Source organism: Gemmatimonadota bacterium, from assembly GCA_040882465.1.
Taxonomy (GTDB): domain Bacteria; phylum Gemmatimonadota; class Gemmatimonadetes; order Longimicrobiales; family Gaopeijiaceae; genus JBBEBG01.
Map to the genome: position 1 here is coordinate 77,357 of JBBEBG010000007.1, position 57,671 is coordinate 135,027.

General features: G+C 67.5%; 45 protein-coding genes (1 of these 45 cut by a window edge). 28 read left to right on the forward strand and 17 right to left on the reverse strand.

The genetic code is table 11. The features are described from left to right. The coding region (locus WEG36_01910) for a HupE/UreJ family protein (protein ID MEX1256348.1) at positions 1-1,300 on the forward strand (1,300 nt) is incomplete at its 5' end. Between the two features lie 66 nt (positions 1,301-1,366). Here WEG36_01910 and WEG36_01915 read toward each other — a convergent pair. Together WEG36_01915 and WEG36_01920 are read right to left on the reverse strand one after the other, a co-directional pair. After that, a complete protein-coding gene (locus tag WEG36_01915) occupies positions 1,367-1,852 on the reverse strand; it encodes a hypothetical protein (GenBank protein ID MEX1256349.1) in 486 nt (161 codons plus the stop codon). Between the two features lie 82 nt (positions 1,853-1,934). Then, a complete protein-coding gene (locus WEG36_01920; GenBank protein MEX1256350.1) occupies positions 1,935-2,492 on the reverse strand; it encodes a c-type cytochrome in 558 nt (185 codons plus the stop codon). Between the two features lie 297 nt (positions 2,493-2,789). Between WEG36_01920 and WEG36_01925 the strand changes: the two genes are divergently transcribed. The 3 genes from WEG36_01925 (at position 2,790) to WEG36_01935 (ending at position 7,447) form a co-directional block, all read left to right on the forward strand. Next, entirely contained in the window at positions 2,790-4,004 is a 1,215-nt protein-coding gene (locus tag WEG36_01925; GenBank protein ID MEX1256351.1) for a hypothetical protein, read from the forward strand. Positions 4,005-4,037: 33 nt separating this feature from the next. Beyond that, a complete protein-coding gene (locus WEG36_01930; protein ID MEX1256352.1) occupies positions 4,038-5,246 on the forward strand; it encodes a hypothetical protein in 1,209 nt (402 codons plus the stop codon). A 158-nt stretch (positions 5,247-5,404) separates the two neighbouring features. Next, positions 5,405-7,447 carry a PQQ-dependent dehydrogenase, methanol/ethanol family gene (locus tag WEG36_01935; protein ID MEX1256353.1) on the forward strand — a complete coding sequence of 681 codons (2,043 nt, stop codon included), beginning with the start codon at positions 5,405-5,407 and terminating at the stop codon, positions 7,445-7,447. A gap of 16 nt (positions 7,448-7,463) precedes the next feature. Here the strand turns inward: WEG36_01935 and WEG36_01940 are convergent, their stop codons facing one another. Further along, a complete protein-coding gene (locus WEG36_01940; protein ID MEX1256354.1) occupies positions 7,464-8,165 on the reverse strand; it encodes an SGNH/GDSL hydrolase family protein in 702 nt (233 codons plus the stop codon). 240 nt (positions 8,166-8,405) lie between these two features. Between WEG36_01940 and WEG36_01945 the strand changes: the two genes are divergently transcribed. From WEG36_01945 to WEG36_01970, 6 genes are all read left to right on the forward strand, one after another. Next, a complete protein-coding gene (locus tag WEG36_01945; protein ID MEX1256355.1) occupies positions 8,406-9,224 on the forward strand; it encodes an alpha/beta hydrolase in 819 nt (272 codons plus the stop codon). A 97-nt stretch (positions 9,225-9,321) separates the two neighbouring features. Then, positions 9,322-9,621: a DUF4212 domain-containing protein gene (locus WEG36_01950; protein MEX1256356.1), complete on the forward strand. Its 300-nt coding sequence runs from the start codon at positions 9,322-9,324 to the stop codon at positions 9,619-9,621. Position 9,622: 1 nt separating this feature from the next. Beyond that, positions 9,623-11,305 carry a sodium:solute symporter family protein gene (locus WEG36_01955; GenBank protein ID MEX1256357.1) on the forward strand — a complete coding sequence of 561 codons (1,683 nt, stop codon included), beginning with the start codon at positions 9,623-9,625 and terminating at the stop codon, positions 11,303-11,305. 13 nt (positions 11,306-11,318) lie between these two features. Next, positions 11,319-11,819, forward strand: a complete 501-nt coding sequence (locus WEG36_01960; protein ID MEX1256358.1) for a YajQ family cyclic di-GMP-binding protein — start codon at positions 11,319-11,321, stop codon at positions 11,817-11,819. Positions 11,820-11,829: 10 nt separating this feature from the next. After that, entirely contained in the window at positions 11,830-12,759 is a 930-nt protein-coding gene (locus tag WEG36_01965; protein MEX1256359.1) for a rhodanese-like domain-containing protein, read from the forward strand. A gap of 8 nt (positions 12,760-12,767) precedes the next feature. Further along, entirely contained in the window at positions 12,768-13,880 is a 1,113-nt protein-coding gene (locus tag WEG36_01970) for a hypothetical protein (protein ID MEX1256360.1), read from the forward strand. A 58-nt stretch (positions 13,881-13,938) separates the two neighbouring features. On the opposite strand, the gene WEG36_01975 is transcribed toward WEG36_01970, so the two are convergent. From WEG36_01975 to WEG36_01990, 4 genes are all read right to left on the reverse strand, one after another. Beyond that, entirely contained in the window at positions 13,939-15,651 is a 1,713-nt protein-coding gene (locus tag WEG36_01975) for a GMC family oxidoreductase (GenBank protein MEX1256361.1), read from the reverse strand. Between the two features lie 48 nt (positions 15,652-15,699). After that, positions 15,700-16,389 carry a gluconate 2-dehydrogenase subunit 3 family protein gene (locus WEG36_01980; protein MEX1256362.1) on the reverse strand — a complete coding sequence of 230 codons (690 nt, stop codon included), beginning with the start codon at positions 16,387-16,389 and terminating at the stop codon, positions 15,700-15,702. A 67-nt stretch (positions 16,390-16,456) separates the two neighbouring features. Next, a complete protein-coding gene (locus WEG36_01985; GenBank protein ID MEX1256363.1) occupies positions 16,457-17,050 on the reverse strand; it encodes a YbhB/YbcL family Raf kinase inhibitor-like protein in 594 nt (197 codons plus the stop codon). 154 nt (positions 17,051-17,204) lie between these two features. Next, positions 17,205-17,786: an SET domain-containing protein gene (locus WEG36_01990; protein ID MEX1256364.1), complete on the reverse strand. Its 582-nt coding sequence runs from the start codon at positions 17,784-17,786 to the stop codon at positions 17,205-17,207. A 182-nt stretch (positions 17,787-17,968) separates the two neighbouring features. Between WEG36_01990 and WEG36_01995 the strand changes: the two genes are divergently transcribed. From WEG36_01995 to WEG36_02010, 4 genes are read left to right on the forward strand one after another with little or no spacing between them, the layout of a single operon-like run. Then, a complete protein-coding gene (locus WEG36_01995) occupies positions 17,969-18,994 on the forward strand; it encodes a peptidyl-alpha-hydroxyglycine alpha-amidating lyase family protein (protein MEX1256365.1) in 1,026 nt (341 codons plus the stop codon). Then, a complete protein-coding gene (locus WEG36_02000) occupies positions 18,991-19,680 on the forward strand; it encodes a DUF5612 domain-containing protein (protein MEX1256366.1) in 690 nt (229 codons plus the stop codon). The genes WEG36_01995 and WEG36_02000 overlap by 4 nt, the downstream gene beginning before the upstream one ends. Positions 19,681-19,696: 16 nt before the next feature. Next, the gene (locus WEG36_02005; GenBank protein ID MEX1256367.1) at positions 19,697-21,757 is read left to right on the forward strand and encodes a pyrroloquinoline quinone-dependent dehydrogenase; all 2,061 of its coding nucleotides are present in this window, start codon (positions 19,697-19,699) and stop codon (positions 21,755-21,757) included. Positions 21,758-21,814: 57 nt separating this feature from the next. Beyond that, the gene (locus WEG36_02010) at positions 21,815-22,318 is read left to right on the forward strand and encodes a hypothetical protein (GenBank protein ID MEX1256368.1); all 504 of its coding nucleotides are present in this window, start codon (positions 21,815-21,817) and stop codon (positions 22,316-22,318) included. A gap of 82 nt (positions 22,319-22,400) precedes the next feature. Here the strand turns inward: WEG36_02010 and WEG36_02015 are convergent, their stop codons facing one another. The 6 genes from WEG36_02015 to WEG36_02040 form a co-directional block, all read right to left on the reverse strand. Beyond that, positions 22,401-24,317: a PQQ-binding-like beta-propeller repeat protein gene (locus tag WEG36_02015; protein MEX1256369.1), complete on the reverse strand. Its 1,917-nt coding sequence runs from the start codon at positions 24,315-24,317 to the stop codon at positions 22,401-22,403. 86 nt (positions 24,318-24,403) lie between these two features. Continuing rightward, a complete protein-coding gene (locus tag WEG36_02020; GenBank protein MEX1256370.1) occupies positions 24,404-25,477 on the reverse strand; it encodes an MBL fold metallo-hydrolase in 1,074 nt (357 codons plus the stop codon). Positions 25,478-25,536: 59 nt separating this feature from the next. Next, the gene (locus WEG36_02025; GenBank protein MEX1256371.1) at positions 25,537-26,586 is read right to left on the reverse strand and encodes a cyclase family protein; all 1,050 of its coding nucleotides are present in this window, start codon (positions 26,584-26,586) and stop codon (positions 25,537-25,539) included. 73 nt (positions 26,587-26,659) lie between these two features. Next, the gene (locus tag WEG36_02030; GenBank protein MEX1256372.1) at positions 26,660-28,795 is read right to left on the reverse strand and encodes an FAD-dependent oxidoreductase; all 2,136 of its coding nucleotides are present in this window, start codon (positions 28,793-28,795) and stop codon (positions 26,660-26,662) included. A gap of 30 nt (positions 28,796-28,825) precedes the next feature. Beyond that, complete coding sequence (locus WEG36_02035) at positions 28,826-29,917, reverse strand: hypothetical protein (protein MEX1256373.1); 1,092 nt, start codon at positions 29,915-29,917, stop codon at positions 28,826-28,828. Continuing rightward, positions 29,914-31,518: a hypothetical protein gene (locus WEG36_02040; GenBank protein ID MEX1256374.1), complete on the reverse strand. Its 1,605-nt coding sequence runs from the start codon at positions 31,516-31,518 to the stop codon at positions 29,914-29,916. The genes WEG36_02035 and WEG36_02040 overlap by 4 nt, the downstream gene beginning before the upstream one ends. 184 nt (positions 31,519-31,702) lie before the next feature. On the opposite strand from WEG36_02040, the gene WEG36_02045 reads away from it, so the two are divergent. After that, positions 31,703-33,589 carry an ABC transporter ATP-binding protein gene (locus WEG36_02045; protein MEX1256375.1) on the forward strand — a complete coding sequence of 629 codons (1,887 nt, stop codon included), beginning with the start codon at positions 31,703-31,705 and terminating at the stop codon, positions 33,587-33,589. A 12-nt stretch (positions 33,590-33,601) separates the two neighbouring features. Here the strand turns inward: WEG36_02045 and WEG36_02050 are convergent, their stop codons facing one another. Next, positions 33,602-36,058, reverse strand: a complete 2,457-nt coding sequence (locus WEG36_02050) for a fused MFS/spermidine synthase (GenBank protein MEX1256376.1) — start codon at positions 36,056-36,058, stop codon at positions 33,602-33,604. A 291-nt stretch (positions 36,059-36,349) separates the two neighbouring features. Here WEG36_02050 and WEG36_02055 point away from each other — a divergent pair, with 291 nt between their 5' ends. From WEG36_02055 to WEG36_02080, 6 genes are all read left to right on the forward strand, one after another. Beyond that, the gene (locus WEG36_02055; protein ID MEX1256377.1) at positions 36,350-36,823 is read left to right on the forward strand and encodes a hypothetical protein; all 474 of its coding nucleotides are present in this window, start codon (positions 36,350-36,352) and stop codon (positions 36,821-36,823) included. 188 nt (positions 36,824-37,011) lie between these two features. Then, the gene (locus WEG36_02060; protein ID MEX1256378.1) at positions 37,012-37,398 is read left to right on the forward strand and encodes a carboxypeptidase-like regulatory domain-containing protein; all 387 of its coding nucleotides are present in this window, start codon (positions 37,012-37,014) and stop codon (positions 37,396-37,398) included. 26 nt (positions 37,399-37,424) lie between these two features. Then, positions 37,425-40,331, forward strand: coding sequence for a hypothetical protein (locus tag WEG36_02065; protein ID MEX1256379.1), 2,907 nt, complete (start codon positions 37,425-37,427; stop codon positions 40,329-40,331). Positions 40,332-40,355: 24 nt separating this feature from the next. Then, positions 40,356-41,558: a CoA transferase gene (locus WEG36_02070; protein MEX1256380.1), complete on the forward strand. Its 1,203-nt coding sequence runs from the start codon at positions 40,356-40,358 to the stop codon at positions 41,556-41,558. A 1-nt stretch (position 41,559) separates the two neighbouring features. Further along, positions 41,560-42,381: a peptidylprolyl isomerase gene (locus tag WEG36_02075; GenBank protein MEX1256381.1), complete on the forward strand. Its 822-nt coding sequence runs from the start codon at positions 41,560-41,562 to the stop codon at positions 42,379-42,381. Further along, positions 42,378-43,388, forward strand: a complete 1,011-nt coding sequence (locus WEG36_02080; GenBank protein MEX1256382.1) for a HupE/UreJ family protein — start codon at positions 42,378-42,380, stop codon at positions 43,386-43,388. The genes WEG36_02075 and WEG36_02080 overlap by 4 nt, the downstream gene beginning before the upstream one ends. A 33-nt stretch (positions 43,389-43,421) precedes the next feature. Here WEG36_02080 and WEG36_02085 read toward each other — a convergent pair whose 3' ends face one another. Together WEG36_02085 and WEG36_02090 are read right to left on the reverse strand one after the other, a co-directional pair. Beyond that, positions 43,422-44,855, reverse strand: a complete 1,434-nt coding sequence (locus tag WEG36_02085) for a CapA family protein (protein MEX1256383.1) — start codon at positions 44,853-44,855, stop codon at positions 43,422-43,424. A gap of 39 nt (positions 44,856-44,894) precedes the next feature. After that, on the reverse strand, positions 44,895-47,726 hold the full coding sequence (locus tag WEG36_02090; protein ID MEX1256384.1) for a TRAP transporter fused permease subunit: 2,832 nt from the start codon (positions 47,724-47,726) through the stop codon (positions 44,895-44,897). Positions 47,727-48,251: 525 nt separating this feature from the next. On the opposite strand from WEG36_02090, the gene WEG36_02095 reads away from it, so the two are divergent. Then, positions 48,252-49,067 (forward strand): hypothetical protein, encoded by an 816-nt coding sequence (locus WEG36_02095; GenBank protein MEX1256385.1) that lies wholly within the window; start codon positions 48,252-48,254, stop codon positions 49,065-49,067. Here WEG36_02095 and WEG36_02100 read toward each other — a convergent pair. Beyond that, on the reverse strand, positions 49,049-49,198 hold the full coding sequence (locus WEG36_02100) for a hypothetical protein (GenBank protein ID MEX1256386.1): 150 nt from the start codon (positions 49,196-49,198) through the stop codon (positions 49,049-49,051). The two genes, WEG36_02095 and WEG36_02100, sit on opposite strands and share 19 nt — an antisense overlap. Before the next feature lie 178 nt (positions 49,199-49,376). On the opposite strand from WEG36_02100, the gene WEG36_02105 reads away from it, so the two are divergent. From WEG36_02105 to WEG36_02130, 6 genes are all read left to right on the forward strand, one after another. Next, entirely contained in the window at positions 49,377-49,700 is a 324-nt protein-coding gene (locus WEG36_02105; GenBank protein ID MEX1256387.1) for a PadR family transcriptional regulator, read from the forward strand. A gap of 209 nt (positions 49,701-49,909) precedes the next feature. After that, positions 49,910-52,315 (forward strand): ADOP family duplicated permease, encoded by a 2,406-nt coding sequence (locus tag WEG36_02110; GenBank protein ID MEX1256388.1) that lies wholly within the window; start codon positions 49,910-49,912, stop codon positions 52,313-52,315. A 100-nt stretch (positions 52,316-52,415) separates the two neighbouring features. After that, the gene (locus WEG36_02115) at positions 52,416-53,147 is read left to right on the forward strand and encodes a hypothetical protein (protein MEX1256389.1); all 732 of its coding nucleotides are present in this window, start codon (positions 52,416-52,418) and stop codon (positions 53,145-53,147) included. Further along, a complete protein-coding gene (locus WEG36_02120) occupies positions 53,144-54,502 on the forward strand; it encodes a DUF1800 domain-containing protein (protein MEX1256390.1) in 1,359 nt (452 codons plus the stop codon). The genes WEG36_02115 and WEG36_02120 overlap by 4 nt, the downstream gene beginning before the upstream one ends. 2 nt (positions 54,503-54,504) lie before the next feature. Then, positions 54,505-55,677: a DUF1501 domain-containing protein gene (locus WEG36_02125; protein ID MEX1256391.1), complete on the forward strand. Its 1,173-nt coding sequence runs from the start codon at positions 54,505-54,507 to the stop codon at positions 55,675-55,677. Positions 55,678-55,996: 319 nt separating this feature from the next. Then, a protein-coding gene (locus WEG36_02130) for a HAMP domain-containing sensor histidine kinase (protein ID MEX1256392.1) crosses the window boundary here: on the forward strand, positions 55,997-57,671 show its 5' portion. It continues 29 nt past the right edge of the window; the window shows 1,675 of its 1,704 coding nt (coding positions 1-1,675); it begins with the start codon at positions 55,997-55,999; its stop codon lies beyond the right edge, outside the window.

Consider the following 57,671-nt stretch of genomic DNA (forward strand, 5'->3'; position numbering starts at 1 on the left):
CCTCGGCGGCTTCGCCGCCGAGGCTCGCGCGCACGAGATCCCGCCGAGCGTCATCGTCCGAACCTTCGTTCGGCCGGACGGAAACGTTCTCCGGGTCCTTGTGCGAGTTCCACTCAACTCCATGCGGGACTTCGCCTGGCCGGTGACCGGGCCGGGTTACGTGCTCATTTCGGACGCCGAGTCCATGCTTCCGGAGGCAGCCCGTCTCTGGATCGTGGACTACATCCGGCTCTACGAGGAGGGGGTCCTCCTCGGGGATGCGCAGGTCACCGCCAGCAGGATCTCCCTCCCCTCGGACGCGTCGTTCGGGTCCTACGAAAGCGCGCTCGCGCACTTCCAGGATCCCATTCTCGCAAACGAGATCGAGCTCTACTGGGAGCAGGCGCTCCTCGATGTGCTGATCGAATACCCGATCGCCTCGGACCGCTCGCGTTTTGCGCTGGACTCGGAGCTGGCGCACCTGGGGCTCGCCACGACGACGATTCTGCGCTTTCAGCTACCCGACCGCCCCGAGCGGCTTTTCCAGTTCACCGGCATGCCGGGCCTCATTCAGCTCGATCCGCAGTGGTATCAGGCGGCGCTCCGTTTCGTGCGCCTCGGCTTCCTCCACATCCTGGACGGAATCGACCATCTCCTTTTCGTCCTCTGTCTGGTCATTCCCTTCCGACGGATGGTCCCTCTCCTGGCGGTGATCACGGCTTTCACCGTCGCGCACTCGATCACCCTCATCGCCTCGGCGCTGGGCTTCGCCCCAAACTCGCTCTGGTTTCCTCCCATCATCGAGTTCCTGATCGCCCTCTCCATCGTTTTCATGGCATTCGAAAACATCGTGGGTGCGAACCTCCGCCGGCGGTGGCTCGTCGCCTTCCTGTTCGGGCTCGTACATGGCTTCGGCTTTTCGTTCGCCCTGCGCGAGTCACTCCAGTATGCGGGTGCACATCTCACGACCTCGCTACTTTCGTTCAACGTTGGAGTCGAGCTCGGACAGATCGCCGTCCTCGTCGTGCTCGTTCCGTCGCTCCGCTTCCTGTTCAGCCGGGTCGTGGCGGAGCGGATGGGTGTGATCCTCCTGTCGGCGCTCGTCGCGCACACGGCGTGGCATTGGATGGCCGACCGGTGGGGCGCCCTCCGAGACTTTCCTCTCGTCTGGCCCACCTTCAACGCACTCTTCCTGGCCGCGGCGATGCGTTGGATGATGGGAGTCCTGATCCTGGTGGGCTTGCTCTGGGGGATGTACGCCGTTTTCGGACGCTTCACCGGGCTCCGGGAGGAAAAATCCCCGGAGGCCGAAGAGGTCTAGAGCGGAGGGCCTTTCCCTGGCGGTTCGCCTCCGAATGCCAAGGGACTTCGGAGAAGAACCACTCGTTCAGAAGCTGGCAAAACAGAGGAGTGGGCCGTTTCGGGTGAAGTCCCCGCCATCCAGTTCCGACCCGGGCGGAATCACGAAGTTGTCCGGAGCGGGCTGCCCCGTCGCCGTGACCGCGGTGCCGGGGTTCAAATTGTTTTGATCGCTGTGAAGCTGGTCAATGCTCTCGGCGACGACGATCCCGAAATAGTTGATGAAGGGCCCCGGTCCGATCCGGTTCCGCGCGATCTCGCCCGCTTCCCCATCCGCGGCGGTTCCCGTGATGTAGGCCTTCCAGGTTCGGTCTCCGAACCCCGCGGCGTACCCCTGGTCCTGGCAATGCCCGTCGGAGACGAGCACTGCTCCGAAGTTCGTCCCACCCGGGCCATCGATCGAGAGAAAAAAAGTCATCTCCAGGCTTTGCGCATGACCCGGGGAAACCAGGAAAACCATGGCGATGGACGCGTAGGCGCATCCACCGAGAACTTTGACGAAGATTTCCTTCACCGAACCGTCCTCCTGGACTGTGGTTGATCGCCGGCCAGACCGCCCCGATTCAGCTCGCGGCACTCGGGCCATCTGGACCGTCTCACGGACCGGTCGGAATCACCAGGCGATGCCTGTGAAGTTCCGAGAAGTCGGTCCCCAACTCCCGGTCCCCCGCGGGGAGCTGGTTCTCCCGGAAGATGTACGCGAGGGCCGCGGCGTATTCCTCCGGCTCGAGCTGGCCCGGAGCGTCCTGCGGCATCGTGGCGCTCACGAAGCGGTACAACTCCCCCACGCTGCTCCCGGACCACCGAAAGCGGAAGTCGAAGTTCGTGTACGCTTCCGGCGCATGGCAGCGACTGCACACCTCGAGAACGATACCGGCCCCGCGCTCGGCCTGTTCCAAGGAGTAGATCGGTGTTTCGAGATCCCAGCCGGGGGAGGCGTCCATCGGAGCGCCCGAATCGGCCCCCACGGACTCCTCCGCGGAAGTCCCTGGCCCTTCCGGCCGTTCACGCCCCGTGGCCTCGGGTCCGCCCTCGGGAGGCGGGGAGCCCACGCCTTCGCCTCCACATCCCGCCACTCCCGTGACCCAGAAGAGTGCAGCCACTGCAGGAGCGAAGGCCCTGCGGGGCCCCAAAAAACGGTACTCGGCTCGCATGGCCGAATGTCTAGCGGAGGTCCGTGAGAGCGGTCAACCCGCCGCTGCCGGACACGGGGCCCGTTTCCAGGCAGACACCGGATCTTGCCTCCAAGCCCCCTCCCTCTCAATCTCAGTGCTGGACGCGAGCGACCCTGTAACGTACTATTCCCGGCCTACCCACATCGTGATGTCTCCCATTCTCGCCGATTTCGCGAATGGGGAGCCGTGACGATGTGGACCGAAAGAGAGCTGAGAAGTGCGCTCCCCGCCCGCCCGCGGCGATGGGAGAGACACTCGAGCACAAGGAGAGAGTCGATGGAGCAGAGGCGCAGTCTTGTCGTCGGAGGGACCACCACGGCGCTGCTCGCTGTGTTGACCACTGGGTGCGGCGACGCGCAGCTCCCGGTCCTCGAAGTGGACCCGTTCTGGCCGATGCCGCTCGAATACCCGTCCATCCTGGGGCCGGTCTCCGGGGTCACGGTTGCTCCTGACGGCAACATCCTCATCGTGACACGACAGGATGGGTTCAATCAGGGAAATGAGGTCAATTCGGTCACCGGCACCGGTGACTGCTGCACGCCGACCATGGCGGTTCTCGAGTTCGCGCCGGACGGCTCGCTCGTCCGCGAGTGGGGTGGGCCGGATCAGGGGTATCCCTGGCCCAACACGCCCCACGGGATCGCGGTGGACCCCGATGGGAACATCTGGATCGGCGGAGGCGCACGCGCCGCCGCCGGTGGCGGTGGACGTGGTGGCGCGGCCCCGGCAGGTCCACCTCCCGGGCCCATGATCGACAACCAGATCCTCAAGTTCTCGCGGACCGGCGAGCACCTCGCGACGTTCGAGGGCTTCGGGGCAGCTGGCCGCTTCTCTTTCGACGGAGACGAGGCCTTCGTGGCCGACGGTTACGCGGGCAATCGCGTCGCCGTCGTCGACGTCGCGACCGGTGAAGTCTTGCGCTCATGGGGTGCCTACGGGAATCCGCCGAGCGAAGAGACCCTCTCGGCGTACGATCCGTCCGCGCCGCCGGCCCAGCAGTTCAGGAGCGTGACCTGCGCGGCCGTTTCGAACGACGGGATGGTTTACGTTTGTGACCGCGGGAACAACCGGATTCAGGTCTTCGAGACGGACGGCACTTACGTCACCGAGGCGGTGATCGCGCCGGCGACGCTCGGTGCTGGTTCCGTTTGGGACATCGCCTTCTCGGCCGACAGCGGGCAGGATTTCCTCTACGTCGCCGACGGGCTGAATGAGCGGGTCTGGGTGGTGCTTCGTGACACGCTCCAGCCCGTGACGAGCTTCGGCACCGGCGGACGGGTTCCGGGGACCTTCCGGGAGTTGGGAAGCATCGCCGTGGACGCGGCGGGGAACGTCTATACGGCCGAAAACGGGCAGGGCCGGCGCGTACAGCGGTTCGTGATGACGGGCTCGACGGTGGTTCCGACCACCCTCGAGCATCAGGGCGCGATCTGGCCGGCCTCGGCGCTCGGGCAAGAAGCGGCAACACCCGCGGCCGAACCGGCGAATTGATGAGCTCCCGCATACATCTTGAGGAGATGACATATGACGCGGCGTCGTAAACTGATTTTGGGCGGGACCCTTCTTGCGGCCACCGTGGCCCTCGGGATCGGGCAGGCGGTTCTCGAAGCGCGCACCGCGGCCCAGATGGTGCAGGCCCCGAAGTTCGAGGTGGACCCCTTCTGGCCGAAGCCGCTTCCGAACGGCTGGCTCCTCGGGACCGTGATCGGAGTCGGCGTGGACGCCAACGATCACATCTTCATCATTCACCGGGGCGTTTCCGGGGGCGAGATGAACGCGGCGGCGGATCCGCCGGTCGCCATGTGCTGCTCGTCGGCCCCTCCGGTCCTCGAGTTCGACCCCGAGGGCAACCTCGTGAACTCCTGGGGCTACGCAGCCGGATACGAGGGGCCCGGGTTCACCTGGCCCGGCTCGAACCACGGAATCACCGTGGACCACATGAACAACATCTGGATCGGCGGGAATGGCGGCTCCGATTCCCAGGTCCTGAAGTTCACCCATGACGGCCAGTTCATCGCCCAGTACGGAAGGGTCGAGCCCGGTGTGGACTCGAATGCCACGGACCGGTTCGCAGGCGTGGCCGACATCGCGATCGACGGTGCGGCGAGCGAGGCATACATCGCCGACGGTTACCGCAATGTGCGTGTCGCCGTCCTCGACGTGGAGACGGGCGCCATGAAGCGGTTCTGGGGAGCCTACGGAAACGTTCCTGACGACGACTACGTCTTCACCGACGTCCGGCAGGCCGGCACGGGCTGGACCGCGGACGCCATGCCGCAGCCGCAGTACCGCGGGCCGGTCCACTGCGCTGAGCCGACGAACGACGGACGGGTGTATGTCTGCGACCGCCAGAACAACCGGGTCCAGGAGTTCACCAAAGAGGGCGAGTTCCTCCGCGAGCACTTCTACAATCCGGACACCCTCGGGGATGGCGCCACGTGGGACATCTCTTTCTCCCCCGATCCCGAACAAGCGTTCATGTACATCGTGGACGGGAAAAACGCCCGCATCCACATCGTGAACCGCGAGACGATGGAGGCGGTGTCTTCGATCGGTTCCGGCGGGCGGTATCCCGGACAGTTCCAGGCCGCGCACAGCATCATCTCGGACTCGCAGGGGAATATCTACGTGACCGAGACCTACGAGGGACGCCGCATCCACAAGTTCGTTTATCAGGGCGTCCAGCAGGTTCCGAGGCACCAGGGTCCGGGTTGGCCGACTTCGGCGCCGTAAGACCGAACGCCACGTTTCTGACGAAGTGCACAGCGCCCGGCGGCCGACGGCTGCCGGGCGCTGTCTTTTCCCCCGAGGGATTCTTGCCCTCCCCGGGCACCGGTCCTACCGTTTCAGGGCACTTTCCAGACCTCGAACGCGACTGACGGAGATTTCCGATGCGTGACCGAAGGCGGCTCTTCCCCACCCTCGTCGTATTGGCCGTGTCCGCATGCACCGCGAGGGACGACGGGAGCTCCACGCGAGCAGTCAATGGCCTCCCCTTCGAGGCCGATGCGGGTGAGTGGGTCACACACGGCCGCGACTACGCGGAGACCCGATACAGCCCGCTCGCGAGCATCAATGCGGCCAATGTCGGGGAGCTCGGAGTCGCCTGGTCCTTCGCGACGGACACGGACCGGGGGCTGGAGGCCACCCCGCTCGTGGTGGACGGTACGATGTACACGACGGGGAGCTGGAGCATCGTGTACGCCCTCGATGCTCGAACGGGGGAAGAGCTCTGGCGGTGGGATCCGATGGTGGCTCGTTCCTACGGTCAGCGCGCTTGTTGCGACGTCGTGAACCGCGGCGCGGCCTTTTATGAAGGAAAGGTCTTCGTGGGAATCCTCGATGGGCGGCTGGCGGCCCTCGACGCCACTACGGGTGCCCTCCTCTGGGAGGTCGTCACAGTGGACCAGAACCTTCCTTACACCGTCACGGGGGCGCCCCGCGTGGTCAAGGGAATGGTCATCATCGGAAATGGTGGGGCGGAATACGGCGTGCGGGGTTACGTCTCGGCGTACGACGTGGACAGCGGAGAGCTCGCCTGGCGCTCGTACACGGTGCCGGGGAATCCCGCGGAGCCCTTCGAGTCGGACGCGATGGAGGAAGCGGCGGAGACCTGGAACGGAAACTGGTGGGAGTACGGCGGGGGTGGGACCGCGTGGGATTCCTTCGCCTACGACCCCGAGCTCGACCTCCTCTACGTCGGGACCGGCAACGGGAGCCCCTGGAACCAGGAGATCCGGAGCCCGGGCGGAGGGGACAATCTCTACCTCTCCTCGATCCTCGCCCTCGATCCCGACGACGGCGAGATCGTCTGGCACTACCAGACGACCCCCGGAGAAAGCTGGGACTATACGGCGGTCCAGCACATGATCCTCGCCGACATTGAAATCGGCGGGGAGGTTCGCGAGGTCCTCATGCAGGCGCCGAAGAACGGCTTCTTCTACGTCCTCGACCGGGGTACGGGCGAGCTCATCTCCGCCGAGCCGTATGTCCCCGTGACGTGGGCGACCCATGTGGACCTGGAGACGGGGCGCCCGGTGGAGGTCCCGGCGGCACGCTACATCGACACCCCGATCAACCTGAGTCCGGGACCGCTCGGCGGCCATAACTGGCATCCGATGTCCTTCAATCCGGGAACCGGGCTCGTTTACATCCCCGCCCAGGAGAATTGGTTCGGGTACGGGCAGCAGCGCATGTTCGAGTTCCGCCCGGAGGTCTGGAACACGGGCGTGCAGTTCGGCGCCGCGGGCCCGATTCCCGCCGCCGCGCGCGGACACCTCCTCGCCTGGGACCCGGTCGCCCAGGAGGAGCGGTGGCGGGTGCAATACAATGACATGTGGAACGGGGGGACTCTTACGACGGCCGGAAACCTCGTCTTCCAGGGGACCTCCGACGGGCGATTCGTGGCGTACCACGCCGCAACCGGCGAGAAGCTCTGGGAAGTCTCGCTCGGAGGAGGGGTGATCGCGGCGCCGATGACCTACGAGCTCGACGGAATCCAGTACGTCGCGATCATGGCCGGATGGGGCGGGTCCTACGGAGTAACCGGCGGCGGCCGAGGGCTCCCGAGGACTCCGGGACGCCTCTACACCTTCACCCTGAGCGGTTCGGCGACCCTCCCGAACGCCCCGGCCCCGGTGGAGCGGCCTGCTCCCGAGCCGATCCCCTTCGAGGCGTCTCCCGACGTCATCGCGGCGGGAGCGGCGACGTACGCCCAGTATTGCTCGGTCTGCCACGGGGCGCTCGCGGTGAGCGGCGGGGTCCTTCCCGACCTGCGTTACGCCACGCCGGAGACGCTCGCGGACATCGAGGGAATCGTGCTCGGAGGCGCGAGGTTGGAGCTCGGGATGCCTTCCTTCACCCAGGTCCTTAGCGCCGCGGATGTCGCGGCGATTCGCGCCTACATCCTCTCGCGGCGGGCGGAGATTCAGTAGAGAGAGAGCGGGGGGCTCAGTGCCCCCCGTGCTCCAACACTTCCGCGACGACGGGGGCGACGGCCTCCCGCCAGACGGCGTATCCGGCGGGGGTCATGTGGAGCATGTCCTCCACGAAGAGCTCCACCCTTGGCATCCCGTCCGGGCCCAACATGGGCTCCCAGACGTCAATGTAACGGAGGCGGTGCGGGTCGCCGTCCACGAGTTCCTTCACCATCGCGTTCGCTCGTTGCATCGCCGCCGCCACGTCCCACCGCGACGGGCTCGGCTTGATCGAGATCCAGGTGACCGGGACCTCAGGCTGAGCCGCGTGGATCAGTTGCACCAGGGCCCTGAAGTCACCGAAGACTTCCTCCGCCGTGCGACCGCGTGCAAGGTCGTTGTCCCCCGCGTAGACGAGGACGTGGCTCGCCCGGTACGGTAGGATGATCCGATCGGCGTACCGGAGCACGTCGCTCAGGTTCGATCCGCCGAAGCCCCGGTTCAGGGTGCGGATGCCGGGCATGTCCTCGGCGAGCGTCGCCCACCGAACGATGGAGGAGCTCCCCACGAAGAGGACGGCTCCGGGCATGGGCGGAGACTCCCGGTCCGCGGCCTCGAAACGCTGGATCGAGGTCTCCCACCGGTCCCCGGCTGCGGTGGCCTGCGCCTGGAGTGGCCCAAAGGCGGCCACGGCGAGAGTCAGGATCGCCCCGAGCCTTCTCTGTGCCCGAATCATTGGTTTTCTCCTTGGGGAAGCCTCCGGCGGCCCTTCGACAACCTTCATCGGCCGCTTCCCTTCGACAAGCCCCGTGGCAGGACGCCGATGGGCCCGCGACCGTGCTTGACAGTGCCGGGAGGGCGTCGGAGCTTACTGGGATCCCGTCGGCGCCCCGCCGAGCGGGAGGCCCTTCGCGGCCTGGCCCCCGACCCAGCTGCACCATCGGGGAGGCCGCGGACTCCACGACAGGAGGATTCGATGCGGACCCGGCCCCCCAAGCACCTGGGCCTTCTCGCCGTCCTGCTTGCGGCACTCGCGACCCCCGCCGCCGCTCAAAGCCCGGCAGCCGTCTCCTCCACGACCGAGCGGATCCAGATCCGGAGCTACGACTTCGCGGCGGCCGGGATGCCGATGGAGTACCAACTCTACGTCCCGACCTCCTACGACGCCGCCACCCCGACCCCCCTCATCGTCCTTCTCCATGGGCTCGGATCGAGCCCCGGAGGCGTGATTCGTTATCAGGGGGTCACCGACCTCGCGGAGGAACGCGGATATATCGTGGCCGCGCCGATGGGCTACAACGCGCGGGGATGGTACGGGAGCCGGGGGACGGGGCGCTCGAGCGAACGCGGGGATGCCGCGAACGATCCGGACAACCTCGGCGAGCTGAGCGAGATGGACGTGATGAACGTCCTCGAGATCGCCCGCGACGAGTTCAACGTGGATCCCAATCGGATCTACCTCGCCGGGCACTCGATGGGCGGAGGGGGGACCTGGCACATCGCGATCAAGTATCCGGACATCTGGGCCGGGCTCGGACCGGTCGCGCCCGCCATCTACACGAGCCCCGATGCCCTCGCGGCGATCCGGGACATTCCCGTGATCGTCATCCAGGGCGATCGGGACAACCTCGTCTCCGTCGAGGTCACACGCAGCTGGGTCGCCAAGATGCAGGAGCTCGGGATGGAGCATCGTTACATCGAGATCGCGGGTGGGGACCACACCGCGATCATCGCGCGCACCCCTGAAAACGTCCAGGCCATCTTCGACTTCTTCGACCAGGCCCGGAAGGACTGACCCCCTCCCCGGGCCCGACCCGCCGCCGCGCGCTGCGGCGGCGGATCGCCCTCGCGATCTTTCACCGCCTCGAAACCGCTCCTCGCAGGGAGACTTCATGCCTCGACGCGCCCGGATGAACCGGAGCGGGATGACCCCCGATGAGAATCGGTCGGCGCTCGGAACGTACTGGAAGCGGACGCTCCGCTTCACGCTCGTCCTCCTCGCCATCTGGTTTGCAGTGGGTTACCTCGCCGCGATCGTCTTCGCACCGACCCTCAACCGGTTCACCTTCCTGGGAGGTCCGCTCGGGTTCTGGTTCGCGCAAAATGGGGCCATCTACATCTTCTGGCTTCTCATCCTCGCGTATGCCCTGGGAATGAACCGGCTGGATCACGAGTTCGACGTGGAGGAGTGAGGTGAGCGTCCAGCTCTACATCACCCTGGCGGTTGGCCTCACCTTCGCCCTCTACATCGGGATCGCGATCTGGTCGCGCGTCTCCACGACCCGCGGGTTCTATGTCGCGGGGCGCGGGATTCCGCCGGTCTTCAACGGGATGGCGACCGCGGCCGACTGGATGAGCGCCGCTTCCTTCATCTCGATGGCCGGACTCATCTCCTTTCTCGGCTTCGACGGGAGCGTGTATCTCCTCGGGTGGACCGGAGGGTACGTCCTTCTCGCCCTTCTCCTCGCCCCCTTCCTCCGGAAGTTCGGGAAGTTCACCGTTCCCGCCTTCATCGGGGAACGATACTACTCGGGGACGGCACGGGTCGTGGCCGCCTTCTGCGCGATCGCGATCTCCTTCACCTACGTCGCCGGACAGATGCGGGGGGCGGGGATCGTCTTCTCGCGATTTCTCGAGATCCCGATCGGGAGCGGGGTCATTGTCGGGATGACGGTCGTCGCCTTTTACGCCGTGCTCGGCGGGATGAAGGGGATCACCTGGACGCAGGTGGCCCAGTACATCGTCCTGATCACCGCGTATCTCATCCCCGCAATCGCGGTGGCGATCCTTCTCACCGGAAACCCGATTCCGCAGATCGCCTTTCCGGACGTGGCGTCACGCCTCGACGGGTTGTTGCAGGAGCTCGGGTTCGCCGCCTACACGACGCCCTTCACGAGCCTCACGCGACTGAACGTCTTCCTCATCACCCTCGCTCTCATGTGCGGGACGGCGGGACTCCCCCACGTGATCATTCGCTTCTACACGACGCGGACCGTAAGCGGGGCGCGGTGGACGGGCGTCTTCGCCCTCCTCTTCATCGGCCTCCTCTACACGACGGCGCCCGCGGTCGCGGTCTTCGCCCGCTACAACCTGGTGGAGACGGTGGTGGGCCAGACCTACGAGGATCGCCCCGAGTGGTTCCGCTCCTGGGAAGCCACCGGGCTCATCGAGTTCGCCGACAAGGACGGGGACGGGGTGATGGAGCACGCCCCCGGCAACTTCGCCGACCCGGCGAGCGCGAACGAGCTCAGGATCGACCCGGACATCATGGTCCTCGCGAGCCCCGAGATCGGCGGGCTCCCGGACATCATCCTCGCCTTTGTCGTCGCGGGAGGACTCGCGGCCGCGCTTTCGACGGCTTCCGGCCTCCTCCTCGTGATCGCCGCATCTTTCTCGCACGACATCTACAAGGCCTTCCTCCGGAAGGAGGCGACGGAGCGCGAGGAGCTCCTCGTGGCGCGCGGGGGGATGCTCATCGCGGTGCTCCTCGCGGGGCTGCTCGGGATCTATCCGCCCGCCTTCGTCGCGGAGGTCGTGGCCTTCGCCTTCGGGCTCGCGGCGGCCTCCTTTTTCCCCGCGATCGTTCTCGGCATCTTCGATCCTCGAACGACCAAAGAAGGGGTCATCTCCGGAATGCTCTCCGGGCTCCTCTTCACCGGCTTCTACATCGTGACGGTGGCCCCTGGAATCGGGATCGGTTGGCGACCCTGGCTCTTCGGGATCTCCCCCCAGGGAATCGGCTCCGTGGGGATGGTCATCGGATTCGTGGTGACCTGGGCCGTTTCGAGGATGACACCCCCGCCTCCCGCGGAGATTCAGGAGCTGGTGGAGAGAATCCGTTATCCTCGTGGCGCCGGCTCTTCCACCGACCACTGATCCGACGGACCTCATGGCGCAAAATCACACCTTCGACATCACCACCGGCGTGGACCTCCAGGAAGTGGACAACGCGGTGAACCAGGCCACGAAGGAGGTGGGACAACGGTACGACTTCAAGGGTACCAAATGTACTCTCGAGCTGGACCGGGCCGCGGGCGCGGTCAAACTCGACGCCGACGACGAATACAAGCTGAAGGCGCTCAACGAGATCCTCCTCGCCAAGCTCGCGAAGCGTGGAGTGCCGCTGAAAAACGTGGATCCGGGAGAAATCGAGCTGGGGACGCTGGGTCGCGCCCGCCAGGTCATCTCTCTGAAGCAGGGGATCCCCCCGGAAACGGCGAAGGAGATCGTGAAAGAGGTGAAGGGGTTGAAGCTCAAGAAGTGCCAAGTCCAGATTCAGGGGAACGAGCTCCGGGTCAGCAGCCCCGACCTCGACACCCTCCAGCAGGTCATCGCCTTCCTCAAGGGGAAGGATTTCGGGGTGCAGCTCGACTTCGGGAACTTTCGCTGAGGAACCATCCATGCTCTCCTTCGCCCCCCTGACCACCGCCCTCCTGTTCGCGCTCCAGATTGCGCCGTCAGCCACTCCGGCCGTGGAGGGGACCGACGACGGTCGGACGATCCCGATGCTGGTGAGCGGGGAGTGGCTGGCCGATAATCTCGAACAGCCGGGCCTCGTCGTCGTCCAGGTGGACCAGCGGGCGACGGGATACGAGGAGGGGCACCTTCCGGGAGCCCGGTACTTGGCGTACGAGCGGATCGCGGCGGAACGGGACGGGGTCCCGACGGAGCTCCTCCCCGTCGAGGCGCTCCGGGAAGCCTTCGAGTCGGTCGGAGTGGGGGACGGGGTCCGCGTCGTCCTTTACGGGGCGCCACTGTCCGCGGCCCGTGCCTGGATGACGCTCGACTACCTCGGAGCGAGCGCCGGTGCGGCCATCCTCGACGGGGGGATCGCGGCCTGGAGGGCGGCGGGCCTTCCCCTGACGACCGAGGTGCCCCTTGTCGAGGCGGCAGTCCTTGCGGTGAACCCGCTCCCCGATCGGGTGGTCCCCGCCGCCTTCGTGGAGGAGCGGGTCGGCGGCCCCGCGTTCACGATCGTGGACGCCCGACCGCTGAACGAATACACGGGCGCCGACGGAGGGATGGGAGGTCGCCTCCTCGCGGGCCACATCCCGGGGGCCCGGCACCTCTATTGGGAAGAACTGATGGTTTCGACGGCGGACCCGCGACTCCTGCCCCTGGACGACCTTCGCGCGAGATTCGAAGCGGCCGGCGCCTCCGATGACCGTGCGGTCATCGTTTATTGCTACATCGGGATGCGCGCCAGCATGGCGTATTTCGTCGCCCGCATGCTCGGCTACGAGACGCACCTGTACGATGGATCCTGGTTCGATTGGAGCGCCCGGAACCTCGCGGTGGAAGCCGGTCCGGACCGAGGCTCGCTGGATTGAGCGGATTCATGCCCCAGAAAATCGCCATCCTTTCATCATCCTTCGTCGCCCTCGCGAGTTTCGCGGGAGCCGCCCCCGCATCCGCCCAGGGGGCCGGGGCCGGCGCATTCGAGACGCAATATCCGGAGGTGCACGCGCTCGTCCTCGCCACCCAGGAAGTGCAGGGGCGGCTGCTGGAGTTTCTCGCGACCGAGCTCGTGGAGCATGCGACGATCCGGCCCGAGACCGTTGGGCCCGGCGGTCAGCACGCCGATCACCAGGAGGTTGGCGGGGAGATGATGTTGGAAGCGGGTCGCGAGGAGTTGGAGGCTTACGGGGACCTCCTCCGGGAGCTCCGCAGGCTGGCAGCCTCCGGGGTGCCCACGCCCCGCACCGGACCTCCCGGCGAGTCCGGGGTGACTCCACGCCTCCGGGAAACCGTCGTACGGACGCAGACCCTGCTCCGCCAGATGCTCGACATTTACGCCGACACCCGGATCTTCGACAAATACGCGGCGGTGGACCGGGTCGTGGCGGAGTACCGAAGCGACCCGGAGAGGGCGCTTCCTGTCCTCCCCAAGTCCATGGCACTGATGTACTTGCACACGTACGCCGGGGCCTTCGGAGCCAACTTTTCCTTCCTCCAGGGAATGACCTGGGCCTCGAGCTGGCTCCAGTTCGCCGCCTTCGAACCCCTCTTCCTCTACGAACGCGCGGAGGAGCAGCGCTTCGGGATGGAGATCGTCGTGGACCGCTTCTGGAGAAAGCTCGAGGCACCGCCGATGGGATTTCCGACCGAGATGCCCATGGTCCCGGCCATCTCCCCGGGACTCCGCGGGAGGCACCCCCAGGCCGCCGCGATCTTCGACAACCTGGATATCCTTCTTGCCATCACGACCGACGTCGTCCTGCATCCCGGAGTCGGCGACAAGGAAGGGACGGTGGAAGCCGTCCTGGATGCGTTCACGAATCCCGAGTACGAGATCGTCAGCCTGTACGATTGGACCCTCATGGCCCTCCGCCACGGGATCTACAATCAGGGCGGGCCCGCGATCGGTCTCCTCGACCGCTCCGAGCGCAACGTGATGTTGGAACACGCCCAGCACGGGGGAGGGATGGTCCTCCCCGGAATGCCTCGCTGAACTGAGGGGGCTCGCCGGTCAGATGGCGGCGCCGGCCGCCGCGGTGGGCCAGCGTCGCCTACCCTACGATCGAGCTCCAGCTCTCCGCGAGGTGTTGCGCGGTGCGCCATGCCAGCGCCTGGGCCGTGAGCGTGGGGTTTCGGGCACCGCTCGTCCCCATGACGGAGGCTCCGAGGACACCGAGGTTCGGCGCCTCGTGCGAAAAGCCCCACCGATCCACGACGTTCGTTTCGGGATTGTCCCCCATCCGGGTCCCGCCATAGGCGTGCGTCGAGGGGCCCATCGCACCCATCCCCGCCCCCCCTCGCGTGACCTCGATCGCCCCCGCCTCCCCGTACCACTCCTCCATCCGGTCCATCACGTAGTTCGCGATCGCGACCTCGTTTTCCTTGAACTGCCCGGTGATCCGAATGACGGGCATCCCCAGGGAGTCCGTGGCCGCCGGGTCGAGGTCGAGGAAGTTGGTCTCGTACGGGAGCGTAGTTTTCTGGATGTACGAGCTGCTCGTCCGATCGGCGTTGTCACGAATGAATGCCTTCCACTCCGAGCCCCAATTCCGGGAAATCCGCCCGTAACTCCCCACCCCCGCGGCGGAGATGGGGCGGCGGTCCGACATCACCCAGAGGTTTCCGCCCCCGATGAAGTTCAGATCGGAGTGGTCGAAGTTGTCGTCCGCGAAGTCGTCCACCGCGACGCCCTGTGCGGGGAGGCCATACCATGACTTCAGGTCGAAGGGGAATAGCGCCCCCACGCCGCCCGCCTGGTGGTGGCTGAAGTAGTGGCGTCCGACCTGCCCGTGGTTGTTCGAGAGGCCGATCGGGTAGGCCGGTGAGGTCGATGTCAGAAGGATGCGGCTGTTTTCGTACGTGTACCCCGCGATGAGAACCGCCCGGGCCGGCTGGAAGTATTCGTTCGAGCCGATCAGGTAGTTCACGCCGGCGACCCGCCCTTCCCCGTCCACCTCGATCGTCGTCGCGTGCGCCCGGGTCACGACGGTGAGACGCCCGGTGGCGAGCGCCTTCGGAATGGTGGTGACGTGGGGGCCGCTCTTCGCGTCCACGTGACAGCCGCCCATGTTGCAGAAGCCGTGATAAACGCACCCCGGCCGGCCGTCGTACGCCTCGGAGTTGATCGAGGCCGGGCCCGGGAAGGGTTTCCAGCCGAGGGAGCGGGCGCTCTCCGCCATGTGCTCGAGGAACGCGGTCCCGCGCAGCGGCGGCATCGGAAACTCCCGCCGGCGCGGCCCCTCGAAGGGATTGCCGCGCGGATCGATCGTCCCCTGTACGTTCCCGGCCTGCCCGGAAACGCCCGTCTCCCGCTCGACGCGGTCGTAATAGGGCTCGAGCTCTTCGTAGCCGAAAGGCCAGTCCTCCACCGTCGAGCCCGCCGGGATCCGGGACGCGCCGTACCGCCGCGTCGTCTCGCTCACGACGCGGAAGTCCCAAGGATTCAGCCGCCAGGCCTGGGCCCAATAATGCCAGGTGGTGCCCCCGACCGCGTTCATCATGGGGTGCCCGCCCACGCGATTCGCGTTCTGCGCCGCGGTGGCGCGGGAAGTCGGGCGCTCCAGATAGGCCTTCTGCACGAGCATGGGCCAATCGCGCGTATTGTTCCGGATTTCATCGGGGACGAAGTCGTGCCTCGAAAGCCAGGTCCCGGCCTCCAGCCCCACGACCTGGAGCCCCGCCTCGACGAGGGGGAGGGTCGCGAGACCGCCCACAGCCCCCAATCCGACGATGACCACGTCCGTCTCTTGAAGTCTTCTAGCCATTTTTTTTCCTTCGGGGACGGTCGCTCCCCGGCGGCGGTTCAGTCGAGTTCAGCGCTCGTAAGCGGAGCGGTGGTTCGGGGGAAGCTCCTGGGCTTCCATGCGCGCCTGGTCCGTCGCGCTCACTCCCGTACGGACGCCCGGATAACGGAGGAGGTCCCACCCGATGAAGTCCTGGTTTCCCCCGTAATAGGGATCGGAGAAGGTCCCCTGGAGCGTGTGCGACCGGATCATGTTGAAGAACTGGCCGGAGCTTCCCGCAAAGCCGGCGCCGGTGTTCGTGGCGGACCCGCCCTGGCAGTCGATCAGGACGGAGTCCTGCTCCGTTTCCGAAAGCTCCACGAAGGGACGGCCCCGCGAATAGCGGCTGTAACGGTCCAGGGCGGCGAGGCCGATCTGATAAGCCTCCTTCTGCCCGGAGAGAGCGCCTCCGAGCTCCCGGTCGATGTAATACATCGCCCCCGCTTCGCGGGCGCCCGGGCCCAACTCATCGGCCGGGATGATGCGCGCGACAATGGCGGTCAGAATCTCGAACTCGGCGACCGTGAGGGTCTGAAGCGCCCTCGGCGGGGCGGCGGCGGATCTCGCGCCCCTCGCGGTCCCCTCCCCCAGCACTGGAAGGGCGGTCTTTTCGGGTGTGGTCCCGGCAAGTGTCCCGGGGAACGCTACAGCGGCGCCGGCGAGGCCAGCGCTCTTCAGCATCTCCCGTCGAGAAATTTTGCGGGGTTGCTCGTCCGACATCGTTCCGCTCCTCCCGGATCGGTCTCGGGCCGTCAATAGGGGCGGCGACGAGATCCCGGTCCGGTCGTCAGAGTTGGCTTGCGGGAGAATCCATCGGCTGTCGCTGGTAGATCGGGACCATCTCCCCCTCTCCGATCACATGCCCTTCGATCGCCTCCAGCACCTGGGCCCGGTTCAGTTCGGGAGGGAGGTTCAGCTCCTGATCCAGCGCGATTACGACGAAGCGATAGTGATTGATGTTTCCGAGGGGGGGCGCGGGGCCGCGGTACATCGGGAGACCCCACCCGTTGTCCCCATGGACGGCCCCCGCGAGCTCCGCGGGCATCGGGGTCCGGCGGTCGATCGGAAGCCCTTCCGGAAGTCCGGTCGCGGTCCCCGGAATGTTGTAGATGAGCCAGTGCACCCAGGGGGGCGGATTTCCGGCGCCGTGGTCTTCGCAGATCACGACGATCTGGCGGGTCCCTTCAGGAAGATTCGACCAGGTCAAGGGCGGAGAGAGGTTCCGCCCGTCGGGGCTGTAGTCCCTCGGCATCGTCTCGAAGGCCGTCATCGTCGGACTCTCGACGGCGATGCGATGAATTTCCTGAGCGGCGGTTCCCGCAGCCCAGAAACCGGCGACCACGACCGCGCCCAGCGCGGCCACCCTGCGGCAACCCGTCATCCGGGGACCCCTCCCTCCGCCAGCCAGGCTTTCCTCGGGGAATTCCGCGTGCGGGGGCGACTCGCCGGCCCCCAGCGGTGAAGCGGCCAACTTAGGAGGCCCGCTCTTCACTGGTCAAGAATCGAGGGACCGCGCGCCCGCCCCCGGGCTCGAATCACCGATGCGCGGCCGCCCTGGGCTGGTCTGCCGGCGCCCCGGCGGCGATGGCGCCGGTCGCGGCGGCCCGAAGCTCGCTCCCGTCGACCTCCAAGTCGAAGGTGCGGTAGTCGCAGGTCAGCTCCTCACCCGGCCCGATATCCCGGTTCGTGACCGTGTACGACCCGCGGTCGTCGCAATTGGGAAGGTCCGCATGATTCATGAAACGAGCATGGTCTCCGCAGAGCACGTAGACCCCCGTCTCGTCCAGGTAAGTGTAATGCCGGAGCCTGGCCTGGAAGGGTTGGGGGAAAGAAGCGAGCTCTTCGGCGGTGAGGGTCCAATCCACCTCGGGAGTGAAATCCCAGATCATGGTGCGCGCGGGGATAAACTCCACCGCAAACGCGCCCACGCCGTGAATGGCACTCCGGCGGAGCACGGTCGGTACGGTGAACACGGGGTTCGAGGGGGAAAGGGTGGCATGAAAACCGGCGAGGTGAGGGGGATTCCCGGGAGAGAAGGGGAAGTCCCGAACGTCGCCGCACCAAAAGGAATAGCGCACGCACCGCACCGGTGGAAGGGGATCTGCGGGTGGAGCCATCCCCGGTGCGATCCGGTGCCCGCCCCGGTGGCGTCGGCCTCCCCCAGCCAGACGCTTGCCGCCCCACCCCGGCGGTCCTACCCTCCTGAGAGCACTTCGCGGGGAGGGGGAGGCCGGCCGCGCGCCTGCCTTCACACCTTCTGGCCCTTCTTGCGGCTTCCCCTTCAACGGAGCCCGACCCCATGGTCCGCCTCCCACGCCTGGCACTCGCCTCGGCGGCGACGCTCTTCGCCCTTCCCGCGATCCCCACGGATGCCCAGATCATCATCCCGAATCCTTACGCCGTCGCCGACTCGACCTTCGGCGAGCTTCCGGAGGGGCGGAGTTGGGGGGCGATGAGCGCCGTGTACACGGGCCCGGACGGACGGACGATCTGGGCGATGGACCGGTGCGGCGCGAACGGATGCGTCGGGCGTGAAGAGGTGGACATGATCTTCCGGTTCGACCTGGAAGGGCGGCTCCTCCAGAGCTTCGGTGCGGGCCTCCTCGCGGTCCCGCATGGGATGCACGTGGACCGTGACGGGAACGTCTGGGTCGTGGATACCGCCTGGCTCGGGGCACGGCGCGAGGGCGTGGGGCACGTCGTCCGGAAGTTCACCGCCGACGGGGAGCTCCTGATGACACTCGGAGAGTGGGGAGTCGAGGGCGACGGGCCGAGCCATTTCACCCGCCCTTCGGACGTGCTCGTGGCCCCGGACGGGAATATCTTCGTGGCCGACGGGCACGACAACGACGGAAACAACAGGATCGTGAAGTTCTCTCCGGATGGGCGTTTCCTCATGGAATTCGGGACGACCGGAAGTGGGATCGGAGAATTTCGGGATCCCCACGCCCTCGCCCTGGACTCGCAGGGCCGGCTCTTCGTCGGAGATCGCGGAAACAAGCGGATCCAGATCTTCGACCAGGAGGGGAACCACCTCGCCACCTGGACACAGTTCGGGAGCCCGAGCGGAATCTACATAGATGCGGACGACACGATCTATGTCGCCGATTCGGACTCCAACTCCACGCGGAATCCAGGCTGGCGGCGCGGGATTTACATCGGAAGCGCACGGGACGGCTGGGTGACCGCCTTCATCCAGGATCCCGAGCCGAATCCCGACGGCGGGGTGACGAGTGGCGCGGAAGGAGTGGCGGTGGATGCGGAAGGAAGTGTGTACGGGGCCGAGGTCGGCCCGAGGACCCTTCGGAAGCACGTGAGGAGATGACCAGGATTTTTATGGAGAGTTCGACGGAAGAAAACGCGCCCCTCGGCCTCGTGGTGGAGACAAGACCGGGGACCGGCGTGCTCCACCAGTTGACCGGCGTCATCGCCCGCCTAGGCGGAGACATCACCTGGGTCGTCATCCTCGACAGCAAAAAGCCCGTGGAAACGATTTACTTCGAGATCGGAGGGGTCGAGGCGCTCGGGGAGATCGTGGCCGAGCTCGAGGCGCTCCCCGTGGTGGTCAGCGCGTCCGAAGAGCGCCCCATGGAGCGCATCTTCGGGAAGCGCGTCATCATCATCGGCGGGGGTGCCCAGGTCGGGCAAGTCGCAGTCGGCGCGGTCTCCGAGGCCGACCGGCACAACCTGCGGGGTGAGCGGATCTCGGTGGATACGATCCCGCTCGTGGGAGAGGCGGCGCTGGCCGAGGCGGTCCATGCGGTGGCACGCCTTCCACGGGCCCGCGCCCTCGTCCTCGCGGGGGCCATCATGGGCGGCGAGATCGAGAAGGCCGTCCGCGCCGTCCGGGAGAAGGGGCTCCTCGTGATCTCGCTCAACATGGCGGGTTCGGTGCCGGAGGCGGCGGACCTCGTCGTGAGCGACCCGATCCAGGCGGGGGTCATGGCCGTGATGGCGATCGCGGACACCGCGAAGTTCCGAATCGAGAAGCTGAAAAAAAAGACGTACTGAGCTCGGGAGGAGAAGCGTGACGAAGTGCGGACGGCGGCGGGGAACCACGATTTCGATGCGCGCGACGGCGGGCGTCTCCGTTCTTTTCTTCGCGGCCGCTTCACCCCTCGCGGGACAAGCCGGCACGCCCGAGGCCGGCGAGTGGAGGAGCTACGGCGGGGACCTCTGGAGCACGAAGTACTCCCCCGCCGATCAGATCCACGCCGGGAACTTCACCGATCTCGAGATCGCCTGGCGATGGACCTCCGTGGACGGCTTCCTGAGCATGACTCTTCCCGGCGGGAGTGAATGGCGGGCCCCCTCCGACCAGATCTTCGCCGCATTGAACGAGCTGGACCCCGACCGTTGGCGCGGCGGAAATCCTCCGAACATCGGGAACCTCAAGGCCACCCCGCTCATGGTGGACAGCGTCCTCTACCTGAACACCCCGACCTCCATCGGCGTGGCGGTGGACGCCCGAACGGGCGAGACGATCTGGGCCTACAATCCGAAGAGTTACGAGGAAGGGACGACCACCATGACGCTGAGCTGGAACCAGCGGGGCGTGGCTTATTGGAGCGATGGGACGGAGGCCCGTGTATTCTGGGGGACGGGAAACGGGTATCTGATCTGCGTGGACGCGGCGACGGGGCGCCCCTGCCCCGACTTCGGCGAAGGGGGCCGGGTGGACCTCATGCGGGATATCCCGCGCGCCGCCCGCGCCGCCCGGGACTGGCAGAACCAGATGCTTTATTCAGTTCAGTCCCCTCCGGTCGTGGTCGGAAACACGGTCATCTCGCCGCAGTCCATCTCCTCGATGAACGTCACGAGGGAGGCGCCTCCCGGCTGGATGCGGGGCTTCGACGTGCGCACCGGGGAAACGCTCTGGACCTTTCGCACCATTCCCCGGCCCGGCGAGTTCGGGCACGACAGCTGGGAAAGCGACGCCTGGGAGGTGACGGGGAAGGTCGGAGTCTGGTCCATGATGAGCGTGGACGAGGAGCTCGGCCTCGTCTACCTCCCCGTGAACACCGCCGCCCCGGACTTCTACGGGGGCCACCGCCCCGGCGACAACCTCTTCGCCGAGAGCCTCGTCGCCCTGGATGTGGAGACCGGGGAGCGGGTCTGGCACTACCAACTCGTCCACCACGGCCTCTGGGACTACGATCCACCCGCGGCACCCAACCTCGTGGACATCGTCGTGGACGGGCGCCCGATCCGGGCGGTCGCGCAGATCACGAAACAAGGTTTCGTCTTCGTCTTCGACCGGGAGACCGGCGAGCCGGTCTGGCCGATCGTGGAACGCCCCGTCCCGACCGATTCGAATCTGGAAGGGGAGGTCCCTTCCCCGACGCAGCCTTTCCCGACCCGTCCCGCTCCCTTCGAATACCAGGGCACCTCGATGGATGACCTCGTGGACTTCACGCCCGAGGTGCGCGCGATGGCCGTGGAGGCGGTTCAGGGGTTCCGTCTGGGCTCCCTCTACACACCCCCCTCCCTCGAGGGGACGGTGATCCGGCCGGGAACGACGGGGGGCGCGAACTGGGGGGGCGCCGCAGTGGATCCGGAAACGGGAATCCTCTACGTCCCCTCCCGAAACGTCCATGCGATCACCCGCTTCCGGGAGCCGGAGCCGGGGGAGGCCTCCACCCTACGGTACATCCAGTCTTCGGCCCCCGGGATCCGCATGCCACAGGGACTCCCGGTCTGGAAGCCGCCCTATTCGCGCATGACCGCCATCGATCTGAACACCGGAGAACACCTTTGGATGATTCCAACCGGGGACGGGAATCGGATTCGCGATAACCCGCTTCTGGCGGGGCTGGACCTCCCGCCCCTGGGAGGGGACGTCGGCCTGGCCGGGCCCCTTCTGACCCGGACCCTTCTGATCTACCCGCTCACCCGGGGGGGAACGGAGGACGGGCCGCGCCTGGTTGCGTACGACAAGGCAACCGGTGCGGAGCTCGCGTCCGTGGATCTTCCGGGCACCGCCATCGGTACTCCCATGACCTACATCATAGACGGCCGCCAGCACATCGCGATCACGGTCGGTGGACAGAGGGTCCCCGAGTTGGTTTCGTTCGCGTTGCCGAATTGAGCCCGCCCGCGGCGAGAGCGCCCGGGCAAAGCCGTCACTTCATTCTTGGAGACACTTGTGAAGACAGAACGCGCTTCCCGGTTCGCCGGGACCACGTTGCTCGCTTTGATCGCCCTCGCAGGGTGCGGGGGCGGAGACGCTCCTTCGGAGGAGACGCCCGGGGGTGAAGCCATGTCCGGCATGGACATGCCCGCTGAAACGGCGGCTCCGACCGGGTCCGGCTCGGTCCAAGTCCAAATGACTCCGATCGGCGAATTCCTCTCCGAGGGGACGCTCACCCTCTCCCGTACCGGAACCGATCTTCGGGCCGAAATTCACGCGGATTCGCGCCTCGGGCCCGGCGACTACCTCTTCATGATCCACCAGGGGACTTGCGACGCACGTGGCGCGCCGGTCGTCACGCTCACGACGATGACGGGGGCCGAAGGGGGAGACGGGGTGTCGCTCACGACCTTCCCCGCGAGCCAGCTTCCGCTCGACGGGACCTACTACCTCATGATGCACCGGTCGGACGGGACGCCGATCGCGTGTGGGAATTTCGCCTCGCTCGCGAGTTTCTGAGCGGACGCCCCGTGCGGGATGCGCGGGGTACGGTGGGCCTGGCCGCGCGCGCGCGGCCAGGCCTGAGAACCGAAGTGCGTCCTCAGGGAAGGGTGAAGACCACGAACTCGGCCGGCGCGCCCGGTCCGGCGACCGGTACCACGACGTAGGGCCGGCCGTCCAGCTCGTACGCCATGGGCATCCCTGTCTGCGATGCCGGAAGCTCGGCCTCCCAGAGGATCTCCCCCGTCATCTTGTCGTGCGCCCGGAAGGTCGGCGTTCCGCCCGCCCCTTCCCCGGCGAAGAGGACGTTTCGAGTCACCAGGAGCCCGGCGCGGGTCGCCCATCCGGTGCGCGGGACCTCGATTCCGGCGAGAAGCGGATTGTCTCGGATTCGCGCGGGAGTGTCCGCGTTCGCCACCTGCCAAAGAAGCTCGCCCTCGTTCAGGTCGATGGCGCTGATCCGCCCCCACGGTGGCTTCACGATGGGAATGCCCTGGACCGTCGGCGAGCCGAAGCGCCCGACTACATAGTCGATTTCCGCATCCGGCGGGGTCTCCGCCAGGGCGAGGACCGCTGGCGCCGTCTGCGAGGCGACGAAGAGCATCCCCGTCTCCGGATCCGCGACCGCGCCCTCCCAGTTCGCGCCCCCGGTGGTCCCCGGAAGGGTGATCGTCCCGGTCGACCCGTCCGGAGCGTTGACGAGCGACGCTCCCGCGAAGAGCCCGCCGAAGCGGACGTTCTCGAGTGCCGCCTCCGCGAGGGCTCTGATCTCGGGGGTGAAGTCCACGATGTCGTCGGGCCCGAACCCCTGGCGGTCGAACGCCGGGGGCCGGGTCGGAATGAGCTGGCTTTCCGCCATACGCTCGCCCGGGACGTCCGACGGGGGAACCGGAAACTCCACGAAGGGCCAAACCGGTTCGCCGGTCGCTCGATTGAAGACATAGGCGAAGCTCTGTTTGGTCACCTGCACGACGGCGGGCACCGTCTCACCGTCCACCTCGATGTCGATCAGGATCGGGGCCGTGGGGTTGTCCCAGTCCCAGACATCGTGGCGGAGGATCTGGTGATGCCACTCCCGCTCCCCCGTCTGGAGATTCAGCGCCAGGAGCGTCGAGGAAAAGAGATTGTCCCCGAGGCGGTGGCCTCCGTAATAGTCGCTCGTGGCCGCTTCGGTCGGGAGATAGACCAACCCGAACTCCTCGTCCACGGTGAAGGTAGGCCAGGCACCGGCGTTTCCCGTGTAATCCGCGGAGCCCTCTTCCCACGTTTCGTAGCCGAGCTCGCCCGGCCTGGGAATCGTGTGGAAGACCCACTTCAGAGCCCCCGTTTCGGCGTCGAAGGCCTGGATGTACCCGGGGATGTTCGCCCTCGAATTGGGGCGGAGCGAAGCGACGTGCGCCGCGCCGACGACCACGACCCCGCCGGCCACCACGGGGGGCGAGCTCGAGCCGACATCCGCGTCTTCGCGGTCGATCGGGCTTCCCCATTCGGCCTCGAGGGTGGCGCGAAGGTCCACGCGCCCACCCTCCCCGAAGCTCTCGATCTCCCACCCCGTCCGGGCATCGAGCAGAAAGAGCTGGAAGCCCGGCGTGATAACGTAGATCCGCCCTTCCCCGGCCGCGTTCTCGGCGTAGGCGACACCCCGCCCCGAGTTCTGGCGCGGCCCTTCCCTCTCTTCGGAGTTTCGCCAGGTCCACAGCGTTTCCCCGGTTGCGGCGTCGATCGCGGCGACGGAGCGGCGCGAACCCGCCGTCGTGTAGAGCACCCCGTTCACCATCAGAGGAGTGGCACGGAAGTTCGTTTCGGGGTTCGGGCCGAAGTTGCGCGCCGTCCAACGGAAGGCGACTTCGAGCTCGCCCACGTTCTCTTCGGTGAGAGCGGCGAGGGGAGAGAACCGGGTCGCGCCGGGATCACCGCCCCAGTGGCGCCATTCGCCATTGAGGGCTCCCGCCTGCGAGTGAGCCGGTTGAGCGAAGCCGATCAGAGCGAGCGCGGTCACGAGGATCGTACGATTCACGGTTTCTCCTGCGGAGTATCCACGAGGGGCGCGGATCGGGGCGCCTCTTACATCTACACGGTGGGAGCGGGCGCGGATCCGATGGCTCAACGCGCCTCATTCAGAAGCTCGTACCCGCGTACCACGGCGTCCACGTCCGCCCCGAGGCGCCTAGCGGCCGCAAAGTTGTCGCCATGCGCGCGCAGGTCAATGCGGGCCGCGGCTTCCTCGGCCGGAACGCCCGCGGCATGCATCTCCTGAATCTGGGCCCAGAGGTCGCGCATGTAGGCCTGCAGGCGGTCAATCTGCTGACGGTCGGTCACCACCCCGCCATGTCCGGGGAGGACCATCTCGAAGTCCAGCTCTTTCATTCGCTCGAGGGTGTCCGCCCAGTCGGAGAGGTAGGCCGTGCCCATGTACGGGATTCCTCCGTAAAAGAGATCGCCCGTCATGAGGAGGCGCTCCTCGGGAAGGTAGACCACGACATCGCCCGCCGTATGCCCCCGCCCGAGATGGATGATCTGGATCTCCCTGCCTCCCCGGACGAGGGTCATGCGGTCCCGGAGCGTGATCGTGGGGGGAGTGGGAACCACCGCGTTCGTGGCTTCCAGGAAGTTCTCCTGGATCAGGAGGCGCCCCTCTGCGGTCTCCCGCGCCTCCGGCGTTTCGGCCGCGGCGACCTGGGCGCGAAGCTGCTCGACCCGTTCGGGGATCGGCGCGAGGAACCTGGCGAAGGTCGGGCCGGTCAGGGAGAGCCCGTTCTCGAGCGCCCACCGCGTGTATTCATGCCCGATGATCTCCGCGCTCCCGACGTAGATCTGGTTCCCGTGCGCGTGGTCGAAGTGATAGTGCGTGCTCACCACGTACCGGATCGGCTTGTCGGTGATCGCCTCGAGCTCTTCGCGGAGCGCAAAAGCGGCCGCCGGCGAGACGTGCGTGTCCACGACGAGCACGTCTTCTTCGTTGACGATGACCGTCGCGTTCGAGAAGACCGTGAGGCTCCCCGTGCCGACCGCGAACCAGATCCCTGGACGGATCTCCTCGAAGGTGAAGGCGGACCCGACGTGCTCCGAGCCGGGAGGCGCCTGTGCCGCGAGGGGCGCCGCCGCCAGTGGCGCGGTCGCCAGTACGAGGATGGGAAGCGCCACCACCCACGGGGACCGGATCGAAATCGTCGTCATGATGCCTCTTCTGCTCTGGTTCGAGATGATGGGGAGGGCGGTGGCGCCGCCCGGTCCTGTCAGAAGGTCGCCAGTGCGTTGAAGGGAGCCGCCGTCCCTCCCACGATCTTGCTGATCTGCCAGGAGATCATGAACTCCCACCGCTGGAGGTTCGCCGCGACCTCGGCGGCATCCTCCAAGTACCCGTTATCCACGATCGGGAGCCCCAGGTTCACCTGGGTGAGCTGATGGATCGGGCGGTTGATCCCCTGGACGCCCGAGGGCTGCACGTCGTTCACCGCGTCCCCGACGAGGAGGGCGACGCCCCGCTCCTGGAGCCAGGGAAGGACCGAGGCATGGAGCCCGGCCCCGCCCTGCCCGTAGGCCCAGGGCCCTTCGGCCTCGCGGAGCGCCCACCGGCCGGTCCGAACCAGGAGCGCGTCCCCGGGCCCGACCCGCACGCCGGCGAACTCCTCCCAGGCTTCCAGGTCTTCCACGAAGATGGGCGTCGTCGGCTCGAGCCAGTCCACCCCCCGCAGGAGCGGGATGTCCACCAGGATGGCGCGGGTCACGTACCCCGGTCCCATCTTGTCTATCGAGAGGTCGTGGCACCCTTTCGTGGTGAGATTCTGCGGGTAGCCGTTGAAGATCACGAACTCCCCGTCCATCTCCTTCCGGTAGTGGCAGAGCGCGTCCATGTGGGACAGCATCCCGTCGTGGAGCGAGAACTGGATCTCGTCGAGCGCGAAGGTCGGCTCTCCCTGCGCGTTCAGGCGGCTCATCCAATAACGCGTCTCCCCGAAGGCCTGCGAGTCCATCGCCTCTTCGGTCGTGACGAAGTGCTGGAGGGTGACCGTGATCCCCTCACGGACGAGCCCCGCCGCGTCCCGCGTCTTTTCCGGCGTGATGAGGTTGAAGGTCCCGCGCTGGTCGTCCGGTCCCCACCGCCCCCAATTCGACAACTCCTCCTCCCACCTGGCGAGTGTTTCGAGCGTCACGAGGACGTCCGGATCCTGCGTGGCCGGGTGCGGCTGGAATTGCGCCTGCTGGGCGGCGAGCGGCGTGGGCGACGCCCCGTGGGACGCGAGAGCGGCGGCGACCAGACTTAAGGCGGCGGCGATCCTTTTCATGGGACGCATCTCACGAAGTGGGCTCGGGTCCTAAAAGAGGTGGGGGAGCTGGGCCGCCTGGCCCGAAGGGCGGTCACCTCCGGCGCCAGACATGATAACGTTCCACCAGCCGAAGGACACGCTCGGGCGCGTGGGTCCGCTTCCAGACCCCCGCGGCCATTTTGTTGGCCTCCGCGAGGGTCGGATACGCGTGCACGGTCCCGAGGATCTTATTCAGCCCGATGCCGTGCTTCATGGCGAGGGCGAGCTCGGCGACCAGCTCGCCCGCCCGCTCTCCCACGACCGTCGCCCCCAGGATTCGATCCTTCCCCGGCCGGGTGAGAATCTTCACGAACCCGACGGCCTCCTCGTCCGCGATCGCGCGGTCGAGCCCGGCCAGGTCGTAGCGGGTGACCTGCACTTCGACCCCCCGCTTCGCCGCTTGCCGCTCGTTGAGTCCCACGCGTGCGACCTCGGGATCCGTGAAGGTGACGAGGGGGAGGACCGAGTAGTCCACTCGAAACCGCTTGAACGGGTTCGAAAAGAGGGAATTCACCGCCGCGTGCCACGCCTGGTGCGACGCCGCGTGCGTGAACTGGTACGGCCCGACACAGTCGCCGCAGGCGAAGATCGTCGGCACCCGGGTCCGGAGCATCTCATCCGTCTCGATCCGGCCGTCCTTGAGCGTGACACCGACTTCTTCGAGCCCGAATCCCTCCACTCGCGCCTTGCGCCCGACGGCGACGAGGAGGTGGTCGAAGGCGAATCGGGCGGTCCCGCCCTCGTGTTCGGCATAGGCCACCTTCTCTCCCCCCTCGTGGGCAAAGCGAACCACACGGTGCCCGGTGTGGAGGTCCACCCCCTCTTCGCGCATGCGCCCCTCCACGAGGGCGGAGGCGTCTTCGTCTTCAGTCACGAGGATCCGCGGAAGGACCTCGAGCTGCGTGACCGGCACCCCGAGCCGCTGAAAGCTCTGGGCGAGCTCGCATCCCACGGGGCCGCACCCCAGGACGAGAAGCCGCCCGGGGTGTTCGGTGAGCGTCCAGATCGTCTCCGAGGTGAAGTACCCGACCTCGTCCAGCCCCGGGATCGCCGGCACGAATGGCCCCGCACCGGTTGCGATCACGATGTGACGGGTCGTGAGTGTCTCCCCCTTCACTTCGACGGACCAGGGGCCCGTCACGCGGGCTTCCCCCTGGATCACCTCGACGCCCAGACCCTCGTAGCGTTCGACCGAATCGTGCGGCTCGATCCGGGCGATGACTCTTCGCACGCGTGCCATCAGCTCCGGGAAGTCGTGGCGTTCGTTCGCGTCCGCGAATCCCAGCGCCCGATGGCGCTTCACATCGTGAGCGAAGCGGGCCGAGCGGATCAGCGTCTTCGAGGGAACGCACCCCGTGTTCAGGCAGTCGCCGCCCATCTTCTCCCGTTCGATGAGCGTGACCTTCGCCTTCACCGCCGCCGCGATGTACGCGGTGACCAGCCCCGCCGCCCCCGCCCCGACCACGATCAGATTCCGGTCGAAGCGCTTCGGCTTCATCCAGCCGCGGAGCGCGCGCCCGCTCTCGAGCCCGCGTGCGGTCCAGCGTGCGACCAGGGGGAAGACGCCCAGGAGGGCGAAGGCCCCGAGGAGGCCCGGAGAGAGGATCCCCCCGAGCGACTCGATCTGCGCGATCCGCGTCCCCGCGTTCACATAGACCATCGACCCCGCGAGCATCCCGATCTGGCTCACCAGGTAGAAGGTCACGGCCTTCATCGGGGTCAGCGCCATCAGGAGATTGATCGCGAAGAAGGGAAAGACGGGGACGAGGCGGAGCATGAAGAGGTAGAACGCCCCGTCCCTCTCCACCCCCTCGTTCGCTGCCCTGAGTTGGCTCCCGAAGCGGTTCTGCACGGCGTCGCGGAACAAGAACCGTCCGACCAGGAAGGCGAGGGTGGCTCCGATCGTGGACGCGAAGGAAACGACGATCGTCCCGGTGACGAACCCGAGGATCGCGCCCCCGGCGAGCGTCATGATCGCAGCTCCGGGAAGGGAGAGCCCGGCCATGATCACGTACGCGGCGAAATAGCCTCCAATGGTGGTCCAGGGGTTCTCGCGGTAAAACCCGTCGAGCTCGGCCTGCCGGGCCTTCAGGGATTCGAGGGAAAAGAGCTCCGCCAGATCGAAGACGAAGAAACCCGCGACCGCCGCGGCGACGAGCACGGCGAGGAGGAGCCTCTTCACCGTCACCGGCGAACGGAGCTCATGAACCGCGGGGGATCAACGCGTGGAGTCCGGAGTGGCGGTCACCGGGCAGGCGGCCCCGTCGTTCGCGGGTGGAAGGAGGTCGGTCGCGCTGAGGCCGAGCCTCTCGCGGAAGAGTTCGTCGCCGGGAGCGTTCAGGGACCAATACGCGAGCCGCTCCGTCGAGAGGAGACTCGCCGCGTCGCCCGTCGCCGTCTCCCACCCCAGGATCCGGCGGGGGAAGGCGGTCTCCACGTCGTATCGCCGCCAATAGTCGCCGGCCTCGAGAAGGAAGTGGGTGACCGGGACGCCTTCGCGCTCCCCGTTCTTGCGGGAGATCGTCGCCTCGACCGGCTGGGTGGGGCCGTGGTTCGCGCGGAGGCGCCAGAGCTCGGGGACGATCCAACCCGTCCAGTCCCCTCCGCCGCTGAAGGGACCGTCGAGCTCCCGAAGCTGAATCGGGAGGGCGTCCTCGAAGAGCGTTCCCTCGGGGAGGGTCGTCTCGATGAGGCTCTCTCCCTCGTCGGCGAAGTAAGAGAGGCGCAGAGACCGGAGCCGCCCCGGACCCGGCCAGATCCGATGCGAGACGCTTCCGCACCACTCCTGCACGTCGAGGTTGATGCGGACCGGCTGGAACCGAATGTCCCCCCAGGCCTCCACCGGGACGAAGGTCGAAGCCATCACCGAGTACGGATAGATCCCGGTGAGGAAGTGCGTGCTTCGAATGAGCTTCATCACCTCGACCCGGTTCGGCGACTCCGCCCGGTCATCTTTGACCCAGGTGCGCCGGTCGTGCGGCTCCGTCACGTAAATGAGCGAAGTCACCCCTTCGCGTGGCGCGCCGTAACGCGACACCGTCACGCTGTATCCGGAAAGCTCGGCCTGCCCATCTCCCCAGTGCGCCCAGAAGTCGTCCGAGGCGCCGGCGCGGGGAGAGCCGGGGAGCCCCGAGAAACCATCGAGGTCTCCGAGGAGTGCCCCCTCGAGCGGAGTCCAATCGGGCGCACATCCGGCCGCGCCGAAGCAAGCCGCGGCGAGGAGGCAGCCAGCGCGACGGCGGGTGGCCGGGCCGGGGGTGCGTCCGGCCGGGGCAACGCCGCCCGGAAAAGAGACGATTCGCCTTTTCAACGCGCCGCCCAGGCCCTCGCCGCCACGAGGTCGGGACGGTCCGCGTCCGCCCCCTCGAGCAGAGCCAGGAGGCTGCGGTAGTACGTTCCGGCCGCTGCCGCGTCGCCCGCGGCCTCCGCGGCGCGCGCCGCGCCGAAGAGCGCCCTCGCCCGGTTCTGTTCCGTCGAAAGTGTCCGCCGGTACGCCTCGAGTGCCGCCTGTGGCTGACCCAACTCGAGGAGGAGGTCGCCGAGGAGTTCCGCCGCGGGGAGGAGGGGTCCCGGCGTGACCGGATGTTTTTCCACCGTCCCCTCGAGGTCCGCCGCTTCATTCGCGAGACGAAGGGCCGTCGCGTCGTCCCCTGCCCCGCGCGCGATCCACGCCTCGGCGGCGAGGCGCTGCGCCCCGACGACCGTCGCCCAGTAGGCGTCGTTCATCTCGCGCAACTGACCCTCGAGCGCGCCGAGCGCGGCCGCCTCCACGCGCGCCTCCTCGACGCGCCCGCTCCGCGCGGCCCCGAGGGCGCGCGCAAAGCGAGAGACGGCTTCGACATAGGGGAGGGCCCCGACCGGGATCGGCACCGCCGCCGCGTCCTCCCACCGATTTCTCTCTAGCGCGTACCGAGCCTGCATCGCCGCGAAGTTGTAGCCGATGAGGCCCCCATAAAAGCGGTCGGGAATGTCACGCGCGCGCGCCACGACCGCCCCCGCCTCTTGGTCCCGCCCGAGCTGGAGGTACGCGTAAACCATGTAGTCGAGTGGATGCACGGCCGCGTCCGGGTCCGGCTCGGCCGCCGCGGAGCGTGCGTTCAGCTCGATGGACTCCTCCCAGTGCCCGAGCCGGGTGAAGATGTGGGTGGGCATGTGGAGTGCGTGCGGCGCGTCCGGCGCGATGTCCGCGTAACGGAGGGCCGCGCCGAGCCCCTCTTCCGCGATCGCGGGTGCGTCGAAGGCGTGGATCAGGTAGTGCGCGATTCCCGGATGGTCGGGGCGCTCCTGGTAGAGCGGCTCCATGATCTCGGCGGCCGCTAGCTGGCGCGAAAAGGTCAGGTCGTTGGGGGGCGCGTTCCCGATCACGATCCGCCCATAAAAGATCTTGGCTTCCGGATCGTCCGGATTCGCTTCCATCACCACGCGCATGGCCTCCTCGTGCGCGCGGAGGCGGTCCATGTGACCAACCTCGGGGTGCCCATCGTACAAGGCCGCGGCGGCATCGAGATAACCCCGTTCACGCGGTGTGATCGAGCCGGAAAGAGCCTCGGCGGCCGCGAGCGCCGCCCGCGCCGCTTCCACGCGCGCGTCCGGGGGAGCCGCGCGCGTCATCGGGTTTCCCCACATCGTCATCGCGGTCCCCCAATGGGCCATGGCGCAATTCGGATCGAGCCGCAGGACCTCGGCAAAGGTCGCTTCCGCCTCCTCGAACCAGAACGAGTGCAACATCGCCACAGCGTCCTCGAAGACGGGTTGGGCCGTCGCGGAGCAGGAGGTCGGAAAGGTGACAGTCCCGATCCCGGGCTCATCGCCGACCGGGGGCGCTTCTTCGGCGGGGCGGCACGCGGAAAGGAGAAGGAAAGCGAAGAACGGAACGGCGAGCGAGGTCGGGTTACGCGGGAGTCTGGGCATGGTCGTCTCTCAGGGTCACGGTGAAAGCCGCGCCGGGAGCCGGGAAACTTCGCTGCCGGGAGTGCGGCGCTCGGGTGCAAAATACGCTCCGAGCCGGCGAGAAGTAAGGTGCGGACGGCTGAGTCGGCCGCCTCCCCGAATCCGCCGGGGTACCCTACGGAACCGCACGGGGTAAGAGCCCGCCATGTCCGAGACCGCCCCCCCCTCCGAGGAGGGGAAAAAAAAGAAGAAAAAGCTCCAGCTCTCCAGCGTGACCAGGGAGGCGAAGGAGCTCCTCTGGCGTTACCGAACGACGCTGGCGATCGGCTTCAGCCTCATGATCGTGAACCGGGCTGCCCAGTTCGTCCTTCCCCTGTCGTCCGGCTATCTGATCGACAACATCCTGGTGAATGGGAACGCCGATCTCCTTCTCCCCCTCGCCCTGGCCGTCGGTGGGGCCACGGTGGTGCAGGCCTTGACCTCCTTCGGCCTAAGTCAGGTCGTCAGTGTCGCGGGCCAACGAGCGATCGCCGACATGCGCCGCAGGGTCCAGGCACACATCCTCTGGATGCCGACATCCTATTTCGATCGGACGAAAAGCGGCGTCCTCATCACGCGCGTGATGGAGGACGCCGACGGCATCCGGAACCTCATCGGGACGGGGATCATCCAGCTCGTTGGAGGCTTCCTCACGGCCGGGGCGGCCCTTGGGGTTCTTTTCTGGCTGAACTGGCAGATGACGATCGTCGCGATCTCCCTCCTCGCAGGATTCTCCGGAATCATGATTTACGCGTTTCGGAAGCTCCGCCCGATCTTCAGGCGGCGCTACGAGATCCAGGCGCGTGTAACGGGACGACTCGGCGAGGCGCTTGGAGGCGTCCGGACGCTCAAGGTCTACACGGCGGAGAGACGGGAGGGACGCATCTTTACGAAGGGGGTCTTCGACCTCTTCCGGAACATCGCCGGTACGATCACGGGAACGAGTGCCGTCCAGGCCGCCTCGACCGTGATCGTGGGCGCGATCGGCGTCCTGATCATGCTGATGGGAGGTGGCGCGATCCTGGACGGATCCATGACCATCGGTGACCTCGTCATGTACATCTTCTTCGTGGGGCTCATGGCGGCGCCGCTCGTCCAGATGGCGGGGGTCGGAACGCAGATCACCGACGCCTTCGCCGGGCTGGACCGGATCCGCGAGCTTCTCGAGCTCCCGACGGAACGGGACGACGACGCGAGCCGGTCTCGAGTTCCCGAGCTCCGGGGGGAGGTGACCTTCGAAGAGGCCTGGTACGAATACGAGCCCGGCATCCCCGTGCTTAAGGGCGTCTCCTTTCATGCGCCGGCGGGAACAACGACGGCTCTCGTGGGACCTTCCGGGTCCGGCAAGTCCACCCTCGTCTCCCTCGTCCTCGCCTTCGGGAATCCAGCGAGTGGGCGCGTGCTTGTGGACCGAAAGGACATCCAGACCCTTCGCCTCGACGACTATCGTTCGCAGCTCGGCGTTGTTCTCCAGGACAACTTCCTCTTCGACGGGACGATCCGGGAGAACATCGGATTTTCGAAACCGGGCGCCACGGACGATGAGGTCCGGACCGCGGCCCGCATCGCGAATGCGGACGAATTCATCGAGCGATTCGAAGCGGGCTACGACACGATCGTCGGGGAGCGCGGGGTCAAGCTCTCGGGTGGCCAGCGCCAGCGGGTGGCGATCGCCCGCGCGATCCTCGCGGATCCCCGGATCCTCGTCCTCGACGAGGCGACCTCCTCTCTCGATTCGGAGTCCGAGGCGCTCATTCGGGAGGGGTTGAGGGCGCTCCGGCGCGGGAGGACGACTTTCGTCATCGCGCACCGGCTCTCGACGATCATCTCCGCGGACCAGATCCTCGTCCTGGACGGAGGCCGGATCGTGGAGCGCGGAGACCATTCGACCCTCCGGTGGGCCGGCGGGCTGTACCAGCGGCTGTACGAAATGCAGTACCGCGTCGAAACCGACACCTTCGTGAATCCGGGCGAAGAGCTCAGGGATCCGGAGGCGGAAGCGGACGCCGGCGGCGCCGCGCCCGGCCGGGCCTCTTCGAGTCGAGGCCGCTGAGCTCGGGCGTCCTTATTTCCCCATTGCCTGCCGTTCGAGGCGTGCGATCCGCTCGGGGTCTCCGATGAAGAGGTCGTCCGGGAAGGTCGCGTAGGACATGATCTGCCGATAAGTCAGGTCCTGCTGCCGCAAATTGAGGTCCCGCCCGGCGAGGTATTGGAGCCGCAGGTTCCGGTCCCGGGTCACCTCGGCGTCGGAAAGCCATTCCGTGAGGTCCGGCCCGTCCCCCGCGTAGGTCGCAAAGAGATAGTCCACCGGATAGTAGCCCACCTCCACCAGCGAATTCCGGACTGGCGTGTATTCGGGACGGAGGAGGCGGGCGTCGAGCTCGGCGAGGTCCACGCGGGTCGGCTCCACCTGCCCCATCAGCACCAGGTCGTACCCCTGCCCCTGGAGCGTATTCGCCCAAACGGTCGCATTCGGGAAGGCCTCCACGAACGTCGCGATCTCGCTCTTCACCGCGGCGAGTCCCGCCTCGTAGAGCTGGACGAAGAGGGTGACGACCCCGCCCGGATTGAGCCGCCGCTTCAGGAGATCGAAGAATTCGGCCGTATACAGGGTGGCGGCACCCTTAACCCACGGGTCGAATGGGTCGGAGGTGATCGCGTCGAAGGTCTCGTCGGTCGTGAGGAGGAAGTGCCGCGCGTCGTCCACGATCACTTCGACTTTCGGATTGTCCACGACACCGAAATTGTGTTCGCTGAAGTACGTGGAAACGACCTCGGGGACGAGCCGTTCCAACTCCACGATGGTCACCTTTTGGACGGCCGGATCGATGCTCACCGACCCCGCGGTCACGCCGGCCCCGAGCCCGATCACCATCACCGAGCTCGGATCGTCCGGAATCAAGGTCGTCAGGTGCCCAAGGAGCCGCTGGAGGCGCATGTCCTGCGGCTCGCTCGAGGCCTGAACCTTCCCCGCGCTGTGGTAGTTCAGGGCTCCCGTCGTAGTGCGGGACACCGCGAGAGAGGCGTGTGTCCCCTCCCCCACGTAAAAGATATCGCCCTCGTAACCGAGCCATCCCGGAGTGAATCGCCCGTATGCGACGAGAATCCCGGGCACCGGGGCCACGCTCGCGCCGAGGAGAATCGCGAGCGCGATCGCCGCCGCGCCGCGAATCCATCCGTCCGCGCGAATGACGAGCTTTCCCCCCTGCATCAGCTGCGGCACGAGCAGGAGGAGCGCGCTCAGGGCGGCGACGGCGATGAGGAGGCGCTGGGCCGACTGGGTGCCGATCGTCCCGATCAGGAGAAGCGCGGCGACGAGGGACCCGACGATCGCGCCCAAGGTGTTCGACGCGTACACGACGCCGACGAGGCGCGCCGGGTCCTGGTCCCGCCCCGCCACGGCGGCGAGCGCGAGCGGGAAGCTCGCGCCCCAGAGCACCGCTCCTGGAAGGACCGTCCAGAGCGCCCGCACGAAGTCGAGCTGGAAGGTGAAAACCGCGTCGCTCGCGAGCGAGGGATTCACGGGCCAGAAGGGGAGCGCCTGCGTGAGGGAATACGCCGCCCAGGCAAAACCCGCCACGAGAAGGAGCTGGCACCACCCAAGAGCGGTCCGGGGATTTTCGAGGGTGCGGGCCAGGAAGGATCCCGCTCCACTCCCGATCCCCAGCCCGAGCAAGAATGCCGCGAGGATGAGGGAAAAGGTGTAGACCGTTCCGCCCAGCATCAGGGAGAGGACACGGGTCCAGATCACTTCGGCGCCGAGCGCGGTGAGCCCGGAAAGTCCGATCGCCACGAGAACGGGCCAGGATCCGGGAGGGATTCCAACTGGAGCGGCCTCGCCGATGGCTCGCTCTCCCGCGTATGCGGTGCGGGACGCAAGCAGGGCACCCACGACGGCGACGAGGATGTTCAGCCCCGCCGCGGCCAGAGTCGCGACCGTCATATCGTGCACGCGGAGGAGGTAGAACCCGGCCAGGAGGCACCCGAAGACGGCCCCGCCGATGTTGCCCGCGTAAAAGAAGCCGAGCCACGACACCCCCTTCGGCGTCGCCTCGACCCACCGCGCAATGGCGGGAAGGGTCGCACCCATGAGGATCGTGGGCGGGAGAAGACAGATCGCGCTGACGATCGCGCGCGTCGTGAATCCGACCCACCCGCCGCCGCCGATCGCCGTGTAGAGCCCACCGATCCAGGGGAGTCCGGCGAGAATGAGGAGGCCGAAGAGCGCGATCCCCCCTTCGAGCGCGGCGTATACCATGAGCGGATGCCGCGCGCGCGGAATGAAGCGCGGGAGGGCGATGCTCCCGATGCACATTCCCCCCATGAAGGTCGCGAGGAGCACGCCGAGAGAGATCGCGGACGAGCCGATAATCAGGCTCAGAAGCTGGAACCAGACGACCTGGTAGATGAGCGCCGCCGCTCCGCTTCCCACGAAGAGGAGGAGGAGTGCGGGAAGGAAGGGCGGTGACGACGCGGAAGCTCTGGGTTCCGTCGTCGAAATCGCGCGCTCGCTGGGTTGCATGATCTCCTTCGCCTCGGTCGTTGGTTCGGGTCTGGCCCGCCGGGGGGACTCTCCGGGAACCGGGGCCGTCAACATGACACCCGGAGGGTCATGGAGGTTGGCCGCGCGCCGGGCTCGCTCCCTGCGGCTCCGCACGGAATGAAAAAACGTGGTGGCGGGACAATTGTGAAGGGCGGCCCCCCGCGCCAGCCCCGCGAACGATTTTCGTCCCGCGCGTGTCTCAATGGTTGGAACGGTCGCACTTGGGCAGGACGCCGTGCCACCCCTCGAAGACTTCAGGAGTCTGGAACCATGAATCGCTTGATCATGCCGACGCTCGTGTTGGCCCTCGTGGCCTTCCCGTCGCTGGCGGATGCGCAGGGACGCGGTCCAGGCCGCGGAGGAATGGGCGGGATGATGCAGAACCCCGTCGCGCTCATTATCACCAACGCGGACAGCCTTCAGCTGGGACTCACCGCCGAGGAAGTCACGCAGCTCACCACAGTCCGGGACGAGCTCACCGCGGAGAACCAGCCCCACCAGGCGGCGCTTCAGCAGCTCATGGCGGGGATCCAGGGTGGGGGCGGCCCGCCGGACCCGTCGGTCATGGGGCAGATCCAAGAGCACATGGGCCCGATTCAGCAGAACAATGCCGCGGCGGTCACCCGCGTCCGCGGGCTCCTCTCGGCCGAGCAAATGACGAAGATTGACGCGATGCTCGCCGCGGGGCGCGGTGGACGTGGCACGGGTGCTGCCGGAGGTGGACAAGGCGGCACGCCGGGGTGACCCCTTAGACCGCCTCGAGCACACGCCCCGCCGGACCCGGTGCTCCTGGGCCCGGCGGGGCTTCGCATTCGTCGGATGGTCAGGCCCGCGAGGGCTTCGCGATTTCCCACCCGGGATTCCCCGCCCCGCCTTGCGCGCGCCGCCAGGGCCCCGCCATTCTCGGTCAGGTGACCCGAACCCCCCGGAGCATGCTCCGTCCTTCCCGCTTTGCGATTCCCTCGGCCCTTTTGGCCGTCGCCCTGGCCTCGCCTTCCTCGATGGAAGGGCAGAACCCCGCCACTGAAGCGGGTGCGGCGGCCGGCCAGGTCATCCAGGCGGTCACGACCAGAGGGATCATGGGCGCCCTCCTGCTGGCTCTCGACAGCGAGGGCGAAGTCGTGGGACGCGGCCTCTCCGGTCGAGACGGATTCTTCACGATCGCCCTCCCCCCCGGCGGTCCGTATCGGCTCGAGGTCGAATCCATGGGTTACCGCATCGCGACGGCGGATTCGCTTCGGATCAGCGTCGCCGACACCCTCCGGCTCCCACCGATCCATCTCCTGCCGGACACCGCCTCGAACCCGCGGGAACCTTAGGTGGGTCGTCCCGCGTACATCGAGCCATGAGTCAAACATGCCGCCGCGCCTTTCTCACCACCCTGTTTGCGGGGGCAGTGTTCGGTCCCGCCGGCGCACTCTCGGGACAGGTCACGGAGCCAGACTCCGGGGCCGACCGACTGGCGTGGATGGCGGGGGCCCTGCAAAACGTACTCCAGAATCGCGACTACCCGGCCGTTCTTGTCGTGGCCGCGCTGAATCGGATGGCCGAGAGCGGCGATGAGAGCGCTCTGGCCGCCGCCGCCCCACTCATCTCGGCGCTCTCGTCCCCGTCCGTGCCCTCCGCCCGGCTCAGATCGTGCCGCTCGGATCGTGATCCCGTCGAGGGTACACTCTGTGCACTCGAGACCCTCCTTCCCCTGACGTCGCCCCTCCTTGGAAAGGAGCTCACCGAGGAGGGCGCGCGCTTCGTCTCTTCTTTTTTGCGGCCCGGCGAAGTGGCGCCGGCCGGTGACGTCACCGCGAGCATGGGACCTTTCCAGCGCTACGCGGAGGAAGTACTCGGAGCAGCGTGGACCCTCGCGGGATCCGAACGGACGGACCCAGCGGGAACCGGGTCTTTCGCGAACGCGATCGAGGGCGTGTTCGGATTTTCTCCCGGCACGGAGGCATCCCAGGTACTCTCCCGCGTCCCCGAGCTTCGCGAGTTTCTCGCCCACTACCCCACGATCTCGCAACTCGCGGACGGCGCCCGGTCCCCGCAGGGTGTCCTGAGGGAGTATCAGAGCTTTCTCACTTCGCTCACTTCGTCGATCGGTGTCGCACTGGCCGGGGTTCCCTCCGCGCAGAGGACAGGGGACCCGTCGGGCTCGACGCTCGGGTGGGCCACCCAGCGCGTCTTCTCCTTTCTCGCCGCGGAATCGGCGACATACGCCGGGCTCGACGCGGCCGCCGCGGAACGGATACGCACCATCGGAGGCGCGGCGGCCGACCTCCAGTTGGGGGCGTCTTCGTTCGCCTCCACGCTGGTGTCCGCCGGGCGGGACGCGGCGCTCGCCGCCCTCGGCGGAAACGTCCTGGGTGTGGCTGCCAGCGTAACCGCTTTTTTTGGAGGGACCGGACGTGGATTCGGGCCCAACGCGGCAGTTGAGCTTCGAAGCCTCCGAGAGGGAATCGCCGCGATGCACACGGAAGTCGACGCGCGTCTCGATGGGGTGGACGCACGGTTCGACGAAGTATTTTCGACGCTCGACGGACGTTTCGTCACACTCGAGCGGCTCGTGGCGTCGAACAGCACCAATCTTCGCAGTGACTTCGCGGAGATTCATGCCGCGGTCGTCTCCCTGTCTCGTCGGATGGACCGACTGGAGGAAAACGTCCAGAGCTACATGCAAGCTGGATTCGATCGGGAATACAATCGCACACTCGTCCGCTGCCTCGAGCATCGGGAGCGGTACCTTCCTCCTTTGGACGAGATGGATTTCGGGGTTTTCTCGGAGTGCCTCGCCGACTTCCGATCCCGTGCGTCCCTGGACGCGAGGGATGCGCTCCTCACGGACCGCACCACCCCGCTCGACAACGGGTCCCTCGCCGAGGCCTTTGCGGACCCTTCTCTGGAGAATCTCGCCCGTCGCCTCCCCCTCCTCGGCCGCGTGGCCGAGCTGCGTTATGGATATCCGGCCGTCATCCGGGGGAAGGCGCTCGCGAATCCCATCGAATGGGCCGTGGCGGCCCAAGCCTACCTTAGGATGCTCCAGGACTGGCCCGGTCATGCCCGTGCGGTCGCGCCCGGAGACCTGGAGGCCATCCTGGCCGTGGGTGCCGAGCTCCAGGAGGCTCTCGAGAGCCTCTCCGTGGACCCCACGACCGGCGTGGGTGGCGACCTCCTCGCGAGGGTCTTGCGGGAGTACGAGGGCTATGTTCGCGCCCTGACCTCCGAAGCGGACATTCTCGCCCAGCGCCATCGGCAGGCCCAGCTTCGCCGGATACCTCTGACGGAGATCCTCACGCGCATCGATCCGCCGGCGCCGGGCGCGCCTTCGTTGCCGATTCCTCCGAGGCTTTCCCAAGCCGTCCCGCAAGCCGTGTGGACAGCGGCGATCCTCAACCTCGGCGAGGCTTCCTTCGTTTACCGCCTCTCTCTCGAGGATGCGGTCGTCCGTGAAAATTTTCGCCGACGCTTCTTGATCTTCGGGAAGCGCCACGACCGGGTCACCTCCACCAGAGTCCACGTAGACGTGGAGCTGAGATTCTCCGGGCGCGGGACAATCGCGCGCTACGCGCTCACCGGGCCCTGGGTGGTTCGGCTGCGCGAGGAGATGTCCGGCGGCGAGACGAGCGAGGACGTCGTCTCAGCCTCGATGCTGATTTCCGACCCAGGTTCTCACTTCGTCACTCAGATCTGGCCGGAGCTCTCACGGGAAGAGGATGCCTGGGAGGTCCCGATGCCTTCGCCTGCCCCGCTGGAGGATCTCAAATTGGCGATCGAGGCGGAGCTTCGCCGTCACGGTTCGGTGGCGGCAGCCAGTGTCTTTTCGGCGGCCTGCGCGGGGAACGTCGTGGACCCGGCAATGTCGGCCTCCGATCGGGGGTCGGTGTCGCGAATCGAAGTCGCACTGGACGGACTCACCCTGACTCGCTCGCTTTTCGGCGCCTACGCGCGCCTTGCCCTTCCCCAGTCGGTCGCCCTCGACGGGGACCTTGCCGCAGCGCTCGATGGGGACGAAGCGTTGCTCGATCGACCCCGCCTCTGTCACGCCTTCGCTGCAGGTGAGAACCCCCTCCGCCTCGTCTGGCTCGAAGAGGAGCCGCAGCGGCGGGTCGAACATCTCTCCGGACTCCTGAACTCCATCCTCACCGTCGAGAACGCCGTCCCCAAACCGCTTCTGGTCATGGGCGCGACGCTGCGGCAGGTTGAGGCCGCCACACGGATTCAGCGCCTCCGCACCATTGCCGCGAGGGTGGCGCGTTAGTGTGAGTGTTGGGAGCAGTCGTCCATGACGGCACCCCTAGCGGGGATCCGAGTCTGCGACGTCACCCAAAACCTCGCCGGCCCCTTCTGCGCGCAGATTCTGGGCGACCTCGGGGCGGAGGTCATCAAGGTCGAGCCGCCCGGAGGCGACCTGGGGCGCGCCTGGGGCCCACCCTTCTGGGGAAGCGCGGGGGTTCTTTTCCTCTCGGTGAACCGCGGAAAGCGGAGCATCGTGCTCGATCTCAAACGCCCGGAGGGACGCGAAGTCCTTCACCGGATCGCGCGGGGATGCGACGTCTTCCTCCAATCCGCGCGGCTCAGCGTGCCCGAGCGTTTGGGGTGTGATTACGACGCGATCCGGGGGGTGCGGGAGGACGTGATCCACCTCTCCGTCACCGCCTTCGGAGGGCGGGGCCCGCTCCGGGATTTTCCCGGCTACGATCCGCTCATCCAGGCGTATTCCGGGATCATGTCGGTGACCGGTCATCCGGGAGGAGAGCCGGCGCGGGTGGGCGGGTCAGTCGTGGATTATGGGACCGGAATGTGGGCGGCCATCGCGGTCCTCGCCGCGCTTCGCACGCGCGACGCGACCGGGAAAGGAGCGCGCCTCGAAACCGCCCTCCTCGACACCGCGGTCGGCTGGATCTCTTACCACATCATGGGTTACCTCGCGACCGGTCGGGTCCCGGGTCCGATGGGATCGGGGCTCGATGCGATCGTCCCCTATCAGGCCTTTCCGACGAGCGATGGTTCCGTCATGATCGCCGCGGGAAACGACGCGATCTTCCGGCGGCTCTGCGAGGCGCTCGGCGTCCCCGAGGTTGCGCGGGACTCCCGTTTCGCAACGAATCCGTCGCGGGTGGCGCACCGCGAAGAGCTCGTGCCCCTGATCGCGAGCCATACCCGCACGCTCACCACGCGGGACCTCGTGGAAAGGACGAGGCGCCACTCCGTGCCCACATCGCCGATCCAGGACATCGCGCAGGTCGCCGCCGACGCCCAGGTGGCCGCCGCCGAGCTGGTCACACCGGCTCCTCACCCGGAAGCCGGCAACTACCAGGATATCTCGATTCCGCTGAGGATCGATGGCGCGCGTCCCCGGGGAAGCTCCGGCCCCCCGCTGGCGGGCGAGCACACGGTCGCTATTCTCTCCGAGCTGGGTTACTCCGAGGCCGAACGCCGCCACCTCCTCGACGAGGGAATCGCGGCCGCGACCGAGGACCCTTAGCGTGCCCGAGCGCTCCCGGCTTTCCCGCGTCCTCCGCGAGCCGACTCTCCACTTCGCCCTGGGCGCCGCGCTCCTCTTCGGCATCGCCTGGGTCTTCGGCTCGCGCGCAAACGTCGTCGAAGTGGACCGCGGTCTCGTCGAGTGGGAGATCCTCCAGGTGGAGACGCTGCGGGGCGCGCCCCTCTCAGCCGCGGAGCGCGCGGACATCGAGGAGGGCGTGATCAACGAGCGCGTCCTCGTGCGGGAAGCGCTCGCCCTCGGGCTCGACGACGACGAACGAATTCACGATCTCCTCGTCCAGAAGATGCTCCACGTCCTGAGCGCGGACGTGATCCAGCCGAGCGAAGCCGAGCTCGAGGCCTACTTCGAGGCGGATCCGATGCGTTACGCCAACCCGGCGTCGGTCACCGTCGAAGAGCTGGTCCTGCTCACGCAGGACGCCCTTCCCTCGTCGCTCGCCACGCAGCTCGAGCGCGGAGTCCCCCTCTCGGAGATCCAGACCGGCGTGCCCAGGACCGGGGGAGGCCTTCGCGACGTTCCGCGCGAGGATCTCGCGGTGATCTTCGACGGGGCGACGGCGGACGCGGCCTTCGCGGCGGACATCGGTCGATGGGTAGGGCCCTATCTTTCGGCGCGGGGGCAACACTGGCTCCGAACCACGGAGAGGACCGACGCGGTGCCCCGCCCCCTCGAGGTCGTGCGCGAGATGGTCCGGCTCGATTGGATCACGGAAGAAGAGGAGGCGCGCCTTTCCGAGCGGATCGCGGAGATTCGCGAACGTTACACGATCGTTTTTGTGGGCGGAGAGGAAGGAACGCCGTGAGCCGACGCACTCTCTTCTTACTTCTCGCCATCTGCGCACCGGCACTTCCCTCCCCCGCGGCCGCCCACGACGTGGACGTCACCGGCGTCGCCCGCATCTTTTTCGACCAACTGGGAGAACGCCGCTACCTCCTCTCCATCGTGGATCGTCAGGTCCCGCCGATCCTCGACCCCGAGGGGATCCTCCCGGCCGGCTGCACCCTCATCGACGCGGACGAGGATGGCCTCGACCTCGTCGCCGGTTTCGCCTTCGAGTGCATGCGCGGTCTGACCCTCGACGACACGATCGTCCTTCCGTGGAACCTCGCGGGGGTCGTCGCGCTGGCGCGGTGGAGCGACGGGACGGACGCTTCGGCGTATTTCCCCGGGAAAGGCGGCACGATTCCGATCCGGTTCGCGGAGCTTCGGGCCGAAGCGGGATCGAGCGCCGGCCTCGCCGCCGACTTTTTCGCCCTGGGGGTGGAGCACATCGTCTTCGGTCTCGATCATCTCCTCTTCGTCCTCGGCCTCCTCCTCCTCGTCCGCGGCGTCGGCCCTCTCGCGGCGACGATCACCGCGTTTACCGTCGCGCACTCCCTTACCCTGGCCGCAGCCGTCCTCGGCGTCGTCCCCGTCTCGCCCGGCCCGGTCGAAGCCGCGATCGCTCTCTCGATCGTGCTCCTCGCGCGGGAGATCGTGACCGGTCACCGGGGTGAGCGGCATCTGGTGCACCGCGCTCCCTGGCTCGTGGCCTTCGGATTCGGGCTCCTGCACGGACTGGGGTTCGCGGGAGCGCTCGGCGAGATCGGGCTCCGGGGAAACGACCTTCCGGTGGCCCTTCTCTCCTTCAACGTGGGGGTGGAGGCGGGCCAGCTCGTCTTCGTGGGGGCCCTGCTCGCCGTAAACCGGATCGTCCCCGGAACCGCGCGGGGCCGCATCCCGAAGCTCGAGCCCACGCTCGGCTACGCGCTGGGAGCGCTCGCGATGTTCTGGTTCCTGGGGCGCCTGCCGGCCGTCTGGGGAGCGTGACCGCCCCCGGCCCTTCGCCGCCCCGGTTCGGCCCTAGGGCGCGGACCTCGATCGAATCACACCCACATTCCCTTCGATCGCGATCTGCGTTCCGAAGGGGGAGGACAGGTCCTGAAGACGCTCGAGAATGCGCCGCGCCGTCTCGGGGGATGCCGGTCGGGGGATTCCCCGTTTCGCCAATCGCGGCTCCTCGTATCCCAACTCGACCGGGTGGAGACGCACCTCGGCGAGCTCCCCTCCCTCGAAGGTGCTAACCGCGATGACGCTCTCGTATTTCACCGGGAAGGGGCATCCGACGCACTGGTCGCGGGTCGGATCCCCCCGCCCCGCGATCCCGATCACGTCCATCTGTCGGATGAATTCCCCGAGACCGTAAAAGATCGGCCGGTTCCGGTAAATCTCGATTCCCCTCAGCGCGTGCACGCCGGTGCCCTGGTAGAGGTCGGCCCCGGCATCAATCACCGCGTGGGCGAGCTCGATGTGGAAGTCGGGGATGCTCGAGTTCGTGTCGAGGTGTTCGGCCTCGGCCACCCCGTCGCCTCGATATCCCCCCCTCGTGTCATGAAAGTGGTGAGAATGGATGGCGAAGGACACGAAGTCGGAGCGGAGCTTTCCCTCACGGACAGCCGCGACCAGGTCGTCGAAATCTCCCTGGTTCATCTGGAAGGAGAAGTGGGGCTCGGTCGTCCCGGGTGGCGCCTTCCGGAAGGCATTCCCGATGAGGGAGATCTGGGTGTCCGAGTTCGCGCCGCGCGCGTAGAAGCCGGTCCCGCTGGGAAAGTCGTCGCGCAACGTCTGGATCGCCCCCCACCGGTCCTCGGGAACCATGAAGGACCGGCCCACGCGGAGCGCGCTGATCCCGCCGCGACCGAGCCACTCGCCGCCGCCGGGCGCGGCATCGATCTGGTTGGCCCCATCCCGGGCGAAGGTGGCGACCATCCCGACCCGGCCCCGGGCGCTCGTGTAGTACCTCGCGGCCCGCGCCGCCGCGTAGCTGTTTCCGACGCCCGTGTACTGCATCCCCACCCGATCGAGCTGCCGACTCGTCTCGTTCACCCCCTCGATCCAGAAATCGGTCGAGTGATTGTTCGGGCGCGCCATGATGTCGAAGCCCATCTCCACGAGCCAATCCGCCGCGCTCGGCTCCCCGCCGAACCCCCCGGGCGCCGACGTCTGAAGGACCCGCCCATCCACGATGTTCCCCTCGAGGTTCCCGGTCGCCACGTCGGCGCTCCGCAGGATCCCGACCACCTCCCCGAAGCCCGGATCGCTCATCTCGTGGGCGAGGGAATAGGCGAGGATCACGTCTCCGACCACCGCGATCGTGAAGCCGTCGTCCACCGTCGTCGCGAGCTCGGGATCGGCCGCACCCGCGGCACCTTGCTGGAGCCCGAAGAGCAACGAAGGGGCGAAAAGGGAGCCCGCGAGGAACAAGGCCACCGCGGTAGCCACAGGGCGAAGACGCATGAATCCCTCCGTGTCAGGGCGCGGGGTCAGGGCGCCGGTTCAGGGCGCGGGCGGGCGGAGACCACGTTCCTCCAGCCATTCGATGGTGGCGGGGTGCAGTGGAATCAGGGCGCGGTCCAAGTCGGCAAAGTCGATTTGCCGGACGATTTCGTTCACCTGAATGAGCCGATCCTGCTCGTCGTAAAGGATGTCCAGGACGAGCTTCACGACTTCGGAATCCAGGTCCACGGGCGCGACCAGCCAGTTCATCTCCGCGATCGTGGGCACGTCCGCGTCCACCCCGCGGTACGCGCCGGCCGGCGTCACGGTGGCGAAGAGGTAAGGACGCTCGCGGATGAGCGCGTCGATCTCCGGCCCCTCCAGGGGAATGAGCTTCGCCGAGCCTGTCGTCGTGATCTCCATGATACCCGCGGCCGGATACGCCACCGGAACGATCGCGATCGCGATCGTCCGGTCCCGGATCGCCGCGGTTGACTCGTTGATCGTGAGGTAACGCTCCTCGATGTCGTCGTAGGTGATCCCGTAGGCCTCGAGAAGCACCCGCACGAACTCCTCCGCGCCGCTCCCGGCGGCCCCGACCGAAACCCGCTCACCTCGGATCTCGTGCAGGCTCCTGATCTCGGAGTCCGGCGGCACGACCACGGTGACGGGATTTGGCCAGAGTGGGGCGACGATCCGGAGGTTCGGGACCGGCTGCGGGAACTGCTCCGTTCCTCCCTCGTACGCGGAAATGATCGTCGTCGTCATCGAGAGAGCGAGGTCGATCTGCCCCTGTTCCATTCGCTTGATGTTCTCGACGGATGCCGCGGTGACCTCGGCCGTGTACTGGCGATCCGGATCGCGCGCGGAAAGGCGGCTCGCGAGCGCGCCACCGATCGGATAATAGATCCCGCCGATGTTTCCCGTCCCGATGCTGAGGAAGCGGTCCGAGTCACCCGCCTCGCACCCGGCCTGAGCCAGTGTCGTCAGTCCCGCGATCGCGATCAGGGCCACACGCTTCATCTTCCCGCCTCTGAAAAAAATGAGGAGCATCAGGCCGACTCCGAAGAGATCCGTGATCGGCTCCGGAACGAGGAGAACGATCGCCGCACCCGCCAGGACGGCGCGCTCCCACCACCGGAGCTCGGATCGGAGGTACCCCATCGCCGCCGCCGCAAGCGCCGTGACCCCCAGCGTCCCCGTGAGGACCGCGATGAGGATCTCCGCGACCGAACCCTGCATCAGCAGGGGCGGCCCGTAGACGAACATGAAGGGAACGATGAATCCCGCTGAGGCCAGCATCACCGCGGTGAGCGCGGTCCTCATCGCGTTGGCTCCGGCGACCCCGGCCGCCGCGAAGGCGGCGAGCGCCACCGGGGGCGTCACGTTCGACATGCAACCGAAGTAGAACACGAAGAGGTGTGCGGCAAGGAGGGGAACTCCGAGGTCCACGAGGGCTGGTGCCCCCAGCGCGGCGAGGACCACATACGCTGCAGTCGTCGGCAACCCCATCCCGAGGATGATCGAGGCGAAGGCCGTAAGCACGAGCGCGATCGGGAGCTGCCCACCGGAGAGGGTCACGATGAGATCCGACATCCGAAGCCCGATCCCCGTGAGCGACGCGATCCCGACAACGATCCCGGCGGTGGCGCAGGCGGCGGCCACCTGGACCGTGCTCGCCGCCCCGGTGATGAGAAGGTCTCGAATCTGGCCGGCGCGTAGGCGGGTTTCCGTGCGGAGGAAGGTGACGCCGACCGCGGAGGCGACCCCCCAGAATGCCGCGCGCATCGGCGAGCGCCCGAGGGCGAGGGCGATCACGATCACGACGACGGGAAAGAGGAGCTGGATCCGAGGGAGGACCGGGGCCGCCCGTTCCAGGTCGGTGGAGCGCGCATCCAGCCCGCGCTTCGCGGCCCGGAACTGGATCATCATCACGAGCGCCACGTAGTAGAGGAACGCCGGGATGATCGCCGCGACCGCGACGGTGAGGTACGGGATGTTCGTCCAGGTCGCGAGTATGAAGGCGCCCGCGCCCATGACCGGAGGCATGATCTGCCCCGCCGTGCTCGCGGCCGCTTCGATCCCCGCCGCGAAGTGCGGCTGGAATCCCGCCTTCTTCATGACGGGGATCGTGAGCGTCCCCGTCGTCACGACGTTGGCGACGGCGCTACCCGAGAGCGATCCCATGAACGCGCTCGCGACCGTCGCCGTGATCGCGGGGCCACCGCGGAGCCCCCCCGCCACACGCGCGGCCAAGGTGATGAGGAGGGCGCCCCCACCCGCGATCTCCAGCACCGTCCCGAAGAGGACGAAGAGATAGACGAAGTCGGCCGAGACTCCCAGCGGAATCCCCCAGATCCCATCGAGCGAGAGGTAGAGCGTCTCGAGGATACGGGGGAGCGGATACCCCCGGTGCGCCAGAATCCCGGGGAGGTAGGGCCCCGCCATCCCGTAGACGATGGCGAGGAGCGCTACCGTGACGAGTCCCCACCCCGTCGCGCGCCTCGTCAGCTCGAGGAGGGCGACGACCGCCATGGCGCCGAGGGTCAGGTCGAGGGGGGTCGCCGCCCCCACCCGATTTACGAGTTCCTGATGCCCCGTCACCAGGTAGACGCAGCTCACCACCATCCCGAAGGCGAGCGCAGCGGAGACGGTCTTCTTCAGAGGCGACTCCGCGGCCCACCCGCCACGAGTCCCGAACATCACGCCGACCCCGAGGAAGCCTAGGAGCGACATGAGGGCTAGGTGTACCGGCCGCTGAACCAGCGCGGTGAAGGCCCCGAACCCGGCGGCGTAGAGGTGGAACCCCGCCGCTCCGGCGGCGATCGCCAGAATGAGGATCTGGATCGCCGATCGCCCGCTGGAAGAGGACTGCGGTCCGGGTTCGTTCACGGTGGGAAGCGCCTCTCAAGGGTGAGAAGCGCCCCAACTTAGGGGGGGCGTGGCCCGGACGCCACGCGACCGCGGGCCCCGGGAAGCCGACCTGGAAAGGCCGGATGCCGCATTCCGCAGCCGTCAACCCGCGACCTCCTTCCGCGCGTCATCGCAACGGGTGAAGTCCTCCGAATCGAACCACTCGGTGCGCGAACAGCGCCCGGCTTCCGGGTGAGTGCGGCGGGGCCGCCCAATCTTCGCCTCGAAGGTTAGGAGGGCGGTTGAAATCCTCTAACCTTCTCCGGCTCGATTCCCCCATCTCCAAACTCCTCCCCGGCAAGCTCACGCACGGTATCCAACAACTGGCTTCGATGTGGTCGCGATGAACGACGATTCGATGCTCCCGGCGTCGTTCCCGGGCTCGTCGCGCTCGCGCTCCTCCGGGCCGCGGCCCGAGCGCACGGGGCCTCGTTTCATGTCGGGGTCCGTTCGCCCGATCGGTGCGCGGACGGGTTCTCCGCGACTTCCGCGCTCGCCGGAAGCGTGCATCTGTTCGTCGATCTGCACGCGTGCGGACTCCACCGAACCCTGGGGCTCTCCGATCATCCGGTCGTCCTGGGCGGGTTCTCGGCGGACGCACTTCTCAAGGGATTCTACGCCTCGGCGAAGCGGAGCCCCGAATCGAGGAAGGGATGGGAGGGCGGACCGCTCCGTACGGATCTCTTGGACGTGGTCCGGGAGAGGAGGCGCGATCACCGTGAGCTCCTGCGGAAGGTGCGCCCCGGATCCGCGGGCGAGGAGACCATGCTCTGGCCGTTCTCGATGCGGCGGGCGGGGGCGCACCACGACGGGAACCGCCGGCTCTTCCCCACCTGGGAAGTATTCCACTCCACGGGAGTTCTGGACGTCGCCTCGCGCTCCCCGCTCGGATGGAAGCGGAACCGGAAGCTCTTCCTGAGGGCGGTTCGTCCGTTCCTCGCGCGGACTCGCTTTCTCCCGCACACGTCGTCACTCCGGTTTCCCGGTTTGCCTCGGCCGGTCAGCCTCGCAGTCGCGCTCCCACCCGGCCTCGCTCGGGGAGGGATGTCGCTGGTGCGCGGGGGTGGGCGGAGCCACGGTCCCTGGCCCAGCATGTCGAGACTTGCGAACACGCTGGCGTCGCGGGAAAGGGGCGCGACCGTCGAAACACCCGACCCACTCCTACGCGAACTTTTTTCGGGAGAGGCGGAGGCGGTCGAACGGGAGGTCACCGGGTGGCACGTGCTCCATCGGCTTGCGCTCCTTCAGTTGCGGCAGGTGATCGGGCTGGGGACGGGTCCGTTGTCGGACCCGGTCCTCCCTCAGCTTCCGCGCAGGTAGACGGCGAAGAACTTCTCCTCGAAGAGGTCGAACTCCCGCGAGCGCGTGAACTCCACCGCCGCCAGGAAGTATTCGGCTCGGGCCTCCTCCACCGCGTAGACGAGGCCGGTCGGACCGACCGCTCTCGCCATCGCGTCTGTGGAGTCGTTGCTCGCCCCTCGTGAGGAGGCGGATCCCACAGGCTGGTTCGGCAATTGATTGGCGTGGCATTGCCTTCGGCTACCTTCCCCACCATCACCTTTGTCTCATCCCCAACTTCTATTACTATGACAATTACGGACTAATGCGCGGGACGGCACGGGAGTGGACATGGGACACGCGGGCGAATTCGAGTTACTAACTCTACTGGCGATCGCCCAGTTGGGGGATGACGCGTACGGCGTCACCCTGCAAAAGATCCTTGAGACGCGGACGTCGCGCTCCGTCACCCTGGGAGCGATCTACAAGACGCTCGGACGTCTCGAAGCGAAGGGGCTCGTCGACGTCACCGTGGCTCCCCCGACCGGGGAACGGGGCGGACGGAGGAAGAAGATGTACCGCCTGACCCGCGATGGTCTCTCGACCGCGCGTCGCTCGCTCGCGGATCTCCGGCAACTGACGGAGGGGCTCGAGTTCGCCCTCGACATCCGATGACACCGACGCCCGCGAGGAACCAGCCACCGACGTTCGTGCGCCTCGCTTTCCGCGTTCTCGTCCCACGGGAGGCGCGGGAGTTCTACCTGGGCGACTTGGAGGAGAGTGGTCGCCGCTCATGGTTGAGGGAGATCGCCGCCGCCGCCGCGATGCGACTCTCCCCAAGGTCTCACCTACCCACATCGCTCACTCACCGGAGATCCGCACCCATGCTTCATCATCTGAGAGGCGACTTTCGCCTCGCCCTCCGCCGTCTCGTGAAGACTCCTGCCGCGAGTCTGACGGTCGTGAGTGCCCTCTCCGTCGGAATTGGACTCTGCGCGGTGATGTTCAGTTCGATCGACGGGGTGATCCTCCCTACTCCGCCGTTCGAAGCGGGTGACCGGGTCGTCCGGATGTGGCGATCCGACGCTTCACCGGTCTCGATGGAGACCTACCGGTACTGGGAGGAACGCCAGCAGTCCTTCGACGGCTTCGGCCTGGCGGAGGACCTCGCGGTCAACCTGGCCGTCGAGGGCCGGGCGACCGAGCCCACGCGCATGGCCGCGATTTCGCTCTCCACACTCGATCTCCTTGCTGTGGATCCGGTCATCGGACGGCCCTTCGCCGCCTCCGATGCCGTTTCGGGTGCCCCTCCCGTCGCCCTCATCGGCTACGACGCCTGGCGCACCGGATTCGACCTGGATCCGGGCGTTCTCGGGCAGGTGATCCGGCTGAGCGGCGAGCCGGCGGAGATCATCGGCGTGATGCCCGAGGGCTTCGGCTTTCCCTGGAGCCAGGAGGTGTGGACGCCTCGACCAGACGCGGCGTTTCGCCCGGACTGGAACCCGGAGCGGCTCGTGATCTTCGGGATCGTCCGGGAGGGTGTCTCGATGGAAGCGGCCGCGGCGGAGTTGAATGCTTTGGACGAGCAGCGGCCTCGCCCGGCGACGGAGCCCACCGCGACCCCGGTCGAGGTCCGGATGTTCACGGACATCATCAACCCGGCCGGCCGGTCGCATTTGCTCGCGGGTCTGATGCTGGGCGTTGCGTTCCTGGTGCTTCTCGTCGCCTGCGCCAACGCGACGAACGTGCTCCTGGCGTGTGCCTCGGTCCGTTCGCGCGAGGTTGCGGTTCGGTCCGCGCTCGGTGCGTCCAGGTCCCGGATCGCCTTCCAGTTCTGGGCCGAGGTGTCCGTGCTTGCCCTCACCGGCGCGGCGGGCGGCGCCTTTCTCGCGGCGGTGGGCGCCCGTCTGATCCGCAACGCGGTCGGAGCCGTGGAAGGCATGCCGTACTGGGTCGACTTGCGGGTAGACCTCCCCGTGCTCGCATTCGTCTCCGTCGCCGCGGTGGTGGCGGCGGTCCTGGCCGGGGTCCTCCCTGCCCTCTTCGCCTCTCGCGCCAACCGCCACGAGCTCCTCAAGGACGCCTCACGCGGATCGTCGAGCCGCCGGCTCGGACCGATGATGGGACGCCTCATCGGGGCGGAGATGGCGGTCTCGCTCGTCCTGCTGGTCGCGGCCGGTCTCTTCGTTCGAAGCGCGCTGAACCTTCAGAGCTACGAGTTCGGCTTCGCGCCCGAGGGCGTCTACCTGTCCCTCGTCACCCCGCCCGAAGGCCGATACGACACGCCGGGTGGACGTGCCGAACTGGCCGCGCGTCTCGAGGAAGCGCTCGGGGCCATTCCGGAAGCGTCGTCCGCCACGGTCACGACCTCGGTCCCGGCGATCGGCGGCATCCGACGCTCCGCGGCCGTGGAGGGCACGCACCTCCCGGCAGAGATGGGCTTGCCCCTCGTCCGGTACATCGCGGCCACGCCCGGGTTCTTCCGGACCTTCCTGGCGCCGGTGGCGAGCGGTCGTCCGTTCGACTCGCGAGACCGAGCGGGCAGCCCTCCCGTCGCGATCGTGAGCGCGGCGTTCGAGCAGGAGCATCTCCCGGAGGGTGCGGTCGGACGTCGCATCGCCCTTCCCGAGGAAGCGGGTCAGGAAGAGTGGCTCACGGTCGTGGGGGTCGTACCGGACCTTCTCGCGCCGGGCATCCAGGCGGAGGGAACGCGGGGCGTCGTCTACGTCCCGTTCGCGCAGGCGCCGCCCACGCGCTTCCAGATCGCGGTCCGTTCGCGGACGACCGCGAGTGTCCTGGCGGTACCGATCCGACAGGCGGTGGCGACCGTAGATCCGGACGCCGCCCTCTCCTTCATGCGGCCGATGGACGACGCGATCGAACAAGCGAACGCGCAGTACGCCTGGCTGAGCGCCGGCTTCCTCGTCGCGGGTGGCCTCGCCCTCGTCCTGGCGGCGATCGGGCTCTACGGGGTGATGGCATTCTGGGTTACTCAGCGCACGCGCGAGATCGGCGTCCGCATGGCGATCGGCGGCGGGCGCGGAACGATTCTGGGCTTCGTTTTCCGCCAGGGAATGCGACCGATCGTCGTCGGACTCGGCTTCGGCCTGCTGGTGGCCCTCCCGTTCGCGTGGACCCTCCGGGGTTCCCTCCTTCGAGTGGCGCCCTTCGATCCCCTCGTGTTCGGAGTGGTCCTTGGAACGCTCGTCGGCGCCGGCCTGTTCGGCTGCGTACTACCGGCGTTGCGCGCCACGCGGGTGGACCCGTTGACGGCGCTGTCGGCGGAGTAGCCTTTCACGACCATAGACCCCGGCAACCCCGGAAGTCTGGGACAAGGGCAACCTTATGGCTTCGGAACGCGTCGAATCGGTTAGGAACGCAGGAGAAGACGTGGGGACCGGCCAGATCCAGGAGCTCCGGATCGAAACGCCGCGAACCGCGCGGGTGGCCTACCTGCAGTCCGGGCCGCATCCGGTCGAAGCAGTCTGGACTCTTCTGCACGGTTACGCCGAGTCCGCACCGGGCTTTCTCCGGCGAATGGCCTCCGCGGCCCGGCCGGGAAGACTTCTGGTGGCTCCGGAAGGACTCTCCCGCTTCTATCGGAACCCGGAAGCCACGGGCGCCGGACGGGGAGGCGGAGTCGGCGCGAGCTGGATGACGCGCATGGAAAGGGACGCCGAGATCCGGGACTACGTCCGGTACCTCGATCGCGTCGCACGAACGATGGAGGGCCAGGTCCATGTGTCGCGACGAATGAATCACGGGACGGAGCGGAATTCCGATTCCCCTTCGACGCCCTTGCTGCGAACGGTGCTCGGCTTCTCACAGGGGGTGCATACGGCCGCCCGTTGGGCCGTCCTGGGACGGACCCGGATCCACCGCCTCATTTTCTGGGGTGCGAGCCTGCCGCCCGATCTTCCACCCCCCGCGGTGGAACGTCTGAAGCGAGCGAAGGTCGTTCTCGTGCGCGGCGAGTCGGATCGGCTGCGGCGTCCGGACGAAGAGGAGCGCGACGAACGGTGGCTCGAGGAATCGGAAATTTCCTACCGGATCCTCACCCACCCGGGGGGACACGAAGTCGTCCCCGACTTGCTGGAGAGATTGCAAGGAGACGTCGAATGAATGAAACGCTGAGGGCACTCAATCGCTTCGGGCTGGGCGCCCGCGTCGGCGAGCCGGCCCGCGTGCGCGATCCCCGGACCTGGCTCCTTTCCCAGCTCGATGCGGGCCCGCCCACCCTCGAGGACCCGGGCCTTCCCACCCTCGCCGAAGCCGGTGCGGCCTTCCGCGCCCAGCGCCAGGGGCTCGCGAATCAGGATCCCGAGGAACGGCGCATGCAGCTCGCGACCTCCCAGCAGGTCCGGCAGGCCGAGATCGGAGCGGCCCTGAACCTGCGGGTCACCACCGATCGGCCCTTCGTGGAGCGGCTCGTCGCCTTCTGGTCGAACCATCTCTGTGTCTCGATGGCGGGTGGACCCCAGGTCGCCTCCTTCGCCGGCCACTACGAGCGGGAAGTCATCCGCCCGCACGTCCTCGGCCGCTTCACGGACATGGTGCTCGCCTCCGCGCGCCACCCGGCGATGCTCTTCTACCTCGACAACTTCCAGTCCATCGGGCCCGAATCGCAGCAGGCGCGGGCCGCAGCCCGGCGCCAGGGTCGGGAACGAGGGCTCAACGAGAACTACGCCCGCGAGCTCCTCGAGCTACACACCCTCGGGGTGGACGGCGGATACGCGCAGGCGGATGTCGAGGCGATGGCGAAAATCCTCACGGGATGGACCCTCAGCGGGGTTGGACCGGCCGCGGCTACCGAGCCCTTCGGGTTCTCCTTCCGCGCCATGACACACGAGCCCGGGACCAAGACCGTCCTCGGAAAGGAGTACCGCCAGGCCGGCCTAGCCGAGGGGGAATCGGCAATCCGGGATCTTTGCGCGCACCCTTCCACTGCCCGTTTCGTTGCAACGAAGCTCGTCACTCATCTTGTCTCCGACGTTCCGCCCGTGCCGGCGGTGGACCGGGTCGCCTCCGTCTTCCGGGAGACCGGCGGCGACCTGAAGGCGGTCGCGGCCTCGCTCGTCACGCTCGAGGAAGCATGGGATCCGGAGCGGCGAAAGTTTCGCACGCCGCAGGACTGGCTGGTCGCGATGCTCCGCGCCGGCCCGGCGCGCCAGGTCCCACCCGTCCTCGCGCAGGGGCTGAATCAGCTCCGCCATCCGCTTTGGGCACCATCGTCCCCGAAAGGATTCGGGGACATGCTGGGCGACTGGGGGGATCCCGACGGGCTGATGAACCGCGCCGAGCTGGCCCGCACTGCCGTCCAACGCATGGGGCGCGCAGGGGTGGACCCGGCCCGCCTCGTCGAAGTCATGGATCTTCCGGTTGACGACCCTCTCCCGGCGCTCCTCGCCGACGCGTCCATCCCGGCCGATGAACGGCTGGCGCTGGCCTTCGGCGGGCCCGCCTTCCAGTGGAGGTGACCATGGATCGCAGAACCTTCATCCGCGGGATGTGCCTCGGCGGGCTCGCGACCTTCGCGGCGCCCCTCGTGACTTTCGCCCAGGTTCCCGGAAAGGGACGCTTCGTTTTTGTCCTCCTGCGCGGGGGCTTCGATGGCCTCGCCGCCGTGGTGCCGATCGGGGATCCCGGTTACGCCTCGCTTCGAGGAAGCATGGCCTTTTCGTCGGGAGAGCTCGTGGCGCTCGCCGACGACTTCGCGCTCGCCCCGGGGCTCGCTCCTCTCAAGTCCTTCTGGGACGCAAACGAGCTCGTGGCGGCCCATGCGATGGCGATTCCCTACCGGACGCGCAGCCACTTCGACGGCCAGGCGGTGCTCGAAACGGGGCTGGATCGCCCGGCGGGCGCCTCGGACGGCTGGCTGAACCGCCTCCTTCAGGTGATGGAGGGTGAGCGGTCCGGAATCGCCGTGGCGGCGGGCCTCCCGCGGTCGCTCTCCGGCGCCCACCCGGTGCTGACCTGGTCCCCCGCGGAGTTGGGGTCGGTGGAGGACGCATACATCGAGCGTCTCCATCTCCTGTACCAGCGGGACGAGCTCCTCCACGACCGTTTCGAAGCAGCGCTCCAGCTCCAATCGCTCGGAGGAGAACTGGAGATGGGCGACGCCATGGCCGCGGGACGCGCGGCCGGGCGGATGTCGCCGATCATGGGCGCCGTCGCCCGCTTCCTCCGCGATCCCCTCGGGCCGAATGTCGCCGCCGCCGAATTCAGCGGGTGGGACACACATGCGAACCAGGGGATGGCGGGAGGGTCGCTCGACCGCCTCCTCGGCCAGCTCGCCGAATCCCTCGTCACCCTCCGCACGGAGCTGGGGGAGACGTGGGCCGACACGACCGTCGTGGTCATGACGGAGTTCGGCCGAACCGCTCGGCCGAACGGGACGGGCGGCACCGACCACGGGACCGCCGGCGCCGGATTCGTGCTCGGACCCCGAGTGTCCCGAAGCGCCATCCTCTCCGATTGGCCGGGGCTCGGCTCCCGCGACCTTTACGAGGGTCGCGATCTCCGCCCCACTCTCGACACGCGAGCTCTCCTCAAGGCCGCAGTGCAGGGGACCTTCGATCTCACGGCGCCACAGTCGGACCGGATCTTTCCCGATTCGGAAGTGATCCGCCCGGTGAGCGGGCTCATGGCCTGACAAGACCCGCGTCCTCTTTCCCCGCGGCCGCCCCGCAGACCCCTCCTGAACCGCCCTGAATAACCCCGTCCCGGACGCCAACCGGGACGGGGTCCCTGCCGCGCCGGACCCTTTGTGTCCCAATGGTTCTCGCCCCTCTGTGAGGGGTCTCTGACATGCCCCGCACAAAAGTTGCACGCCGCGTGAACGCTCCGGCATTGCCCCCACTGAGCCGGAGTCATTACGGTTCGAGCGTGTATCATAGGGCCGACTCGTCCCTTTCCCCGGGCTTTGGGGATTCGGGAAGCGAGATTCGGCCGAACAGCGACGGGACGTGCAGGTGAGACCTTTCCCAAATCTGCCACGCGGGCCCTTCCGGGGAGCGACCGCCCTCGGGGTGTTCCTCCTCGCGACCCTGGCGCTCGCGGGGTGGCTCGGGTACCAAGCGCTCGACGCGGCGGCCTCTCACCGGAGGACCGCGGAGGCCGTGCTCCGCGACTACGCGGGAATCGCGGCAGTCGAGCTCGCGCGGGTGGGACGCTCAAACCTCGACGATGTCCTGGACGACGTCTTCGACCCGATCTCCCGACGCGTGCGCGTCGGCAACCGCGTGCCTCTGGAGCGGATCGCGCTCGAGATGGACGACGCGATGGACGAAGAGCGCTGTCCGTGCCCGGGCTTCCGCTCGCCTCTCGCGGTCTTCACCCTGGACCCCGGCGGAATTCTCAGCACGCGCCCCGACACGCTCGCGCCGGAAACGCGCACCCTCATCGTGCAGACTATGCGCACGCTCCAGCCCCCTTCGGGAAGGTCCGCGACGGGGATCCTCATCACGGCGACCCCGTCGGCCCAGGATCGGCCGCTCGCGATCGGATACGTCGTCTCCGAGGACGCGCCCGGAATCGCCGACCCGACCTTCGGCTTCCTGATCCGCGCCGAGGCGCTGGGCGAGCTCTTCGAAGATTGGTACGAGGGGCGCCGCCTTCTTCCGCAACCGATCGCGGGTGACCAGCCGAGCGACTCGATCCTTTTCGTCACGGTCGAAACCGCCACCGGCGCCCCGGTCTTCGCTTCCCCCACGGCTTATCCGACCGAGCTCAGCGCGACCAGCGACCTCGGGCCCGAATACGGCGGCCTCGTCGTGCGCTCGGCGATCCGCCCGGACGCCGCCTCCCAGCTCATCATCGGGGGGCTCCCCAACTCTCGGCTTCCGCTCCTCGCCGCGCTCCTCCTCCTCACGTTGGGGATCGGGATCGCCGCGGTGATCCAGCTGCGACAAGAGCAGAGCTTCCAGACACTCCGCGAAGATTTCGTCTCGGGTGTGTCCCACGAGCTCCGCACGCCACTCGCGCAGATCCGGATGTTCGCCGAGCTTCAAGAGGCCGGCAAACTTCGCAAGCCGGAAGACCAGGCACGCGCCATTTCCGTGATCCACCGCGAAGCCAGGCGCCTTAGCCATCTCGTGGAGAACATCCTCCAGTTCTCGAGACTCCGGCGCACCGCGGGTCGCGTCCTTCCGCGCGAAAGACTCGACTTCGCGGAGGCGCTCGAGGACGGACTCGACGCAGTCACCCCCTTGCTCGAAGAGCGTGGCGATCGCCTCATCGTGACGGCCCCTCGCGGCCTCTCCGTCCACGGGAATCGGGACGCCATCACCCGCATCGTCGTGAACCTGCTCGACAACGCCGTGAAATACGGCCCCGCCGGGCAGACCGTCCGCGTCGGAATCGACCGGGTTGACGGCGCGGCCCGTCTCACCGTCTCCGACCAGGGACCGGGTGTGCCCCCGGGCGATCGCGAACAGGTCTGGAAGCCTTACCGCCGCCTGGAGCGCGACGTAAAGGCGCGCCTCCCCGGCACCGGGATCGGCCTCTCCGTCGTCTCCGAGCTTGCCAGCCTGCACGAGGGACGCGCATGGGTCGAGGACGCGGAGGGAGGGGGCGCCCGATTCGTGGTCGAGCTTCCGCTCGCACCGGCGGAGGCGAGCCCGATTGACGCGACCCCGGCTCCCGCGC

Coding starts and splice junctions, on each gene's coding strand:
- WEG36_01970 (MEX1256360.1), top strand. CDS start 12,768: ATGCCCCAGAAAATCGCCATCCTTTCATCATCCTTCGTCGCCCTCGCG.
- WEG36_02100 (MEX1256386.1), bottom strand. CDS start 49,198: ATGGCGAGAGCGGTCGGTCCGACCGGCCTCGTCTACGCGGTGGAGGAG.
- WEG36_01920 (MEX1256350.1), bottom strand. CDS start 2,492: ATGCGAGCCGAGTACCGTTTTTTGGGGCCCCGCAGGGCCTTCGCTCCT.
- WEG36_01935 (MEX1256353.1), top strand. CDS start 5,405: ATGCGTGACCGAAGGCGGCTCTTCCCCACCCTCGTCGTATTGGCCGTG.
- WEG36_02045 (MEX1256375.1), top strand. CDS start 31,703: ATGTCCGAGACCGCCCCCCCCTCCGAGGAGGGGAAAAAAAAGAAGAAA.
- WEG36_01930 (MEX1256352.1), top strand. CDS start 4,038: ATGACGCGGCGTCGTAAACTGATTTTGGGCGGGACCCTTCTTGCGGCC.
- WEG36_01960 (MEX1256358.1), top strand. CDS start 11,319: ATGGCGCAAAATCACACCTTCGACATCACCACCGGCGTGGACCTCCAG.
- WEG36_02000 (MEX1256366.1), top strand. CDS start 18,991: ATGACCAGGATTTTTATGGAGAGTTCGACGGAAGAAAACGCGCCCCTC.
- WEG36_01940 (MEX1256354.1), bottom strand. CDS start 8,165: ATGATTCGGGCACAGAGAAGGCTCGGGGCGATCCTGACTCTCGCCGTG.
- WEG36_01975 (MEX1256361.1), bottom strand. CDS start 15,651: ATGGCTAGAAGACTTCAAGAGACGGACGTGGTCATCGTCGGATTGGGG.
- WEG36_02040 (MEX1256374.1), bottom strand. CDS start 31,518: ATGCCCAGACTCCCGCGTAACCCGACCTCGCTCGCCGTTCCGTTCTTC.
- WEG36_02105 (MEX1256387.1), top strand. CDS start 49,377: ATGGGACACGCGGGCGAATTCGAGTTACTAACTCTACTGGCGATCGCC.
- WEG36_02055 (MEX1256377.1), top strand. CDS start 36,350: ATGAATCGCTTGATCATGCCGACGCTCGTGTTGGCCCTCGTGGCCTTC.
- WEG36_02025 (MEX1256371.1), bottom strand. CDS start 26,586: ATGAAAAGGATCGCCGCCGCCTTAAGTCTGGTCGCCGCCGCTCTCGCG.
- WEG36_01950 (MEX1256356.1), top strand. CDS start 9,322: ATGCCTCGACGCGCCCGGATGAACCGGAGCGGGATGACCCCCGATGAG.
- WEG36_01995 (MEX1256365.1), top strand. CDS start 17,969: ATGGTCCGCCTCCCACGCCTGGCACTCGCCTCGGCGGCGACGCTCTTC.
- WEG36_02085 (MEX1256383.1), bottom strand. CDS start 44,855: ATGCGTCTTCGCCCTGTGGCTACCGCGGTGGCCTTGTTCCTCGCGGGC.
- WEG36_01980 (MEX1256362.1), bottom strand. CDS start 16,389: ATGTCGGACGAGCAACCCCGCAAAATTTCTCGACGGGAGATGCTGAAG.
- WEG36_02120 (MEX1256390.1), top strand. CDS start 53,144: ATGAATGAAACGCTGAGGGCACTCAATCGCTTCGGGCTGGGCGCCCGC.
- WEG36_01990 (MEX1256364.1), bottom strand. CDS start 17,786: ATGGCTCCACCCGCAGATCCCCTTCCACCGGTGCGGTGCGTGCGCTAT.
- WEG36_02020 (MEX1256370.1), bottom strand. CDS start 25,477: ATGACGACGATTTCGATCCGGTCCCCGTGGGTGGTGGCGCTTCCCATC.
- WEG36_02110 (MEX1256388.1), top strand. CDS start 49,910: ATGCTTCATCATCTGAGAGGCGACTTTCGCCTCGCCCTCCGCCGTCTC.
- WEG36_01965 (MEX1256359.1), top strand. CDS start 11,830: ATGCTCTCCTTCGCCCCCCTGACCACCGCCCTCCTGTTCGCGCTCCAG.
- WEG36_02050 (MEX1256376.1), bottom strand. CDS start 36,058: ATGCAACCCAGCGAGCGCGCGATTTCGACGACGGAACCCAGAGCTTCC.
- WEG36_02125 (MEX1256391.1), top strand. CDS start 54,505: ATGGATCGCAGAACCTTCATCCGCGGGATGTGCCTCGGCGGGCTCGCG.
- WEG36_01985 (MEX1256363.1), bottom strand. CDS start 17,050: ATGACGGGTTGCCGCAGGGTGGCCGCGCTGGGCGCGGTCGTGGTCGCC.
- WEG36_01925 (MEX1256351.1), top strand. CDS start 2,790: ATGGAGCAGAGGCGCAGTCTTGTCGTCGGAGGGACCACCACGGCGCTG.
- WEG36_01945 (MEX1256355.1), top strand. CDS start 8,406: ATGCGGACCCGGCCCCCCAAGCACCTGGGCCTTCTCGCCGTCCTGCTT.
- WEG36_02065 (MEX1256379.1), top strand. CDS start 37,425: ATGAGTCAAACATGCCGCCGCGCCTTTCTCACCACCCTGTTTGCGGGG.
- WEG36_02070 (MEX1256380.1), top strand. CDS start 40,356: ATGACGGCACCCCTAGCGGGGATCCGAGTCTGCGACGTCACCCAAAAC.
- WEG36_02060 (MEX1256378.1), top strand. CDS start 37,012: ATGCTCCGTCCTTCCCGCTTTGCGATTCCCTCGGCCCTTTTGGCCGTC.